Origin of the sequence: uncultured Lacinutrix sp. (assembly GCF_947500325.1) — a bacterium.
Lineage (GTDB): Bacteria > Bacteroidota > Bacteroidia > Flavobacteriales > Flavobacteriaceae > Lacinutrix.
On sequence record NZ_CANMRQ010000014.1, the window covers coordinates 1 to 57,671 of the forward strand.

55 protein-coding genes and 1 pseudogene (1 of these 56 running past the window's edge) are annotated in these 57,671 nt (G+C 30.6%); 27 read left to right on the forward strand and 29 right to left on the reverse strand.

Annotation, left to right across the window (positions count from 1 at the left end):
- Positions 1-179 precede the first annotated feature (179 nt).
- On the forward strand, positions 180-1,223 hold the full coding sequence (locus tag Q0997_RS14680) for an N-acetylmuramoyl-L-alanine amidase (RefSeq protein WP_299890118.1): 1,044 nt from the start codon (positions 180-182) through the stop codon (positions 1,221-1,223).
- A gap of 63 nt (positions 1,224-1,286) precedes the next feature.
- Here the strand turns inward: Q0997_RS14680 and Q0997_RS14685 are convergent, their stop codons facing one another.
- The 5 genes from Q0997_RS14685 to Q0997_RS14705 form a co-directional block, all read right to left on the reverse strand.
- A complete protein-coding gene (locus Q0997_RS14685) occupies positions 1,287-2,786 on the reverse strand; it encodes a S8/S53 family peptidase (RefSeq protein WP_299890120.1) in 1,500 nt (499 codons plus the stop codon).
- 116 nt (positions 2,787-2,902) lie between these two features.
- The gene (locus Q0997_RS14690) at positions 2,903-3,190 is read right to left on the reverse strand and encodes a twin-arginine translocase TatA/TatE family subunit (RefSeq protein ID WP_299890121.1); all 288 of its coding nucleotides are present in this window, start codon (positions 3,188-3,190) and stop codon (positions 2,903-2,905) included.
- A 105-nt stretch (positions 3,191-3,295) separates the two neighbouring features.
- A complete protein-coding gene (locus Q0997_RS14695; RefSeq protein WP_299890123.1) occupies positions 3,296-3,823 on the reverse strand; it encodes an inorganic diphosphatase in 528 nt (175 codons plus the stop codon).
- A gap of 193 nt (positions 3,824-4,016) precedes the next feature.
- Positions 4,017-6,536, reverse strand: a complete 2,520-nt coding sequence (locus tag Q0997_RS14700; protein ID WP_299890125.1) for a DUF5686 and carboxypeptidase-like regulatory domain-containing protein — start codon at positions 6,534-6,536, stop codon at positions 4,017-4,019.
- Between the two features lie 71 nt (positions 6,537-6,607).
- On the reverse strand, positions 6,608-7,585 hold the full coding sequence (locus Q0997_RS14705) for a pyruvate dehydrogenase complex E1 component subunit beta (protein ID WP_299890127.1): 978 nt from the start codon (positions 7,583-7,585) through the stop codon (positions 6,608-6,610).
- A gap of 211 nt (positions 7,586-7,796) precedes the next feature.
- Here Q0997_RS14705 and Q0997_RS14710 point away from each other — a divergent pair, with 211 nt between their 5' ends.
- The 17 genes and pseudogenes from Q0997_RS14710 (at position 7,797) to lspA (ending at position 26,577) form a co-directional block, all read left to right on the forward strand.
- Positions 7,797-8,543: an electron transfer flavoprotein subunit beta/FixA family protein gene (locus tag Q0997_RS14710; RefSeq protein WP_299890129.1), complete on the forward strand. Its 747-nt coding sequence runs from the start codon at positions 7,797-7,799 to the stop codon at positions 8,541-8,543.
- A 22-nt stretch (positions 8,544-8,565) separates the two neighbouring features.
- On the forward strand, positions 8,566-9,528 hold the full coding sequence (locus tag Q0997_RS14715; protein WP_299890130.1) for an electron transfer flavoprotein subunit alpha/FixB family protein: 963 nt from the start codon (positions 8,566-8,568) through the stop codon (positions 9,526-9,528).
- Positions 9,529-9,606: 78 nt separating this feature from the next.
- Positions 9,607-10,221: a bifunctional nuclease family protein gene (locus Q0997_RS14720; protein WP_299890132.1), complete on the forward strand. Its 615-nt coding sequence runs from the start codon at positions 9,607-9,609 to the stop codon at positions 10,219-10,221.
- A 4-nt stretch (positions 10,222-10,225) separates the two neighbouring features.
- Positions 10,226-11,947, forward strand: coding sequence for a nucleoside transporter C-terminal domain-containing protein (locus Q0997_RS14725; protein WP_299890134.1), 1,722 nt, complete (start codon positions 10,226-10,228; stop codon positions 11,945-11,947).
- A gap of 137 nt (positions 11,948-12,084) precedes the next feature.
- Positions 12,085-12,909 carry a thymidylate synthase gene (locus tag Q0997_RS14730; protein ID WP_299890136.1) on the forward strand — a complete coding sequence of 275 codons (825 nt, stop codon included), beginning with the start codon at positions 12,085-12,087 and terminating at the stop codon, positions 12,907-12,909.
- Positions 12,910-12,915: 6 nt separating this feature from the next.
- The gene (locus tag Q0997_RS14735) at positions 12,916-13,833 is read left to right on the forward strand and encodes a hypothetical protein (RefSeq protein WP_299890138.1); all 918 of its coding nucleotides are present in this window, start codon (positions 12,916-12,918) and stop codon (positions 13,831-13,833) included.
- Between the two features lie 36 nt (positions 13,834-13,869).
- Positions 13,870-14,033 (forward strand): annotated as a pseudogene (locus Q0997_RS14740) (thymidylate synthase); the annotation flags it as partial.
- Between the two features lie 9 nt (positions 14,034-14,042).
- A complete protein-coding gene (locus tag Q0997_RS14745; RefSeq protein ID WP_299890140.1) occupies positions 14,043-14,546 on the forward strand; it encodes an energy transducer TonB in 504 nt (167 codons plus the stop codon).
- A gap of 22 nt (positions 14,547-14,568) precedes the next feature.
- On the forward strand, positions 14,569-15,480 hold the full coding sequence (locus Q0997_RS14750; protein WP_299890142.1) for a dihydrofolate reductase: 912 nt from the start codon (positions 14,569-14,571) through the stop codon (positions 15,478-15,480).
- 16 nt (positions 15,481-15,496) lie between these two features.
- Entirely contained in the window at positions 15,497-16,246 is a 750-nt protein-coding gene (locus Q0997_RS14755; RefSeq protein WP_299890143.1) for a class I SAM-dependent methyltransferase, read from the forward strand.
- 170 nt (positions 16,247-16,416) lie between these two features.
- Positions 16,417-17,301, forward strand: a complete 885-nt coding sequence (locus tag Q0997_RS14760) for an ABC transporter ATP-binding protein (protein WP_299890145.1) — start codon at positions 16,417-16,419, stop codon at positions 17,299-17,301.
- 21 nt (positions 17,302-17,322) lie between these two features.
- Positions 17,323-20,904 (forward strand): M1 family aminopeptidase, encoded by a 3,582-nt coding sequence (locus Q0997_RS14765; protein ID WP_299890147.1) that lies wholly within the window; start codon positions 17,323-17,325, stop codon positions 20,902-20,904.
- A 135-nt stretch (positions 20,905-21,039) separates the two neighbouring features.
- The gene (locus tag Q0997_RS14770; protein WP_299890149.1) at positions 21,040-22,134 is read left to right on the forward strand and encodes an AraC family transcriptional regulator; all 1,095 of its coding nucleotides are present in this window, start codon (positions 21,040-21,042) and stop codon (positions 22,132-22,134) included.
- Between the two features lie 120 nt (positions 22,135-22,254).
- Positions 22,255-23,439 (forward strand): T9SS type A sorting domain-containing protein, encoded by a 1,185-nt coding sequence (locus tag Q0997_RS14775; RefSeq protein ID WP_299890151.1) that lies wholly within the window; start codon positions 22,255-22,257, stop codon positions 23,437-23,439.
- Between the two features lie 122 nt (positions 23,440-23,561).
- Entirely contained in the window at positions 23,562-25,118 is a 1,557-nt protein-coding gene (locus Q0997_RS14780; protein WP_299890152.1) for an NAD(P)/FAD-dependent oxidoreductase, read from the forward strand.
- Between the two features lie 56 nt (positions 25,119-25,174).
- Positions 25,175-26,068, forward strand: coding sequence for an ACP S-malonyltransferase (fabD, locus tag Q0997_RS14785; protein ID WP_299890154.1), 894 nt, complete (start codon positions 25,175-25,177; stop codon positions 26,066-26,068).
- A gap of 2 nt (positions 26,069-26,070) precedes the next feature.
- On the forward strand, positions 26,071-26,577 hold the full coding sequence (gene lspA, locus Q0997_RS14790) for a signal peptidase II (protein WP_299890156.1): 507 nt from the start codon (positions 26,071-26,073) through the stop codon (positions 26,575-26,577).
- 52 nt (positions 26,578-26,629) lie between these two features.
- Here the strand turns inward: lspA and Q0997_RS14795 are convergent, their stop codons facing one another.
- From Q0997_RS14795 to Q0997_RS14805, 3 genes are read right to left on the reverse strand one after another with little or no spacing between them, the layout of a single operon-like run.
- The gene (locus tag Q0997_RS14795; RefSeq protein WP_299890158.1) at positions 26,630-27,907 is read right to left on the reverse strand and encodes an amidohydrolase family protein; all 1,278 of its coding nucleotides are present in this window, start codon (positions 27,905-27,907) and stop codon (positions 26,630-26,632) included.
- Between the two features lie 3 nt (positions 27,908-27,910).
- Complete coding sequence (gene galE, locus Q0997_RS14800; RefSeq protein WP_299890160.1) at positions 27,911-28,921, reverse strand: UDP-glucose 4-epimerase GalE; 1,011 nt, start codon at positions 28,919-28,921, stop codon at positions 27,911-27,913.
- A gap of 8 nt (positions 28,922-28,929) precedes the next feature.
- Positions 28,930-30,087, reverse strand: a complete 1,158-nt coding sequence (locus Q0997_RS14805) for a DegT/DnrJ/EryC1/StrS aminotransferase family protein (protein ID WP_299890162.1) — start codon at positions 30,085-30,087, stop codon at positions 28,930-28,932.
- A 69-nt stretch (positions 30,088-30,156) separates the two neighbouring features.
- Between Q0997_RS14805 and Q0997_RS14810 the strand changes: the two genes are divergently transcribed.
- The 3 genes from Q0997_RS14810 to Q0997_RS14820 all read left to right on the forward strand — a co-directional run bounded on the left by Q0997_RS14810 (position 30,157) and on the right by Q0997_RS14820 (position 32,836).
- The gene (locus Q0997_RS14810; RefSeq protein WP_299890164.1) at positions 30,157-31,392 is read left to right on the forward strand and encodes a glycosyltransferase N-terminal domain-containing protein; all 1,236 of its coding nucleotides are present in this window, start codon (positions 30,157-30,159) and stop codon (positions 31,390-31,392) included.
- Between the two features lie 115 nt (positions 31,393-31,507).
- Complete coding sequence (locus Q0997_RS14815; RefSeq protein WP_299890166.1) at positions 31,508-31,939, forward strand: hypothetical protein; 432 nt, start codon at positions 31,508-31,510, stop codon at positions 31,937-31,939.
- A gap of 87 nt (positions 31,940-32,026) precedes the next feature.
- The gene (locus Q0997_RS14820; RefSeq protein ID WP_299890168.1) at positions 32,027-32,836 is read left to right on the forward strand and encodes a DNA/RNA non-specific endonuclease; all 810 of its coding nucleotides are present in this window, start codon (positions 32,027-32,029) and stop codon (positions 32,834-32,836) included.
- A 23-nt stretch (positions 32,837-32,859) separates the two neighbouring features.
- On the opposite strand, the gene Q0997_RS14825 is transcribed toward Q0997_RS14820, so the two are convergent.
- The 5 genes from Q0997_RS14825 to gcvP form a co-directional block, all read right to left on the reverse strand.
- Entirely contained in the window at positions 32,860-33,711 is an 852-nt protein-coding gene (locus Q0997_RS14825; RefSeq protein WP_299890170.1) for a glycosyltransferase, read from the reverse strand.
- Between the two features lie 34 nt (positions 33,712-33,745).
- Positions 33,746-34,597 carry a glycosyltransferase family 2 protein gene (locus Q0997_RS14830; RefSeq protein ID WP_299890171.1) on the reverse strand — a complete coding sequence of 284 codons (852 nt, stop codon included), beginning with the start codon at positions 34,595-34,597 and terminating at the stop codon, positions 33,746-33,748.
- A 71-nt stretch (positions 34,598-34,668) separates the two neighbouring features.
- Complete coding sequence (locus tag Q0997_RS14835) at positions 34,669-35,196, reverse strand: methyltransferase (RefSeq protein WP_299890173.1); 528 nt, start codon at positions 35,194-35,196, stop codon at positions 34,669-34,671.
- 9 nt (positions 35,197-35,205) lie between these two features.
- Positions 35,206-36,264, reverse strand: coding sequence for a 3-oxoacyl-ACP synthase III family protein (locus tag Q0997_RS14840; RefSeq protein ID WP_299890175.1), 1,059 nt, complete (start codon positions 36,262-36,264; stop codon positions 35,206-35,208).
- 117 nt (positions 36,265-36,381) lie between these two features.
- On the reverse strand, positions 36,382-39,231 hold the full coding sequence (gcvP, locus tag Q0997_RS14845) for an aminomethyl-transferring glycine dehydrogenase (RefSeq protein WP_299890177.1): 2,850 nt from the start codon (positions 39,229-39,231) through the stop codon (positions 36,382-36,384).
- 120 nt (positions 39,232-39,351) lie between these two features.
- Here gcvP and Q0997_RS14850 point away from each other — a divergent pair, with 120 nt between their 5' ends.
- Entirely contained in the window at positions 39,352-40,185 is an 834-nt protein-coding gene (locus tag Q0997_RS14850; RefSeq protein ID WP_299890179.1) for a hypothetical protein, read from the forward strand.
- On the opposite strand, the gene Q0997_RS14855 is transcribed toward Q0997_RS14850, so the two are convergent.
- The 13 genes from Q0997_RS14855 to Q0997_RS14915 form a co-directional block, all read right to left on the reverse strand.
- Positions 40,165-40,419: a glycine dehydrogenase gene (locus Q0997_RS14855; RefSeq protein ID WP_299890181.1), complete on the reverse strand. Its 255-nt coding sequence runs from the start codon at positions 40,417-40,419 to the stop codon at positions 40,165-40,167. The genes Q0997_RS14850 and Q0997_RS14855 overlap by 21 nt on opposite strands.
- Complete coding sequence (locus Q0997_RS14860) at positions 40,420-40,974, reverse strand: sigma-70 family RNA polymerase sigma factor (RefSeq protein ID WP_299890182.1); 555 nt, start codon at positions 40,972-40,974, stop codon at positions 40,420-40,422.
- A gap of 124 nt (positions 40,975-41,098) precedes the next feature.
- Positions 41,099-41,497: a hypothetical protein gene (locus Q0997_RS14865; protein ID WP_299890184.1), complete on the reverse strand. Its 399-nt coding sequence runs from the start codon at positions 41,495-41,497 to the stop codon at positions 41,099-41,101.
- 13 nt (positions 41,498-41,510) lie between these two features.
- Positions 41,511-42,260, reverse strand: coding sequence for a methyltransferase domain-containing protein (locus Q0997_RS14870; RefSeq protein ID WP_299890185.1), 750 nt, complete (start codon positions 42,258-42,260; stop codon positions 41,511-41,513).
- Positions 42,251-42,976, reverse strand: coding sequence for a DUF2071 domain-containing protein (locus tag Q0997_RS14875; protein ID WP_299890186.1), 726 nt, complete (start codon positions 42,974-42,976; stop codon positions 42,251-42,253). Before Q0997_RS14875 ends, Q0997_RS14870 begins: the two co-directional genes overlap by 10 nt.
- Positions 42,970-43,362, reverse strand: coding sequence for a DoxX-like family protein (locus Q0997_RS14880; protein WP_299890188.1), 393 nt, complete (start codon positions 43,360-43,362; stop codon positions 42,970-42,972). Before Q0997_RS14880 ends, Q0997_RS14875 begins: the two co-directional genes overlap by 7 nt.
- An 11-nt stretch (positions 43,363-43,373) precedes the next feature.
- Positions 43,374-44,249 carry a class I SAM-dependent methyltransferase gene (locus Q0997_RS14885; protein ID WP_299890190.1) on the reverse strand — a complete coding sequence of 292 codons (876 nt, stop codon included), beginning with the start codon at positions 44,247-44,249 and terminating at the stop codon, positions 43,374-43,376.
- Between the two features lie 12 nt (positions 44,250-44,261).
- Positions 44,262-44,636, reverse strand: coding sequence for a hypothetical protein (locus Q0997_RS14890; protein ID WP_299890192.1), 375 nt, complete (start codon positions 44,634-44,636; stop codon positions 44,262-44,264).
- A gap of 55 nt (positions 44,637-44,691) precedes the next feature.
- Entirely contained in the window at positions 44,692-45,195 is a 504-nt protein-coding gene (locus tag Q0997_RS14895; RefSeq protein WP_299890194.1) for an ArsR family transcriptional regulator, read from the reverse strand.
- A 47-nt stretch (positions 45,196-45,242) separates the two neighbouring features.
- Positions 45,243-46,034 (reverse strand): hypothetical protein, encoded by a 792-nt coding sequence (locus Q0997_RS14900; RefSeq protein ID WP_299890196.1) that lies wholly within the window; start codon positions 46,032-46,034, stop codon positions 45,243-45,245.
- 60 nt (positions 46,035-46,094) lie between these two features.
- Positions 46,095-48,125, reverse strand: a complete 2,031-nt coding sequence (locus tag Q0997_RS14905) for a M3 family metallopeptidase (protein WP_299890198.1) — start codon at positions 48,123-48,125, stop codon at positions 46,095-46,097.
- 387 nt (positions 48,126-48,512) lie between these two features.
- On the reverse strand, positions 48,513-48,995 hold the full coding sequence (purE, locus tag Q0997_RS14910; RefSeq protein WP_299890200.1) for a 5-(carboxyamino)imidazole ribonucleotide mutase: 483 nt from the start codon (positions 48,993-48,995) through the stop codon (positions 48,513-48,515).
- Positions 48,996-48,998: 3 nt separating this feature from the next.
- Positions 48,999-50,153, reverse strand: a complete 1,155-nt coding sequence (locus tag Q0997_RS14915; RefSeq protein ID WP_299890202.1) for a 5-(carboxyamino)imidazole ribonucleotide synthase — start codon at positions 50,151-50,153, stop codon at positions 48,999-49,001.
- Between the two features lie 120 nt (positions 50,154-50,273).
- Between Q0997_RS14915 and Q0997_RS14920 the strand changes: the two genes are divergently transcribed.
- On the forward strand, positions 50,274-51,383 hold the full coding sequence (locus Q0997_RS14920; protein WP_299890204.1) for an adenylate kinase: 1,110 nt from the start codon (positions 50,274-50,276) through the stop codon (positions 51,381-51,383).
- A gap of 79 nt (positions 51,384-51,462) precedes the next feature.
- On the forward strand, positions 51,463-52,464 hold the full coding sequence (gene obgE, locus Q0997_RS14925; RefSeq protein ID WP_299890205.1) for a GTPase ObgE: 1,002 nt from the start codon (positions 51,463-51,465) through the stop codon (positions 52,462-52,464).
- On the opposite strand, the gene Q0997_RS14930 is transcribed toward obgE, so the two are convergent.
- From Q0997_RS14930 to Q0997_RS14940, 3 genes are read right to left on the reverse strand one after another with little or no spacing between them, the layout of a single operon-like run.
- Positions 52,461-53,549: an alpha/beta hydrolase gene (locus Q0997_RS14930; protein ID WP_299890207.1), complete on the reverse strand. Its 1,089-nt coding sequence runs from the start codon at positions 53,547-53,549 to the stop codon at positions 52,461-52,463. The two genes, obgE and Q0997_RS14930, sit on opposite strands and share 4 nt — an antisense overlap.
- Before the next feature lie 21 nt (positions 53,550-53,570).
- Positions 53,571-54,218 carry an SdpI family protein gene (locus tag Q0997_RS14935; protein WP_299890209.1) on the reverse strand — a complete coding sequence of 216 codons (648 nt, stop codon included), beginning with the start codon at positions 54,216-54,218 and terminating at the stop codon, positions 53,571-53,573.
- A 4-nt stretch (positions 54,219-54,222) separates the two neighbouring features.
- Entirely contained in the window at positions 54,223-54,477 is a 255-nt protein-coding gene (locus tag Q0997_RS14940) for an autorepressor SdpR family transcription factor (RefSeq protein WP_299890211.1), read from the reverse strand.
- 389 nt (positions 54,478-54,866) lie between these two features.
- On the opposite strand from Q0997_RS14940, the gene Q0997_RS14945 reads away from it, so the two are divergent.
- From Q0997_RS14945 to Q0997_RS14955, 3 genes are all read left to right on the forward strand, one after another.
- Entirely contained in the window at positions 54,867-55,883 is a 1,017-nt protein-coding gene (locus Q0997_RS14945) for a DUF6624 domain-containing protein (RefSeq protein WP_299890213.1), read from the forward strand.
- Positions 55,884-55,965: 82 nt separating this feature from the next.
- Positions 55,966-57,027, forward strand: a complete 1,062-nt coding sequence (locus Q0997_RS14950; protein WP_299890215.1) for a sensor histidine kinase — start codon at positions 55,966-55,968, stop codon at positions 57,025-57,027.
- Positions 57,027-57,671, forward strand: partial view of a LytTR family DNA-binding domain-containing protein gene (locus Q0997_RS14955; protein WP_299890217.1) — the 5' portion only. It continues 81 nt past the right edge of the window; the window shows 645 of its 726 coding nt (coding positions 1-645); it begins with the start codon at positions 57,027-57,029; the stop codon falls past the right edge of the window. Before Q0997_RS14950 ends, Q0997_RS14955 begins: the two co-directional genes overlap by 1 nt.

A 57,671-nucleotide genomic window follows, 5' to 3' on the forward strand; every position in this document is an offset into this window, starting at 1 on the left:
AAAAATCCTGTGAAGCTAGCTTCACAGGATAGTAATTAATTATTTTATAATCTGTCAACCTATTTTAGGACGACTCAAATAATTTACATTAGTTAAAATGGACTTAAAATATCTTATATGCTATTAAGCTAAATATTTTAAAATTATTAACGTTATGGGATTAATATATTTAATATACTATGCCTAGACATTTACTCAAATTATTTTTATTTATAAGCTTTCTTTCTAATGCTCAAATACAAAATGAATATGTTATTGCTGTTCATGGTGATGGTATTTATTCTTTACTAAGAAAGCATGGTTTAAATCCAGCAAAGTATTACAAAGCTTTTGTTGCTTTAAACAAAAAAAAGATAAGTAAAAATGATGGTTTATTTGTAGGGGAAACCTATATGCTACCATTTAATAAAGATGTTTTTGTTAAAATAGACACCGTTCCTAATAATAAGATAGTGTTAAAAAATAGCAAAGACAGTACATCGTTAATTAAAACAGAAAAGCATATTCTTTTTGGAGAAGAAAATGCACTAGTTACAATTGAAAATGAAGAGCTAAAAGGTGCTGTTTATTATTTGATTTCTGGACATGGAGGTCCAGATCCAGGCGCGATTACTACCTATAAAAATAAATTGATTTCTGAAGATGAATATGCTTACGATGTTACATTACGTCTTGCTAAACGCTTAATTTCTTATGGAGCAAAAGTATATGTCATTATTAAGGATATGAATGATGGTATTAGAGATGAAAGTATATTAGAAGTTGATTATGATGAGGTTAATCACCCTAATAAAAAGATAAGTAAAAGTCAAATATTACGTTTAAAACAACGTACACAAGCAGTAAATAGCTTGTTTTTAAAACATACAAACAAATACCAAAGGTTAATAGTTACGCATGTGGATAGTAGAAGTGAAAGTAAAAATATTGATGTCTTTTTCTATCATCATAAAAATAGTAAAAAAGGAAAACGGCTTGCCGAGAATATTCATAACTCTTTTAAACAGAAATATGCTAAACACCAACCTAATAGAACCTATACCGGAACAGTTGGTTCTAGAGGTTTGTATTTAATACGTAATACATTGCCAGCGATGGTTTATATTGAATTAGGAAATATTAAAAATGCTAAAGATCAAAAGCGTATTCTTAATTATCATAATAGAGAAGCTTTAGCTAATTGGATTTCTATTGGGCTTTTAAATGATTTTAAAACTTTATAAATAAGAAAACCCTTTCAAAATTATTAATTGATTTTGAAAGGGTTTTTTAAATTTAATCTAAGTTTATTGTACAGCCTGTAAAGCATCTATGTTTCCATAGCCAAAGCTTGAATTCTTATTTGGATAAAAATCTGAAGATTGTTTTAATTTGTTTAAAACTTGAGTTCTACTCCAACTAGGGTGTCTTGACCAAACTAGAGCTGCTATGCCTGCAGTAGTTGCAGTTGCTACAGAAGATCCACCTGTGTAACGTCTTTGATTATTATAGAAACCTAATACAGGAGGATGCTTACTTGTATCATTATCACCTTCCATAATTATAGTAAAATCTATTTTACTTCCGCTGTGACATATATCACATCTTTCATAACTAGATCTGTCAGTAACACCAGTTACAGCAACAGTTTCGCTCATTGTTGCTGGAAAAATAACACCATACCAGTTAGTAAAACTTGTAGAAGTTCCTCCGGCAGCAAAAATAAGTTTTCCTTTACTGTAGGCATATTTTACAGCGTCTTTAACATTACCAATAGACCATGGGTAGCCAATAGACATAGAGATTATTTTAACGTCACTTCTGTTTCCTAATTGTGTTAATGCGTCTGAAACACCTTTACGTTCATGATAGTCGTTTAAAACAACATCTTCTGTTGCTCTATAAGCTACTAAATTCGCATTGTATGCTACACCAACAGGCATACCGTTATCATTTCTTGGCGCCGCCATAGTAGAAGCCATTTGTGTACCATGACCACATTTATCATGTGGACCATCATAGTTGCTAGACCACCACCAAGAAGAATCTATAAATGTGCCATATTTTTGAACAAAACGACCATTAGAATAACCATCGTTTATACCACTAGAGTTTAATAGCGACTGAGACTGTGATATTCCAGTGTCTATTAAGCCTATTGTAATGCCAGAACCTGTACTGTAATTCCATGCTTGAGGAATGTTGTGTTCGCTAAAATTCCAAGCTACTTGTGCATTATTTGGAGCAATTGTAGTGTAATGAGCACTATTAATTGATTGTCCATTTTTATCGCATCCAGCACTTGAACGTTGCTGATTGTCTTGGCCAAAATGATTATAGCCATTTGGTTCTAAATATCTTATATTATTCGCTTTCCTAAGCAGCTTAATCGTTTCAAAATTTTCAACTTTAACATCTACAACATTAATAATTTCATGCTCTACAACTGTTTCGTTACCTCTTTTGTAGCCTTCAGATGATTCAACGATTTGTAAAATAGCATCTTTTTTACTTTCTAATGCAGCAGAACGTTGTTCGCTGAAACTTTCTGTTTCGCTACCATAGCCAATAGTTAAGATAGCATTACCGTGATGTACAGCACTCCATAGAAAATGATCTGATTCGTTTTTCCAATCAAAAGTTTCTCCACTATTTAATTGTGTTTCAATTTTAGTGTTTATTTCTTGAATAGTTAATGGTTTAGAAAAATCTTGAGCTTGTTCTTTTTCTTCAATAAGTGCGTTTTCATCTTTAGAACAAGAAAAGACAGCAAGTAATACAAAAAGGGATGCAATGGTTTTTTTCATAATAGTTTTAATGAATTAGTTAATATTTTTGTTAAGATATTAAATAATCATAAAAATACAATGCTTGCATAGTAAATTTCGTAAAATAAAGATTGTTTTTTTGAGTAATTGTGAATTTAAAACTTACGTTTTATTGAGCCAGTAAAATCTTCTAAGTCTTCTTTTACTTTTTTTAGCTCTTCATTTACGCCATCTGTAATACTAGTATCGATACCTTGTTGTTCGGCACTTTTTGTAATTTCAGATTTGATGTCATTAGTTGCGTCTTTAAGCGTGCGCATACCTTTTCCTAGACCTCTTGCAATTTCAGGAATTTTGTCGGCACCAAAAACCATAACTACTATAAGTAAAATTAAGGCTATTTCTCCGCCGCTAATAAATAAGAATGTTGCTTTTGATATCACGATACAAATATAATAAGTTGTTTTGTGATTAAACTATTTTATAAGTTAAAAAGCCTTTCAATAATATATTATGAAAGGCTTTTTATTTTCTATTTATGGAATTTACTAAATTTTAAAATCTCCATTAGTCTTATGTTCACTATTTTCATAGCGTTCAACACACTTGTTTAATATGTCATATGCTTCCTCTGCATTTCCCCAACCACCAACATCTACTTTTTTCTTTTCTAAATCTTTATATACTTGGAAAAAATGAGTAATTTCTTTAATACGGTGCGGATTTAAATCGTCAATATCATTATAGCTATTCCAAATAGGATCTGTAACAGGTACACAAATTAATTTTTCATCAGGACCTTTTTCGTCAGCCATATGAAAAACACCAATTGGTTTAACTTCCATTACACACATTGGGAATGTAGGTTCTGTACCCATAACTAGTACATCTAAAGGATCACCATCTAAAGCTAATGTTTCTGGAATAAAACCATAGTCACCTGGATACATCATAGATGAAAATAACATACGATCGAAACGAATTTTATTTAAATCGAAATCATATTCATATTTATTTCTACTTCCTTTTGGTATTTCTATTAAAACATCGAACGTTAATTTTCCTGCTGGACTCATTTAAAAATATTTTTATTCATTTCCGTTTTACGGAATCTTAATTATTTAACTACTTTTTTACCTTAAAACGATAGGTTTTTCGGGCTGCAAAAGTACTGAAACATTTGAGTTTGTACAAACAAAATAAGATTTGATTACATTTTAATAACGTTAGTAATGTTATAAGGGCGTTTTTTAATTGATATTATTCCTTTTAAAAATAAAACCCGAAGCTACCAGTGACTCCAAATTTACGAGCATCTGGGTTTAAGTTTTGATCTAAGTAATTTCCTCTAAAGTTAAAGTCTATTCTAAAAACCTTAAAAATATTACCAACACCAACACTATACTCATAATAAGCTTCTTTATTAGGGGAAACATATGTAAATGGAGTTCCATCAGGATTAAAAGAAGCATTTAAATCTCTGTTTTCTTGAGAAACATTACCCATAACACCTCTAAAACCGACAATGGCTCTTAGGTTTAGTTTTTTTAGTAGTGGAATTCTAGAGAATAAACGCCCGTTAAAATTATGTTCTACATGTAATGTCGCGTATTCATCTGTAACAAATTCGTAAAAATCTAATTGAGAGAATGTATTGTATATTGAAAAATAGGATTGATTACCTGGTACAACGCTCATTAATGCTAAAGGCACTTGACCATACGTTTTACCAACTTCGATTGTGGTGTAAAGTCTTCCAAAACCACCAATGGCCCATGGTTGTAAATATGAGAATTGTAGTTTAGTATAATTAAAGTCACCATCAAAAATGGCTTTATCTCCTCGAGTTACTTGGGCAAAAAGCTGTGCGAAATCATCATTCTTTACTCGACGTTCCACTCCAAAGCCAGTCATTTCTCTTTTTGGCATATATCTAAGTGAGAATGCTGTTTCAAATTGTTTAATTTCAGAAGCTGTAGTTGTTTGCGTATTATCTGTATAATAATCCAAACTAAAAGTAGGTGAAGCAGATTCTAAAGTTCTATACGTTCCACTAAGACGAGTTACAAAGTTTCTAAATGGTTCTGCTTGTACAGCAAGAGTAGTTAAGTTTACGTTAGTTAACTTGTCATTGATTCCTGTTCCTACTATAGATGACGAGGCTAAACTTCTACCTAAAACATCGGTTGAAGTAGTTAAACTAGCTCCTATTTGTTCAACATCTCTTCTATTTCCTCCAGAAATAATTAATCGCCTTCTTTTATCAATTAACCATTTACCTGAGATGCCATATTTAAACTTATTGTCTTTAAATCCATAAGCAGTAAAACCTTCTAATCGCCATAAATCATTTTGTCCAAAATATGTTCTTCCTCCAGCACGAAGTCTCAAACCTTCAACAGCATTGAAGCCAAAAGTTGAAAAAACACTACCATAATCGAAATTAAGTTCGTCGAATTCTATATAACCAGAGGCGAGAATGCTTCCTATATTATAAAGACGCTTAAACTTTTTAGTTTTTTTAAGGGAATCTAGCATCACATATACGCCTTTTTCATCCTTACTTAATTTTTCCATTCTATTTTTCTCCCAAAAAGCATCATCTTGATTGTATAAATCTTCATCAAAACTGTATACTTTTTCTTTATAGAATTTTGGGTCTTTTTCTATATCAAATTTGTAATTGTTATATAAAGAAGTTCGTTTACCATAAATACCTTGAGATTTTTCTTTTTTATTAAAAGCAAAATCCGACATAAAATAATCGCGCTTAATAAGAAATATAGAATCGTTTAAAACATCAAATTCTTGTTCTATATAAATCTCTTTTACCCAGTTTATATTGGCGCTTTTTGAGGCTTGCATATTAATATCTTTAATTGCAAATGTGGTATCTGCCACCCAAAAATCTCCTTTAAAAGTCAATTCGTTTTTACGTCTTGGATAATATATAATATTGTAGCACCATTTATTATCTATAAAAGCACTATCTGCTAAAACATAATTATACACATTAATTCCTGTTCTTGAAATTGGGCTTGTAAAACTTTTATCGAAAAACTTCAAGTAATTATCATAGACATCAAAATCACTATATAAATCATCTACAAAGTCAATAATAACTTGATTGTTACTAAATCCAGAGTTCTTATTTCCTTTTAAAACGTCTCTTTTTGCATTAATAACATTATCTCCATAGACTTCACTCGAAGACTCATTAATAAACATTGGTAAATATGTTTTACCAGTTACTTTAGAGGTGTCAACTTGTTCAAAAACAAATTCCATACCTTTAAAAAGTTTACTTTTTATAGTAGAACTATCTATCGTATTTAAGTCGAATTCTACTTTTTCGTATTTATCGTATTGATACTGTTTATACTTTTTAAGTCCATTACTTCTTTTGTTAGCCCATATCTTTCTTAAAATATCTATAGCTGGATTATTCTTTTTTGGTTGTTTTCCGGAAACAATAAGTACTTCATCTAATGCTGCAACATCTTCTTTTAAAACAATATTAAAATTGTAATTTACTTTCTTTTCAAGCGTAATAGTTTGTTCTACATAACTAATAAAAGAAACAATTACAGTATCGTGGTTATCACCATCTTCTAAGTAAAATTTTCCATTCTCATCAGAAATGGTACCTATACTGGTGCCTTGAAAATAGACATTGGCGTAGGCTATAGGTTCATTACTTTCGTCGAAAATGTGACCACTGATTTTTGTTTGGGCTAATACAGAAAAACTTCCGAAAAGAAACAAAAAGAATAATATTTTATAATTCATTAAATTAGTTTAAACAAAAAACTTCATCAACAATCATGCTAATGAAGTTTTTATAAAAATAATATTTTATCTTATTTATACATTACTTTTTTTACAGCTTTAACAACTTCATTATGATTTGGTAACCATTCTGCTAGTAAAACCGGTGAATATGGAGCAGGTGTGTCTGCAGTATTTATTTTTATAACAGGAGCATCTAAATAATCAAAAGCTTCAGATTGCACTATATATGTTAATTCTGTTGAAACGTTTCCAAAAGGCCATGCTTCTTCTAAAACAACTAAACGATTGGTTTTTTTAACAGATTCTAAAACTGCCTTTTTATCCAAAGGACGTACGGTGCGTAAATCTATAATTTCGCAAGAAATTCCTTCTTTAGCTAATTCGTCTGCAGCTTTATATGCTTCTTTAATGATTTTTCCAAAAGAAACTATAGTAACATCTGTTCCTTCTCTTTTTATTTCAGCTACACCTAATGGAATAGTATATTCTCCTTCAGGAACTTCACCCTTATCACCATACATTTGTTCACTTTCCATGAAAATTACTGGATCATCATCACGAATAGCAGATTTTAATAGCCCTTTAGCGTCGTATGGGTTAGATGGAACAACCACTTTTAATCCAGGTGTATTTGCAAACCAGTTTTCAAAAGCTTGAGAGTGTGTTGCTGCTAATTGTCCTGCAGATGCAGTTGGACCACGAAATACAATAGGGCACTTAAATTGCCCACCAGACATTTGTCTAATCTTAGCTGCATTATTAATAATTTGATCAATACCAACCAAAGAAAAGTTAAATGTCATATATTCTACTATTGGTCTATTTCCAGTCATTGTAGACCCAATAGCAATACCAGCAAAACCTAGTTCTGCAATTGGAGTATCGATTACACGTTTAGCTCCAAATTCATCTAACATACCTTTGGACGCTTTATAAGCACCATTATATTCTGCTACTTCTTCTCCCATTAAATAAATGCTTTCATCACGACGCATTTCTTCACTCATTGCTTCACATATAGCTTCTCTAAATTGAATTGTCTTCATATACCTTATAAAAATTGAATAGCAAAAATAAGAATAACTATAAACTATTAAAGAACAATTTATTTAAAATTTATTATGCATGCATAGTATATTTTCGAAATAAAATATTTATCTTCGTAACCTCAAAAATTGAAGCATTGGATGAATAGTTAACGATATCGTTATAGTTCTTAGCTTCACAAACAAATAGTCTTAATTTAATTATATAAATATGAAAATTTTAGTGTGTATAAGTCACGTTCCAGACACTACATCAAAAATTAATTTTACGGATGGAGATTCTAAATTTGACACAAATGGTGTTCAATTTGTTATAAATCCGAATGATGAGTTTGGTTTAACACGCGCCATGTGGTTTAAAGAAAAGCAGGGAGCAAGTGTTGATGTTGTAAATGTTGGTGGTGCAGAAACAGAACCTACTTTAAGAAAAGCTTTAGCTATTGGTGCAGATTCTGCAATAAGAGTAAACACTGAAGCTAAAGATGGTTTTCAAGTAGCTAAAGAACTAGCAAAAGTGGCTAAAGATGGTGGATATGATTTGGTTATTGCTGGTCGTGAATCTATTGATTATAATGGAGGAATGGTACCAGGAATGTTAGCCGAATTAACTAATGCTAACTATGTTACTAACTGTATAAGTCTAGAAGTTGAAGGTGTAAACGCAACAGCTGTTAGAGAAATTGATGGAGGAAAAGAGACAGTGACAACAAGTTTACCTTTAGTAATTGGAGGACAAAAAGGATTAGTTGAAGAGACAGATTTACGTATTCCTAATATGAGAGGAATTATGATGGCTCGTAAAAAACCTTTAAATGTTGTAGAAGCAACAACATCTGGATCTGAAACGACTTCTGTTAAATTTGAAAAGCCAGCGCCAAAAGGAGCTGTTACTTTAGTAGATGCAGGGAATTTAGATGAGTTAGTAAGCTTACTTCATAATGAAGCGAAAGTAATTTAATTACCTTTTAAAAAACAAAAAGATGTCAGTTTTAGTATATACAGAATCAGAAAACGGAAAATTTAAGAAAACAGCCTTAGAAGTTGCTTCTTATGCCAAAGCAGTAGCTAACCAATTAGGAACCACCGTTACTGCTGTAGCAGTTAATGTAGCAGATGCAAGTGAATTGGGTAATTACGGTGTAGATAAAGTATTGAATGTGTCAAATTCAACTTTAGACAAATTTAATGCTAGATCTTATGCTGCAGTTATAAAAGAAGCTGCACAAAAAGAAGGCGCAAAAATAGTAGTTGTTAGTCAAAGTGCTGATAGTAAATATTTAGCACCAGTTTTAGCAGTAGGATTAGAAGCGGGTTATGCTTCTAATGTAGTTGAAGCGCCTTTAAATACAGCGCCTTTTACAGTAAAACGTACTGCGTTTACAAATAAAGCATTTAATATTACAACTATAGATACAGATGTAAAAGTAGTGGGCGTTTCTAATAACTCATTTGGATTAGTTGAAAATAGTGGAAGTGCTTCTGCGGAAGATTTTTCTCCAGCAATTCCAGATGCAGGTGTAACAGTACAATCTGTGGATAAAGCAACAGATAAAGTTACTATAGCAGATGCAGAAATTGTAGTATCTGCAGGACGAGGTATGAAAGGACCAGAAAATTGGGGAATGATAGAAGAATTAGCAGATGTATTAGGGGCAGCAACAGCATGTTCAAAACCTGTTAGTGATTTAGGTTGGAGACCACATGGGGAACACGTAGGTCAAACAGGAAAGCCTGTAGCTTCTAACTTATATATTGCTATTGGTATTTCTGGAGCGATACAGCATTTAGCAGGAATCAATGCTTCAAAAGTAAAGGTTGTTGTAAATACAGATCCTGAAGCACCTTTTTTCAAGGCTGCAGATTATGGTGTTGTTGGTGATGCTTTTGAAGTTGTACCAGCGTTAATAGAAAAATTAAAAGCATTTAAAGCGGCAAACGCTTAATTTTTTATAAATTGTGCTCGTAAAAAAGCGGTTTAAATTCCATTTTACAATTTAAACCGCTTTTTTTATTTTTTATATATGAGTTTAGTAAGATTAAAAATAAAAGGAATTTCTTATAGCCAAACCCAAAATGGAGCTTATGCTTTAATTTTGAATGAAGTAGATGGCGAACGAAAATTACCAATCGTTATAGGGGCATTTGAAGCACAATCTATTGCTATTGCATTAGAAAAAGAAATTCGTCCACCAAGACCATTAACTCACGATTTGTTTAAGAATTTTGCAGATCGATTTGATATTGTTGTTAAACAAGTGATTATTCATAAATTAGTTGATGGTGTATTCTATTCGAGCCTTATTTGCGAACGAGATAAAATTGAAGAGATTATTGATGCTAGAACAAGTGACGCTATAGCTTTAGCATTACGTTTTCAAGCACCAATATTTACTTATAAAAACATCTTAGATAAAGCAGGTATCTATTTAAAAGTAGATCCTAGTAAAGAAGAAGAAGACACTCAAGATAATATCTTAGTTGAAGATATTATTAATGAAGAATTAGAATTAACGACTACGCAAGAAGACTATACATCTCATACAACTGAAGAATTACACAAGTTGTTAGACGAAGCTGTAAACAACGAAGACTACGAAAAAGCAGCGAAAATTCGTGATGAGATTTCTAAACGTTAACCTTATGATTAAAAAAATACTTTTAGCTGTTACAGCTATTTTTTTTGTAACGACATCTGTTTTAGCTCAAGATTTAGATAAATCTTGGGAGTTTAAATCTATCCAAAATAGTATAGGAGAAGATCTTTTTAACGTTTCAAAAGAAGATATCTTAGAATTAAAAAAAGGAGAATTTAGTTATTCTTTATTAGCCAAAGATAGTTTGAAAGCTTCTGGAGATTATATTTTTCAAAATAATCTATTAGTTTTTTATTATAATAAACCAAAAGATACTGTTCGCCGCTATAAAATTAAAGAGTTTACAGATTCTACATTAGTTTTTCAAGAAAAAGCAATAACATATTCTTTTTTAGCTTCAAAAGATGATAAAGCTAAAGCAGAACTCATAACAAATAATGATAGTGGAAATGAGATTATTCCTAGCCAAGGATTCTCTATTGGCAGTCTTTGGCGTGGAGCTTTAGGAATGATTTCACTAATTTTTATAGCGTTTTTGTTTAGTAGTAACAGAAGAGCAATCAATTGGAAAACAGTTGGGATTGGTTTAGCATTTCAACTTATTATAGCTGTTGGGGTATTAAAAATAGATTTTATAAAGACGGTTTTTGAGTTTATAGGCTTAGGGTTTATTAAACTTTTAGGTTTTACTCAAGCAGGAAGTGAATTTTTGTTTGGTGGCATGTTAGATATAAATTCTTATGGTTTTATTTTTGCTTTTCAAGTATTGCCTACAATATTATTCTTTTCAGCTTTAACTTCAGTATTATTTTATTTAGGTCTTATTCAGAAATTAGTGAAAGCTATGGGTTGGTTGTTGTCTAAGATTTTAGGTATTTCTGGGGCAGAGAGTTTAAGTGTTGCTGGGAATATTTTCTTAGGCCAAACAGAAGCACCATTATTAATTAAGGCTTATTTAGAAAAGATGAATAAGTCTGAAATTCTATTGGTTATGATTGGTGGTATGGCAACCGTTGCTGGTGCTGTATTGGCGGCTTATATTGGTTTTTTAGGTGGAGAAGATGAAGCTCTCAAATTATTTTATGCGAAACATTTGTTGGCAGCATCTGTTATGGCAGCGCCTGGTGCTATTGTAATCTCTAAAATATTATATCCGCAAACAGAAAAAATAGACACAGATGTTTCTGTATCTCAAGAAAAAATAGGCTCTAACTTTTTAGATGCTATAGCTAATGGTACTACAGAAGGTTTAAAATTAGCAGTTAATGTAGGTGCCATGCTTTTAGTATTTGTTGCTTTTATTGCCATGTTTAATGGTATTTTAGGCTGGGTTGGAGATGTTACTTCTTTGAATACTGTTATAGCAGCTAATACACCATATCAAACCTTATCTCTTGAACTTATTTTAGGTTATGCTTTTGCTCCTTTAATGTGGTTAATGGGAGTAGCAAAAGAAGATGTTACACTAATGGGGCAGTTGTTAGGAATCAAATTAGCAGCTAGTGAATTTATTGGGTACATACAATTGGCCGAACTTAAAGAAGTAGCAAGCGCAACCCATTTAAAATTCGAAAAATCAATCATTATGGCAACGTACATGTTATGTGGTTTTGCAAATTTCGCATCTATTGGTATTCAAATTGGAGGTATTGGTTCTTTAGCGCCAGGGCAACGTAAAACATTGTCTAAATTTGGAATAAAAGCTTTAATTGGAGGGACAATTGCATCATTAATTTCTGCAACTATTGCAGGAATGATAATAGGTTAAGCGAAAAGAGTAAAGCAGTTAATAACTTTTAATATTAATAAGGGTTGAATCGATTAGATTCAACCCTTATTTTTTATTTTTAAAACTTGAAATAGAAGTATAATTTAATGAGATTTTCGCTTTTGCGAAAAATGAATATGAAGCAATATCACGACTTAGTAAAGCACGTTTTAGAAAACGGAAACGAAAAAGGAGATAGAACAGGTACTGGAACAAAAAGTGTTTTTGGACATCAAATGCGTTTTGATTTAAGTGAGGGTTTTCCAATGGTTACTACCAAAAAGTTACATTTAAAATCTATAGTTTACGAATTGCTTTGGTTTTTAAAAGGAGATACTAATATTAATTACCTAACGGAAAACGGGGTTAGAATTTGGAATGAATGGGCAGATGAAAATGGAGATTTAGGACCCGTTTATGGTCACCAATGGCGTAATTGGAATAGTGATGAAGTTGACCAAATTAAAGAAGTTATTGAAACTTTAAAAAACAATCCCAATAGTAGACGTATGTTAGTTTCTGCATGGAATCCATCAGTATTGCCAGATACTTCAAAATCATTTAGCGAAAATGTAGCTAATGGAAAAGCTGCTCTACCACCTTGTCACGCTTTTTTTCAGTTTTATGTAGCTAATGGTAAATTATCATGTCAACTATACCAGCGAAGCGCAGATATTTTTTTAGGAGTTCCATTTAATATTGCATCTTATGCTCTATTTACAATGATGATGGCACAAGTTTGCGGTTATCAAGCTGGAGAGTTTATTCATACTTTTGGTGACGCTCATATTTATAGTAATCATTATGAGCAATTAGAATTACAAATGTCTCGTGATATACGTCCATTACCAACCATGAAAATTAATCCAGAAGTAAAAGACATTTTCGATTTTAAATTTGAAGATTTTACTTTAGAAAATTATAATCCACATCCACATATTAAAGGCATTGTTGCTGTTTAAATTTTAATGAGAAAAATAACGCTACTTATAATCTTGTTTGCTTTTAGTATTTCAGGATTTTCAAAAGGTAAAGTGATTGAAATTGACACTGATGATCTTGATAAAGAAACTATTGATGTTATAAAACAAGATGATGAAGATCTAACTAAAGATGTTGTTAGCGTAAAAGAGCATAATGATACTGAAGAAGTTTCATTTGATATTATAGAAAATGTTCCAATTCATAAAAATTGTAATGAAAATTTAAGTAATGAGGAACTTAAAAAGTGTATGAGTGATGAAATTAATGTTTTAGTTTCGAAAAACTTCAATACTAGTGTTGTTAATGGATTAGGTTTAAATGATGGACCTACTAGAATTAATGTGTTTTTTACTTTCAACGAAGAAGGAAATATTGAAAATATTAAAACTAGAGCAGAACATTTATTATTAGAGAAAGAGGCCCGACGTGTAGTTAATTTAATACCAAAATTAAAAAGACCAGGACTTGTTAGAGAAAAACCTGTAAAAGTAGCTTTCTTCCTTCCTATTACTTTTAATGTTGTAAACTCTAAAACTAAACTGTCTACTGGAAGTACTAAAATTGATAGGTTTCCAACTCATAAAAGATGTGATGATAATTTAGATAGTAAAACACTTAGAGATTGTACCACAGAGAAAATTGTTAATTTTATTAAATTAGGTGTAGATTTAGAGTTAGCAGATAAGTTATTTCCACATGATAAATCTACTCAATTTCAAGTTGATTTTATTATTAATAAAAAAGGAAAGGTACAGGATGTAACAGCTAAAGCTCATAAAAGAGAAATGGCAGCTGAAGCTATTAAAGTAACTAAGCGATTGCCAAAATTTATTGAGCCAGGATATTTTAAAGGAAAACCTGTTAATACACCTGTAAGTATATTAATTACAATATACTTTTAATACTATTTTCAAATCTTTAACTTTACATAAATTTATTATAGTAATCACTATGAGGAATTATAATTATCTAGAGATTGTAGACCAATACCAACTGTGAAAATTAATCCAGAAATAAAGGATATTTTCGATTTTAAATTTGAAGATTTAATTTAGAAAATTATAATCCACATCCGCATATTAAAGGCATTGTTGCTGTTTAAAATAAAAATATGAAAAAAATAATATTTGTTTTAGCTTTTAGTCTTTGTAATTTTTTGTTTGCTCAAGAAATAATTCCTGTTGAAGAAGGTAAAGAAGTTGTTGCCTTTAGTGTTATAGAAGAGGTTCCTGTATACGATGGTTGTGAAACAAAAAAAGGAAACAAAGCTTTAAAATCATGTATGGAAAACTCTATCAGAAAGTTGGTAGCAAAAAAGTTTAATGGAGATTTAGGAAATGATTTAGGTTTACCAGAAGGATTTGCTTCTATTATGGTGGCTTTCAAAATAGATGAGAATGGAGAAATCATAGATGTGAAAGCAAGGGCGCCACATGAAAAATTAAAAGAAGAAGGTCTTAGAGTTGTCAATTTAATTCCTAAGTTTAAAAAACCAGGATTACAAAAAGGTAAACCAGTAAAAGTATCTTATACTTTACCAATAAAATTTTATATTATTGGAGAGCCGAAAACTAAAGAAGACTCTTTAGAAGAGAATGGTAAACAAAAAGAGTAGAACATTATCTAATTAATAAAGCATGTTCGGAAAAAAGAAGCAAAAACCACAAATAGATCAAGAGCAATTAGAGCTTATTCAAAATGCACAACGTCGCGTTAAGCAAAAGAAACGCTTATACATTCACTTTGTTATTTTTATTATTGGCGCATTATTTTTAGTGTTAGCAAATACTGTTTTGGGTATTGGAGAAGGTTTTAAAATTTTTGAATTAGATTGGTTCGTTGTCGCTATTTTTGCTTGGCTATTTTTCTTTTTATACCATGTTTTAAATGTGTTTGTTCTTAATAAATTTATGGGGAAAGACTGGGAGAAAATACAGTTAGATAAATTAGTAGAAAAACAGAAAACACGAATCGAAAAGATAAAAACAGAATTAAAAAAAGAAGCGCCACTTATTGCAGAAAGCCAAGTTTATAATGAAGAATTGGTGCAGAAAAAAAGTAGTAATCTTACAATGATTGTTGCTGCTGGTGAAAACAATGAAATAGGTAAAGACAATGATTTAATCTGGCATTTAAGAGACGATTTGAAACGTTTTAAAGCGCTAACTTCTGGTCATCATATTATTATGGGACGTAAAACTTTTGAAAGTTTTCCAAAACCATTACCTAATAGAACTCATATCGTTATATCAAGACAAAAAGATTATCAAGTTCCAGAAGGAGTCATTGTTGTTAATTCATTAGAAGCAGCAATAGAAAAAGCAAAAAACGATTCTCAACCATTTATTATTGGCGGTGGTGAAATTTATAAGCAAGCAATGCCTTTAGCTAATAAAATTGAATTAACGCGAGTACATTCTACATTTGATGCTGATACTTTTTTTCCTGAGGTTGATAAATCAATATGGAAAGAAACGGCTAATACATTTCACACTAAAGATGAAAATCATGAATATGAGTTTTCATTTTTAACATTCGAAAGAAAATAATTATACGCTAGTAGTTATGGTAGGTGTAAATAAAGATATATTGACTTTTTCAGATACTAATACACCTGCATTTACAGAAACCGACTTTCCTTTAGATTGGTCTATGACTAGGAATGAACGTTATGGATTTATTCATTTATTGCAAAAAATAAAACCTAAAGTAGCTATTGAAATTGGAACATATAATGGTGGTAGCTTACAAGTTATCAGTCAATATGCCGATAAGGTTTATGCTATAGATAATGATCCATCTGTTGTAGAACGTTTAGGTAAGCAATTTAAAAACGTAGAATTTTTAATTGGAGACTCTAAAGATATAGTTCCTAAACTAATTCAAGATATTAAAGATAAAGGAGAGTTGTTAGAGTTTGCCTTAATAGATGGTGATCACAGCTCAAAAGGTGTAGCTACAGATATTCAAAATTTAATTAATTATATACCAAAAAGTAATTATCATATTGTATTGCATGATAGTTTTAACCCTAATTGTCGTAAAGGCATGAAAATGGTTAATTATAGTGCTAATAAACAAGTACATTATGTAGAGTTAGATTTTATTTCTGGAGTATATGCTCCAGATAATTTAAAACGAGAAATGTGGGGTGGATTAGCGCACATTATACTTATGCCTGAGGCTAGGCAAACGTCTTTTCAAATCTATGAAAGCCAAGAAAAGTTATATAATATAGCTTATAAACGCTCTATTCATTATGTTAAAGATACTTTGAGTTTTTTAAAGCCATTAGTTCGATTGTTTAGAAAGTAAATAACCATATTTATATTGTCTATTTAATAGTTAGGCAACCTTTCCTATTTTTTTTACGTCTTTATAATTGTAGATATATTTTATATGTATAAAATATAAGCATCATAGTTTGTAACATTTTTTTTAAATAAGAGTCTTACTTACATCAATCAATCAAAAAACACATATTCATGAGTACATTAAAAATCAATAACTTATCTAAAACATATGCTAATGGTGTAAAAGCATTAGACAATGTTAATCTAGAATTAGAGAACGGAATGTTTGGTCTTTTAGGGCCAAATGGTGCAGGGAAATCTTCTTTAATGAGAACATTGGCAACACTTCAAGAAGCAGATTCTGGAACAGCAACTTTAGATGATATAGATATTCTTAATCAGCCAGCAGAATTACGTAAGGTATTAGGTTATTTACCACAAGAATTTGGTGTATATCCACGTATTACAGCCGAGCAACTATTAACTCATTTAGCTGTTTTAAAAGGAATTACTAATGCTAAAGAGCGTAAAGAATTAGTGAAATATCTTTTAGATAAGGTTAATCTTTACGACAAGCGAAACAAATCTGTAAAAGGGTTTTCTGGAGGAATGAAACAACGTGTAGGTATTGCGCAAGCTTTAATTGGGAAGCCTAAATTAATTATTGTAGATGAACCAACAGCTGGATTGGATCCTGGGGAGCGCAATCGTTTTTACAATTTATTGGCAGATGTAGGTAAAGAGGTTATTGTTATTTTATCAACACATATTGTAGATGATGTTCGTGAGCTTTGTACCAAAATGGCGATCATGAATTTAGGAGAAATAGTATATCATGGTTCTCCACAAACAGCAATAGATGAACTTAGAAGTAAAGTCTATCAAAGAATAGTTAGTAGAGAAGAACTTCAAAATTATGCTAACGATTATAAAATTATTTCAAATAAAATGGTGGGTGGACAACCGCTTATTCATGTGTTTAGTGAAAGTCATCCACAAAATGGCTTTGAGCAAGTAACACCTAATTTAGAGGATGTTTTCTTTTCAAAAATCAATACTTCAAACGTACTTGTATAACATTCACTAAACCATTTTATCATGTTTAAAACATTTTTTATTTCAGAATTGAAATATACACTTAAACAACCTATGGTGTATATTTTCATGTTTATTATAGGTTTATTGGAGTTTGGAGCTACCGTTAGCGATAATGTCCAAATTGGTGGAGCTATTGGTAACGTAAATATAAATTCGCCATATACCTTAACTATTCATATTACCATATGGTGCATTTTAGCACTGTTAATGGCTGCTGCATTTTTTAATAATGCTGCTTTAAGAGACCACAATAATGAATTTAATGAAATTTTATTTACAACACCTTTAAGCAAACCAGGTTACTTTTTTGGACGCTTTTTTGGTGCGCTATTCGTGTCAACATTACCTATACTTGGTGCTTTTATAGGACTCATAATTGGATATTGGCTTAACCTAATTAATGATTGGGTAGACCCAGAGCGGTTTGGTCCTTTTTACTTAAAAACTTTTGTAAATAATTACCTGCTATTCATTTTGCCAAATATGTTTCTTGCTGGAACAGTAATATTTGCCATGGCCAATAAATGGAAAAGCACCGTTATTTCTTTTGTTGGCGGTTTGTTAATTATTGTAGCATATACTGTTGCTGGTACATTTGCATCAGATGTGGATAATGAAACTGTCGCTGCTTTAACAGATATGTTTGCTATTAATACTTATAGTATTGAAACAAAATATTACACACCTATAGAAAAGAATACCATAAGTCCTGGATTCTCAGGATTATTGCTTTATAATCGTTTAATTTGGGTTGGTGTTGGCTTAATCATTTTAGCATTATCTTATTTTAATTTTTCATTCAAGCAGAAAAACAAAAAGGTTAAAAAAGAAAAAACAAAAGCTTCAAAAACCGAAACTGTTTTTGCGTTACCTAAGTTAAATCCATCATTCAATGGTGCTACAAACTGGCAACAATTCAAAAGTTTTTTTCATATTAATTTTCTGAGTATTGTTAAGAGTATTACCTTCAAAATACTCTTCTTATTCTGTGTTATTATTTTGATAGCAGATCTTGCTGGTGGCTTTGAGTATTTTGGCTTACAGTCTTATCCTGTAACCTATAAACTCATAGATTCTATAAATAGTAATACAAATATTTTCATCATAATTATAGTTATCTTTTTTAGTGGAGAACTCATTTGGAGAGACAGAGATCATAAAATAAATGAAGTTATTGATGCTACGGCTCACACCTCTTTAATATCAATGGTGGCTAAAACATTATCTCTTGTAAGTATTGCTACCATCCTTAATATATTTTTTATTGGTATTGGTGTTCTTTATCAATTAATTAATGGTTATACACGTATAGAGTTTGATGTATATCTATTAGATTTCTTTTATAGCAACCTACCTTTCTTTTTTGTGTTTGGAGCGATTACTATATTGATACAAGTATTAGCCAGCAATAAGTATATTGGTTATTTTGTGGCTGTTCTTATTTTATTTGGGTTAAATATAATTTTAAGTGTTTTTGATATCTACACTAACATGATGGATATCGCTGTTACGCCATCTATTCAATATTCAGATATGAATAATTTTGGACCTGGTCTTAAAGGCGCACTCTGGTTTAACCTGTATTGGTGTCTATTTGCCGTTATAGGATTATTAATTGCCGGTGCGCTATGGAATCGTGGCTCGAAAAGTTCACTTTTAAGCAGAATAAAAACAGCCCGAAAAGAAGTCCCAAAAAGTTATAGAGGTCTTATTATAGGCTCTGCCATTATATGGATAGCTGTTGCTGTATTTGTATATTATAATACACAAATTTTAAATCCTTATTACTCTGGCGATACTCAAGAGCAACTTGCTATAGATTACGAAAAAACATACAGTAAATACAGAAATGTAGCTTCACCAAAAATTATAGATGCTAAGTATTTTATTGATATTTTTCCTAATGAAAGAAACATTCTGGTTAAAGCAGAGTTAGAAATGACAAATGCAACCAACAAGCCTCTTGATTCTATACATATTTATGGGCAAGAAGATTGGGACATGACACTAAACATACCAAACGCAAAACCCGTATTTAAAGACAGTACTTATTTATTTACAATTTATAAGTTAACACCTGCTTTACAGCCAGGAGAAAAACTAATTGCAAAACTGGAGAGTAATTATATTACTAAAGGATTTACCAATGGTCGAGGAAATACAAACATAATTAAAAACGGAACTTTTATAAATAATGGTAGTATTCTCCCAACAATGGGTTATAATGAAGGCCTTGAGATCAATGACAAGAATACTCGAAAAAAATATGACTTACCAGAAAAAGTACGTACTCCAGAATTAACTTCTGGTGTAACAGAATTACATATGGGTAATTACTTATCAGGCGAACAAGGTGACTTTATAAATGTAGAAACGGTTATTTCTACCTCAAAAGATCAAACAGCAATAGCTCCAGGATCTTTAACAAAACAATGGGAAGAAAATGACAGGCAATATTTTCATTATAAAATAGACACACCATCGTTAAATTTCTATTCGTTTATTTCTGCTGATTTTGAAATTGCAAAGCGTAAATGGAATGGTGTAGACATCGAAATATATCACGATAAAAAACATACTGTGAATATTGATATGATGCTTGATGCTGTCCAACGTTCTCTAGAATATTACACCAAAAATTTCGGACCTTATTACCATAAACAAGCTCGCATTATTGAGTTTCCGCGATATGCGAATTTTGCACAAGCGTTTCCTGGTACGATGCCTTATTCTGAGTCTTTTGGTTTTATAACAAATCTAGAAGATGAAACAGAAAACAATGTTATCGACTTTGTTATAGCTCATGAAATGGCGCATCAATGGTGGGCGCATCAAGTTATTGGAGCAGAAATGCAAGGCGGCACCATGCTTAGTGAAAGTTTTTCTCAATATTCTGCTACTATGACAATGAAAGGTATTACTGAAAACCCTATGAAAATGCGTGATTTTTTAAAGTACGACCATGACAGATATTTATCAGGAAGAAGTGGTGAACGTCTTAAAGAATTACCGCTTTATAAAGTAGAAGATCAATCTTATATTCATTACGGAAAAGGTAGTGTAGTTTTATATGCGCTTCAAGATTATATAGGTGAAGAAAAGGTTAATAATGCAATGAAGAGCTTCTTAGAGGAGTACAAGTATAATGCGCCGCCATATCCAAGTACACACGACTTTTTACGTCATTTAGAACCTCAAGTACCAGATTCCTTAAAGTATTTAGTAACAGATTGGTTTAAAGAGATTACTTTATATGATAATCGTTTAAAAGAAGCTACTTACAAGAAGTTAGATAATGGTAAATATCAAATTAAAATGGATATTGAAAGCTATAAAATAAAGTCTGATAGCCTTGGTAATGAAACAAGAGTAGGTATTAACGATTGGGTAGATGTAGGATTCTTTATGGATGATGAAGAGGAGAACTTATATGAACAAAAACGAGTGAAATTTAATAAAGAAACATCTTCAATTACAATGGAATTAGATTCATTACCTGTTAAGGCAGCTATAGATCCTAGGCACCTTTTAATAGATCGTGTGTATAAAGACAATATTAAAAAAATAAGCCATGAAGAATAATTCTTTATAAAATATGCATCCTAAAATAGTTTTGTTTTAGGATGTTTTTTTAGGTTAGTATGTCTAATAGGCTTGTATATTTTTGTAATTTGCAAAGTAAGAATTGATTTTGCTATCTTATTAAATGTATAAAAAATGAATTTCTGGGAAACTATTTTTTTGTTTTTTGCCTTTCTCTCTTTCTTATTGTCCTTTCTTTTTTTCTTCAAGAAAAAAGGCGATAGGATAGCGAATGTTATTTTAGGGGTTTACCTTTTGCTTTTTTCACTAAATCTAGTCTATAATGTTTTATACTGGACAAAAAAACTTTTTACGGCTACTTACATTAATTTTTTTGGCTTACTTGTTATTATTTGGGCAGCATATTCTCCATTAATGTATTTATATACAAAACATTTTCTTAATCAGAATAAATTAAAGAAAAGAGATATATTTCATTTATTTGGACCATTATTAATGGTTGTACTATATTCTAGATTCTTTTTATTGAATTCTAAAGCTAAAGGTCAAGCTTTGTTAAATGCTAATTTGTATGATTATATCTATTTAGGGAAGTATATTCATGCTATCATTGCTTGTATAATGATCTTTTATCTAGCAATGATTTATAATGCTTTTAGTAAGAACAAGAGTTTAGAGATCAATAAAAAAAGATGGTTAAAATGGGTTGTCATTGCTTTTTCTTCTTATGTCTTAGCAATGCTTGCCTATTTTACTTTATCATATTTTCAGTTAATTACAACAGATTATGATTATTTTATAATGTATACCATTATATTTTTTATTGCCTTAGTAGCTTATTTTGGGTTTATGCAACCGGAAGTGTTTAATGGTTTATCTATGGATAAGATTTTACCCTTTAAAAAATATCAAAAAACGGGGCTTAGCAAAAGCCTTTCTATTGAATTAAAAGAACAACTAATAGAGGTAATGAATGATGAAAAACCTCATTTAAATAGTGAATTAAGATTAAGTGACTTAGCTGAAAGATTAAATGTTTCTAAGCATCATATGTCGCAAATTATAAACGAACATTTTGATTCAAATTTTTTCTTTTTTATTAATACTTATAGAATCGCAGAAGCTAAAATGTTATTAAAAAATAATAACGATTTAAATATTACCGATGTAATTTATTCAAGCGGGTTTAATAACAGGGTGTCTTTTTATAATGCTTTTAAAACGCATACAGGTACAACGCCTACTCAATTCAAACTTCAAAGTATATAATCTATATAATTAAGCATACTTGTAAATCTATCTCGGGTTTGTTGTAAATGTTTATAGGGAGTAACTTATTTAGATAGACAAAATATTTTCTTTAATCAAAATTTTAAACATTTTATGATTATGAGAAAACTATACTTTATTTTAATTTTTGTTAGTACTGTTTCTTTTGCACAGATTAATGTTAGTACTATTACACCAACATTTAATGGCAGCGGAGGCGTTACTATTGATGATGCAGGAAACGTTTATATTGGAGATTTTGGAGATTTTTTAGGTGGTCCAGATAACGATGGAATTCCAAACAATGTTATGATGTTAGATACAGATTTAAATTTAACTGTTTTTGCAAATGATTTTACCGGAGCTTCAGGGAATGAATTTGATTCTAATGGTATTTTATATCAGGCAGACATAAGAGATAATGCTGTATATAAAATTACAAATGGATCTAGAGAATTATATGCCTCTACAGGATTGGTTTTACCAGTAGGAATCGCTTTTGATAGTAGTGACAATCTTTACGTCTGTAATTGTGGTAATAATACAATAAGGAAAATTACTCCAGGAGGTGTTTCTACATTGTTTTCAAATGGAAATGGTTTTTTTGCATGTCCTAATGGTATGACTATAGATGAAAATGGAAATTTATATGTTGTAAACTTCTCTAATCCATTTATTGTCAAGATAGAACCAGATGGCACAACATCAAACATTGGTAGTACAAATTCTGGAAATGGGCATATAGATTATGATTCAAATACAAATAATTTATACATAGCAAGCTTTGGAGGAAATCAAATTTTTTACATGGATTTAACAGATTTAAATGTTGGGCTTATAGCAGGAACAGGAACTGCTGGTAATGATGATGGGGCAGCAGCTAGTTCTACTTTTTCTTCGCCAAATGGTATAGCCGTTTCTAAAACTGGTGATTCTATATATGTAAACAGTTCTGCAACATTAAATAATGCAAACTTAAACCCTCAATATGTAAGACTTTTAACAAATGTGCTTTCAACGCTTTCAGTTGATGAATATGAAACGATAGAAAATAAATTGAAACTATACCCTAATCCAGTAAAAGATGAATTTGTTATAGAATCTAAATTGGAGACCAATTTAGATGATTTGTCAATAACAATATGGGGTATTAATGGTGTTATTATAAAAAAAATAACAAATTTAGATTTTAAGGACACGTCAAAAATAAAAATTGATATATCTAACTTTCAATCTGGAATCTATTATTATGCTATAAAATCAGGAAAACGAAAATTAAAACTTGGAAAAATACTAAAAAATTAAATTTTACTATTATAACTGTTATTTAACCATGTATAGGTCATAGTATTCATTAATGATTTTTGATAAACAGAATAATTTTATTAGCAAAACGAATATGATATAAAAATCAGTAGTTTTGCAACATGGTAAAAGAGGTTCAATTAAGGGTAACATTAAAAGAAGAAGAATTTCAAGATATTTTATTGGTGAAGGCAGCTAAGTGGTTGGCCATACCAAAGGAAGAAATTACTGGAATAAAAGTGCTTCGTAAGTCTATTGATGCTCGTAAACCTAAAATCATTTTTAATTATAAAGTAGCTGTTTATATTCGTCAGGTTTTACCCAAAACATCAGAATATGAATTTCAATATCAAGATGTCTCTAAAGCAAAACCAATTCATATTATTGGTTTTGGTCCAGCAGGAATGTGGGCAGCTTTACGTTGCATAGAGCTAGGTTTTAAACCTATTGTTTTAGAACGAGGAAAGAATGTACAAGATCGCCGTCGTGATTTAAAAGCAATTAATCAAGATCATTTTGTTAATGAAGATTCTAATTATTGTTTTGGAGAAGGTGGCGCAGGAACCTATAGTGATGGTAAATTGTATACACGTAGTTTAAAACGTGGTGATGTTAGAAAAATATTCGAAAACTTAGTGTTTCATGGTGCAACAGACCAAATTCTTGTAGATGCACATCCGCATATTGGGACTAATAAATTACCTAAAGTTGTTCAAAATATTCGCGAGACCATATTAAAGTATGGAGGAGAAGTTCACTTTGAAACACGTGTAACTGATTTTGGTATTAAGAATAATAAAATTGAAAGCATTCAATTTCAAAACGGGAATGAAACGGCTGTAGAACGTGTTATTTTAGCAACAGGTCATTCCGCAAGAGATATTTATTATTTACTTAATAAAAAAGCGATAGCAATTAAGTCTAAGTCTTTTGCAATGGGAGTAAGAGTTGAGCATCCACAGCACATTATAGATTCTATACAATACCATTGCTCGGATGAAAGACATGAGTTGTTACCTGCGGCATCTTACAGCTTGGTACAACAGGTAAATGACCGTGGTGTGTATTCATTTTGTATGTGTCCAGGAGGCTTTATAGTGCCAGCAGCAACAGCAAATGGAGAAGTAGTTGTTAATGGAATGTCTCCATCTCGTAGAAATAATAAGTTTGCTAATTCTGGAATAGTTGTAGAAATTAATGCTGAAAAAGATTTGCATAAATACGAGCAATTTGGCGAATTAAAAGGGTTGGAATTTCAAAAAAACTTAGAGCGTTTAGCATTTACTTCTGGAGGTAGAAGTCAAGTAGCTCCAGGGCAGCGTTTAACCGATTTTGTTGAAGGTCGTTTATCTAATTCTTTAAATGATACGTCTTATCAACCAGGGTTAAAAAGTGCTCCTATGCATTCGTTATTACCAAAACTAATTGGAGGTAGATTAAGAAAGGGTTTTGAAGCTTTTGGAAGGAAAATGAAAGGTTATTATACAGAAGAAGCTAATATTGTTGGGGTAGAATCTCGTACATCGTCACCAGTAAATATACCACGAAATGAAAGTCTAGTACATCCTCAAATTTCAAACTTATTCCCTTGTGGAGAAGGTGGTGGTTATGCAGGTGGTATTATTAGTGCTGCTATGGATGGAGAACGTTGTGCAGAAGCTGCAATAATTGGAATGTAATTTAAACGAATACTTTAAAGATATTATTCCTATTTTTGCCACACAAAATTAAACTAATGAAAGCATATATATTTCCAGGTCAAGGAGCCCAATTTTCAGGAATGGGATTAGACTTATACGAGAACTCACCAGAAGCACAACATTTATTTGAAGATGCTAATGAAATTTTAGGATTTCATATCACAGATATTATGTTTGAAGGCACGGCAGAAGCTTTAAAAGAAACCAAAGTAACACAGCCAGCTATATTTTTGCATTCTGTAATTTTAGCAAAAACTTTAGGAGAAAGCTTTAAACCGGATATGGTTGCGGGGCATTCATTAGGAGAACTTTCTGCTTTAGTAGCAAATGGAACTTTAACGTTTGAAGATGGTTTGAAATTAGTGTCGCAAAGAGCACAAGCTATGCAAAAAGCATGCGAAATTCAGCCAAGTACTATGGCAGCAGTATTAAGTTTAGAAGATGCCGTTGTTGAAAGAATATGTGCTGAGACTGAAGGTGTGGTTGTCGCTGCAAATTATAACTGTCCAGGGCAATTAGTTATTTCAGGAGAAGTTGATGCTATCAATAGAGCATGTGAAGCAATGAAAGAAGCAGGAGCCAGACGCGCTTTGGTATTACCAGTAGGTGGTGCATTTCATTCGCCAATGATGGAACCAGCAAGGGAAGAACTTGCAACAGCAATTGAAAATACTATGTTTAGTAAACCTAATTGTCCAATCTATCAAAATGTTACAGCTAGTGCAATTATTGATGAAACAGAAATTAAAAAGAATTTAATGTCACAATTAACGGCACCTGTTCGCTGGACACAATCTGTGCAACAAATGATTACTGATGGCGCAACATTGTTTACAGAAGTTGGACCAGGAAAAGTATTACAAGGTTTGGTTAAAAAAATAAATAGAGAAGCTGAAACAGCATCTGCAACTATAGAAAGTGCTAACTAAATATGAAAAAAAACAGAACACTTCTTATAAGTCTTATTATTGTTTTTAATATTGCTTTAGATCAAGTTTCAAAATTTTGGGTAAGAACTAATGTTTTAAAGAAGTCCCAATCTGAAATTATAGGCGATTTTTTTACATTACATAATGTAGAGAACACTGGTGCGTTTTTAGGCTTGGGAAGTGATTTTAATCCAATATTAAAAATTATTTTATTAAATGTATTGCCTGTAGTGGTCATTACATTAGTGCTTATTCATATTTTTAGAGATAAAACTCTTGACCGTTTTTCATTAATTGGTTTTGCTTGTATCATTGGAGGAGGTATTGCTAATATATACGATCGTATTCTTTATAGTTCTGTAACCGATTTTTTACATATAGATTTAGGCGGGGTTTTTAGAACCGGTATATTTAACTTAGCAGACGTCTCGGTTATGGTTGGTATGGGACTATTAATTTTAGGGAACTTTAAGAAGAAGCCTAAAGAAGAAGAAACATTAAAAGTATAAAAAAAGACCTCTTATTTAAGAGGTCTTTTTTTATACTTTTAATTATAGTGTTTTATTGCTTATATACTTTGCCTTCTTTCATTACAAATACTACATTTTCCATAGTGCTTATATTATCTACAGGATTATCATTAGTAGCTACAATATCTGCAATAAACCCATTTTTTAACTGACCTAATTGATTTTCCATTTTTAGTATCATAGCATTAGTAATAGTAGCACTTTGTATCGTTTCCATAGCTGGCATACCAGCTTCTACCATAAAACCAAATTCTTTTGCATTGTCGCCATGATAAAACACAGCAGCATCAGTTCCAAAAGCAATACCTACACCTGCTTTATATGCACGTCCAAACATATCTTGAATTTTTGGGCCAATATCTAATGCTTTTGGTACAATTACATCTGGATAGTAATTTTTAATTTGTGCTTTTTCAGAAACAAATTTCCCAGCACTTATAGTAGGAACTAAATACACATCGTGTTTTTTCATTAGTTCCATGGTTTCTTTACTCATTAGTGTACCATGTTCTATGGTTTTAACGCCTCCTAAAATTGCACGTTGTATACCTTCATCTCCATGTGCATGTGCAGCTACATGAAAGCCATAATCTTTTGCAGTTTCGCAAATAGCTTTTATTTCTTCAATAGTAAATTGAGGGTTGGAACTATTTTTAGCCACACTTAGAACACCACCAGTAGCCGTAATTTTAATTAAATCTGCACCATTTTTATAACGTTGACGTACAGCTTTTTTAGCGTCTTCAACACTATTAACTACACCTTCTTTGGGGCCAGGATTACCTGCTAAATCTCTACGGTATCCATTTGTAGGATCTGCATGACCGCCAGTTGTAGCTAATGACTTTTCAGCAGTAAAAATTCGCGGTCCAACAATCTTTCCTGATGCTACAGCTTTTTTTAAAGCAACATTTACTCCAGAACCACCTAAATCCCTTACAGTTGTAAAACCACTCATTAATGAGGTTTTAGCATATTGAGTTGAAGTAAATGCTACATCTGCTTCGTTCTGTGTAAACACTTCAAGATATTTTTTTGGATTAGTTTCAGATTCTATATGCACATGCATGTCAATTAAACCGGGCATTACCGTTTTAGATTTTAAATCAATAACAATATCATTATTGTTTTTTGGACTTACATATCCATTTTCTATTGCAGTAATTTTTTTGCCTGAAACTATAATCGTCTTTTTAGTTAATACTGTGCCAGACTTAGTGTCTATTAATTTTCCGCAATGTAAATAAGTGTTTTGTGCAAAAATTAATACTGAAAATAATAATGAGCAAAGGAGAATTAGTTTTTTCATAAGTTATAGTTTTTGTTGCCATTTCCATGCAGAAAGCATAGCATCATCTAGTGAAGATTCTGCTTTCCAACCTAAAACAGTATTTGCTTTTTTTGTGTCTGCATAGGCTGAAATAACATCGCCCTCACGACGATTAACGATTTTATAATTTAATTTTTGGTTAGAAACACGCTCAAAAGATTGAATGACTTCTAAAACACTACTTCCAGTTCCTGTTCCTAAGTTAAAGACCTCAAAATTTGTATCATTTTTAAAATCCAGAAGTCTTTGTAATGCTATAACATGGGCTTTTGCTATATCAACAACATGAATATAGTCGCGAATACATGTGCCATCATTAGTTGGGTAATTATCACCAAAAACAGATAGCTCTTTTCTAATACCTGCAGCAGTTTGAGTAATGTAAGGGACTAAGTTTTGAGGTACACCAATTGGTAACTCTCCAATATTGGCGCTTTTATGAGCGCCAATGGGATTAAAATAACGTAAAGCAATAGCATTAAAAGATTCTTTTATTTTACAAACATCTTTAATTATAGTTTCACCTATTTGTTTCGTATTGCCATAAGGCGATTCTGCAGGTTTTATAGGAGCGCTTTCAGATATAGGCATTGAATCTGCTTGCCCATAAACAGTACAAGAAGAGCTAAAAATAAAATTACAACGTTCTAATTTTTTTACTTCCTGTATAATATAAACTAATGAGTTTATATTGTTTTCATAGTATAGTAAAGGGTTTTCAACACTTTCGCCAACAGCTTTGCTAGCTGCAAAATGAATAACACCAGAAATATCTTCATTGCTTTTAAAAAACTGCTGTACCTCTGCTTTGTCTTTTAAATCTAACTTTTCAAAAATTGGGGTTTTACCTGTGATTGAGACAATTCCATCCATAACATCAATAGAAGCATTAGATAGATTGTCTATAATAATAACATCAAAACCTGAGTTTTGGAGTTCTACAACAGTATGAGATCCTATAAAGCCTAATCCACCTGTTACTAATACTTTCATATAGAATTCTAGTTGTTGTCTATAAAATTAATAATAGTATTAGTAATAAAGTCTATTTGTTCGTCATCAAGTTCTGTATGCATTGGTAATGAAATAACTTCTTTTACTAGTTGATTAGTTACAACAAAATCTTCTTCTTTATATCTTGAGTCTAAATATGCTTTTTGTTTATGTAAAGGTATTGGGTAATATACGCCACATGGAATGCCATTATCATTAAGGTGTTTCGCAAGAGCATCTCTATCTGCATTTTTTATTTTTAATGTATACTGGTGGAATACGTGACAATCACATGCATCGCATATGTCGTCACAACCATTCACAGTTTTTGGAGTTGTAATTTTTGGATGATTAGTAAATGCTTTGTTATATTTTTTCGCGGCATTTCTTCTTTTATTGTTATAAGAGTCTAAATGCGGTAGTTTAGCATCTAAAACAGCCGCTTGAATAGAGTCTAATCGAGAATTTACACCAACAACATCATGATGGTAGCGTTTATACATACCATGATTTACAATACCTCGAATAATATGGGCTAGATCATCATCATTTGTAAAAATCGCACCACCATCTCCATAACAACCTAAATTTTTAGAAGGGAAAAAAGATGTAGATGCCACATGTCCAATAGTTCCAGACATTACTTTTTCTCCTTTAGAATTTTTGTACTTAGCACCTATGCCTTGAGCATTATCTTCTATAATATACAGGTTATGTTCTTTAGCTAATGCCATTAAGGCATCCATATTTGCACACTGACCAAATAAATGAACAGGAACTATAGCTTTAGTTTTTGGAGTAATTGCTTTTTTTACAGCATCAATATCAATATTAAATGTTTCAGGATCTACATCAACTAAAACAGGAGTGAGGTTTAAAAGAGCAATGACTTCAACTGTTGCAGCAAAAGTAAAATCGGCAGTAATAACTTCATCTCCAGGTTTTAAACCTAATCCCATCATGGCTATTTGTAAAGCATCTGTACCATTTGCACATGGAATAACATGCTTTACTCCTAAATAGTTTTCTAAGTTTTTTTGAAACTCATGAACTTTAGGTCCATTAACAAAAGCTGTAGTTTCTAAGACCTCTTGAATAGAATCATTAACCTCTTTTTTTATCTCTGCATATTGACCTTTTAAGTCAACCATTTGTATTTTTCTCATGAAACGAATTTACAAAATTCGTACATGCTAAACAATGAATTATGTATTTTAGCACAAAGCAAATTTAAGTTGAATTTAATTTACTCTTTAGGAATATATTTAGCCAGTTTAATACTGAAAGTTATTGCATTATTTAACACGAAGATTAAGCTTGGTGTTATTGGAAGGCGTCAAGTGTTTAAGGTTTTAAAAGCCAAAATTTCAAATAATGATAAAACATTGTGGTTTCATTGTGCATCTTTAGGAGAGTACGAACAAGGCTTACCTGTGTTTACAAATCTTAGAACACAGTATCCTAAACATAAGATTGTATTATCTTTTTTCTCGCCTTCAGGTTATGAAATTAAAAAAAATGCTCCTTTTGCAGATGTGGTTGTGTATTTACCTTTAGATACTAAAAATAATGCAAAACGTTTTTTAAATGTTGTACATCCTGAATTAACTGTGTTTGTAAAATATGAGATATGGCCTAATTTTTTAAATGAATTAAAGAGAAGACAATTAAGAGCTATTCTAATCTCTGCTACATTTAGAGAAAATCAATCTTTTTTTAAATGGTATGGAAAGCATACCAAAGAGGCTTTATTTGCCTTTGAACATATTTTTACTCAAAATGAAAGCTCAAAACTACTTTTACAAAATATAGAGTATAAATCTGTAACCGTTTCTGGGGATACAAGATTTGATAGAGTGTCAAATCAACTAAATCAAGATAATACAATAGACTTTATAAAAGATTTTAAAGCCAGTGATTTATGTGTTGTTGTAGGTAGTTCTTGGGAAGAAGATGAAAAGTTCCTAGTAGAGTATATTAATAATCATTTAAAAGTAGGAGTAAAATTCATTATTGCTCCTCATAATATTAAGCCTACACAAATTCAAAGCTTAAAAAATAGTATTGAAAAGAAATGTGTTTTGTTTTCTGAAAAAGAAGGGAAGTTAATCTCTAACTATCAAATACTTATTCTAGATACTATTGGTTTGTTAACCAAAGTATATAACTATGCAGATATTGCATATATAGGTGGTGCAATGGGAACAACAGGTTTGCATAATACATTAGAAGCAGCGGTTTTTGGAGTGCCAATAATTATTGGCAAAAATCATGATAAGTTTCCTGAAGCTCAAGAAATGATTGATAATGAAGGTCTAATTTCTGTGAATAATCAACAAGAACTGAATACAGCTTTGAATAATTTTGTAGATAACGAAAATAAAAGAGCCATTTTTGGGAAAAATAATAGAGACTATATAAAAAATAATGAAGGTGCGGTCATCCAAATTCTTAATTTTTTACGTAGATAAGCTATAATATTGACATATTATCGATGAAATGTTAAAATTTGTTAAAAAAAATCACTGAAATTAGCTTACAAAATATTACTTTCACGACATATTTAAAACTCAAATAACGAAACCAATGAAAAAAATTTTATTTAGCGCAGCTTTATTATTAGCATTAAGCGCAACGTTCACATCATGTAGAGATGTAAAAGAAGGAGCTGATAAAGCTGGAGATGCAGTTGAAAATGCTGTAGAAGCAACTGGAGATGCAGTTGAAAATGCTGCTGAAGCAACTGGAGATGCAGTTGAAAATGCTGTAGAAGCAACTGGTGATGCAATTGAAAATGCTGCAGAGGCTACTAAAGATGCTGCAGGAAATGTAGTAGATGGCGCTAAAGACATGGCAAAAGATGCTGGAGATGCAATTGAAGGAGCTGCAGATGCTGCTAAAGATGCTGCAGGTAATGCAGTAGATGGCGCTAAAGATATGGCTAAAGATGCTGGAGATGCAGTGAATAAAGCTGCTGAAGATGTAAAAGGGAAAGTAAATGATTTAAAGAAAAATTAATTTATTACTTTTTTAAAATAATATCTAAGAAAGAGCCCAATCTATTGATTGGGTTTTTTTATATCATGTTCTTTCATTAATTATTTTATGACTAAAAAAACAATTTATTCTATTCTTACAGCTATAGTGTTAATAGCTTTTTATTCTTACAATCTATATTCTGAAAAAGAAGCAGAACAACAAATTGTAACCCAAGGTGCTTCAGTAAAAAATGATACTAATGAATATTTTCTACCAAAAAGTACAACAGGACAAATTATACATCATGAAGGTTACAGTTTAAGCTACAGCGAACCGCATGAGCAAGCTGAATGGGTAGCTTACGAATTAAAAAAATCTCATTTAAGCAATACTAATTTTAAACGCCCTTATTTTGAAGTCGATAAAGCTGTAAAAACAAAAGCCGCGCATTGGAGAAATTATAAAAAATCTGGTTACGATCGTGGGCATTTATGCCCAGCTGGTGACAGGAAATATAGTAAATATGCTCATGATGAAACGTTCTTAACAAGTAATATTAGTCCTCAAACGCATGAATTTAATTCAGGAGTTTGGAATCGCTTAGAGCAAAAAGTTCGTTATTGGGCAAGTAAGTATGATGGTGTATTTGTTGTTACTGGCGGTGTTTTAAAAGGAAAAATGAAAACAATAGGTTCAGAAAAGGTAGCTGTGCCAAATCAATTCTATAAAGTTATAATAGATAACAATTCAGGAAATACAAAGGTATTAGCGTTTTTGTTAAATCATAAAGATTCAAAAGAACCTCTGTATAAATTTGTAGTATCTGTGGATGAAGTGGAGAAATTAACAGGGATAGATTTCTTTTCCGAACTTGAAGATACTAAAGAAAATAGATTAGAAGCTTCAAATAGTTATAAAGCATGGAGTTTCAATTAGAATGATTTTGTTAAAAATGAAAATTATTTTTTTAACTTTTGTAAAATGTTTTTCCAGCGTAACTTTCTAATAAAAACACCTTGAGATATTGTTACTAGTCGATCAGGTTTATTAATTACTGCTTTACAATAGCCAACCATATAATTATTAAAATAAGAAATTTTTCTTTTTTTAACTCCCATTTTTAAAGCTGTTAAAAGATTTAATAAAAAGCCATAACGCATTTTGTACATGGCTTCCCCTTGTAAATATTTTGCAGATTTGTTATAGTTAATTCCTGTAGGTTTTAAATGCTTGACATGTAGGGAGCTATCTGTTAATAATTCCCAATCATAATATTGAGCTAAAAGCTCGTCTACTGTATCCCAACCCATTGCAGGTTTTAGTTTGCCAATATCATTAAAACATTTTTTTCTGTAAGCTTTTAATGCACCTCTAATGTGATCTTTTCGTGTTAGATTTTCTATAACCCAATTATCATTTTTACTAATGTAGCAGAAACCAGCTGCCATTCCTAATTTTGCATTTCCTTTAAAATGATTGGAGATTTTTTCTAAATAGTTTTCAGGAAAAATCAAATCTGCATCAAACTTGCAGATAATATCATAATTGCTATCTAGTATTTTAAAACCCTTATAAAAAGCATTTATAATTTTTGAACCTGGTAAATGTTTATTTGAGGATGTTGAATTTATTAGTGTAATCCAAGAATGTTTCGATACGAATTTTTCAACAATACTTTTTGTATTATCTGTAGAATTGTCGTTTACGATAACAAGTTGTTTTGGTAAAAGAGTTTGTTTTACTATAGATTCTAATGTTAGACTAATACAATCTGCTTCATTGTGAGCAGGGATTACAATATATATGTTCAAAATCGGAAAATTATAAATTCAAAGTTACAGACATTTAAATAAATTTTTTGTAAAAGTTTCTCCAAAGTAATTTTCTTATAAACTGACCTTGTTGATTGGTGATTATAAAATCAATATTATTATTATTATTCGTTTTAAAAAAACCTAATATAGTATAAAAAAAATAAGTTATATCTCTTTTACTTATCGCATTCCTTAATGCAAACATAGTAGACAAAATAAATCCATAACGCATCTTATATAATGCTTCTCCTTGTAAATATTTACTACTTTTATGATAGGTTTTTCCTGTAGGTTTTAAATGCTTTACCTGTAGGGACTTATCTGTTTTAATTGTCCAATGATAGTATTGAGCCAATAGTACGTCTATTGTGTCCCATCCAATACTAAGTTTTAAACCATCAATATCTTTAAAGCATTGTTTTCTATAGGCTTTAAATGGACCGCGAACATGGTTCTTGGACGCAATTGTTTCGTAAATCCATTGCTGGCCTTTTTTTATATATGCCAATCCACCAGCAATGCCAACTTTTGGGTCGCTATTAAAAAGCTTTATTAATGATTCTAAATAATTATTAGGTAAAATAATGTCAGCATCAAACTTACAGATAATATCATAATCGTTATCTAGAGTTTCGTAGCCCTTATAGAAGGCATTAATTACTTTACTTCCCGGAATGTGATCTTTTGAAGATTGAATGCTTATTACATTTAACCATTTATATGTAGAAGATAATTTGTTTGCAATATCGATAGTGGAATCCGTAGAATTATCGTTAACTACAACTACTTTTTTGGGTAGAACGGTTTGTTTGGCTAAGGAATCGAGCATTAAACCAATACAGTCTTCTTCATTATGAGCAGGAATGACAATGTAAAAATTCATAAAGACAAATTACAGTAATTAAATTCCAAAATCCAATACAATTGGGAGAGTCTTTTTAGTAATTAAAAATTTCAATTTTTAATTCTCTCTGCGTATACAATATAATAACGCGGTGTAAACCATCTTAAAATTGGGCGTATTCCAATTTTTTTAGTTGGATTGGTCCATTTTTTTGAATCTATTATTTTCCAACCTGCCTTTTCTAATAACCAATCAAATTGCCAATCTTCAAATTCATGAAAATGTCTATCCCATTTATCTGTTTTGCTTCTGTATGCTGAAGAAAACCATAAACGCATTGGTATACTTGCGATTAGTTTGTCTGCTTTTATAGATTGTAGTACAGTTAAAGGAGATAATAGATGTTCAAATATTTCAAATGCAGTAACAACATCGGCATTAGAATTTTCAATAGCAGAAGAATCAAAGTCTAAATCTTCACCATTGGTGTTCTCTACTTTGAACCCTGCATTTACCATAACTTCTGTAAACGGATTAATAACACCTAAATCTAAAATAGATTGTTCTTTAGAGATGTGCTTTTCTAAAAACTCAAAAGTTAATTTATAGCGCTTGTGAGGAAATTTACCTTCGTACAAAATGATGAATTAGTATTTATAAACTATAGCGTTAATATGCATTCCGCTACCAACACTTGCAAATATAATAACATCACCTTTTTTTATCTCTTGATTTTCTAATTTATTATTTCTAATTAGATCAAAAAGTGTTGGTACAGTTGCTACAGAGCTATTTCCAAGCTTATGAATACTCATGGGCATAATGCCTTTAGGTTCTGGAGTTTTGTATAAGCGATAAAAACGTTTAATAATTGCTTCATCCATTTTTTCATTGGCTTGATGAATCAATATTTTTTTTACGTCTTTTATATCAATACCACTTTTGTCTAAACAAGTTTTCATTGCTTGAGGGACATTATTTAATGCGAATTCGTAAATTTTTCTACCATGCATCTTAAGATATCTTACATCTGTAGGTAATGTTTGGTTGTTTGAATTTCCATAGAATAAATAATAAGCCTCATCGTATGTATAGCTAGCAGTTTCATGAGCTAAAATGCCTCCTTCATTGTCTGTAGATTCTATAACAGCAGCTCCAGCGCCATCACTATATATCATTGAATCTCGATCGTGTTTATCTACAACTCGAGATAAAGTTTCGCTACCTACTACTAAACATTTTTTTGCTATTCCAGCTTTTATAAATGCTTGAGCCTGTATAACACCTTCAATCCAACCAGGGCAGCCAAATAAAATATCATAGGCAACACATTTAGGGTTTTTTATGCGTAAACTATGTTTAACTCGAGATGCTAAACAGGGTAAAATATCACTTTGAACAGTTTCGTGTTTTACATCTCCAAAATTATGAGCAACAATAATATAGTCGAGAGTTTCAGGATCTATGTTAGCATTTACAATTGCTTTTTCTGCAGCAAAAAAAGCTAAATCAGATGAGGTTAAATGTGGCTTAGCATAACGCCTTTCATCTATACCTGTTATAGCTTTAAATTTTTCTACAATAACTTCATTAGAATGGTTAATGGAAGAACCATCAATATTTAAGAATCTATGTTGATGGAAATCTTCATTTTTTTCAATACCACTAGGAATGTAACTTCCTGTTCCTGTAAACTTAATATTCATATAAAAGGATTTGCCTTTAATTATTTGGGGACTTTTTTTGCTAATGTAGCGAATATAAAGTCAAATAATTAAAGGCAAATTTTATTTTATTCTATTTTACGACGTTCAATCGTGGTATTATGCTTCCATATAGGCTTCAATTGGTGCACATGTACATATTAAATTCCTGTCTCCATAAGCATCATCAACACGACGTACTGTAGGCCAGAATTTATTATCATAGACATAATCTAATGGGAAAGCCGCTTTTTCACGTGAATACGGTAATAACCATTCGTCACTAGTAACCATAGCCATTGTATGAGGTGCATTCTTTAAAGGGTTATTAGTGTCTTCTTTTGTTGCTTGGTCAATTTCTTGTCTAATAGAAATCATGGCATCACAAAAACGATCCATTTCTGCTTTACTTTCACTTTCGGTAGGTTCAATCATCATAGTTCCTGCTACTGGAAATGAAACTGTTGGTGCATGAAAACCATAATCCATTAAACGTTTAGCAATATCAACAACTTCGATACCATGTGCTTTAAATGGACGACAATCTATAATCATTTCATGAGCCGCTCTACCACGTTCACCAGAATATAATGTTTCGAATGAGCCTTGTAATCTTTCTTTAATGTAATTTGCATTTAAGATTGCAATCTCTGTAGATTTCTTTAAACCTTTAGCTCCTAACATTTTTATATAGCCATAAGAAATTAAACAAGCTAAAGCAGAACCAAAAGGAGCTGCAGAAATAGCTGTAATTGCTTTTTCTCCTCCAGTTTTTATTAATGGATTCCCCGGTAAGAATGGTACTAATTGTTTTGCAACACAAATTGGCCCAACTCCTGGTCCGCCACCACCGTGAGGAATAGCGAAGGTTTTATGTAAGTTTAAGTGGCAAACATCTGCTCCAATATTCCCTGGGTTTGTTAAACCTACTTGGGCATTCATATTTGCGCCATCCATATATACTTGTCCGCCATTGTCATGAATTAACTGTGTAATTTCTTTAATAGCAGATTCATACACACCATGCGTAGATGGATAGGTAACCATTAATGCAGCTAAGTTATCTTTGTGTAATTCAGCTTTTTCTCTTAAATCATTAACGTCAATATTACCTTCTTCAGTAGCTTTTGTTACAACTACTTTCATACCAGCCATTATTGCACTAGCAGGATTTGTACCATGAGCAGATGAAGGTATTAAACAAATGTTTCTATTATAATCACCACGAGATTCATGATAAGCTCTAATAACCATTAAACCTGCAAATTCTCCTTGAGCGCCTGAGTTAGGTTGTAAAGAAGTACCTGCAAAACCTGTTATTTCTGTTAATTGATCTTCTAATGCACTTAAAACTGTTTGGTAACCTTTAGCTTGCTCAATTGGAACAAAAGGGTGGATGTTACCCCAATTTGGTGAGCTTAATGGTAGCATTTCTGAAGCTGCATTAAGTTTCATTGTACAAGATCCTAAAGAAATCATAGAATGATTTAATGATAAATCTTTACGTTCTAATAATTTTATATAACGCATCAATTCTGTTTCAGAATGATGACTATTAAATACGTCTAATGTTAAAAAATCTGTTTCACGTTGTAATGATTGTTCTATATTGTTAGATTCAGAAATAGCATCTATACTAAATGAATCCTTATTTGTAGCCTCAGCAAATATTGAAATGATTTCATTAATGTCTGAAACCGTTGTTGTTTCATTAACAGAAATTGTTACCGTTTCAGCATTTGGATAATTGAAATTTACTTCATGTTTCTCTGCAATAACCTTTACTGTTGTGGCATTTGCATTTAATTGTATAGTATCGAAAAAGGAAGTGTTAGTTTGCTCTATGCCTAATTTAACTAAAGCATTTGCTAAAGTTGATGCGGTATTATGAACGCCTTCAGCTATGTGTGTTAAACCTTTTGGGCCATGATAAACACCATACATTCCTGCCATAACTGCTAATAGTACTTGAGCTGTACAAATGTTAGAAGTAGCTTTGTCTCTTTTTATATGTTGTTCTCGTGTTTGTAGAGCCATACGTAAAGCTCTGTTGCCATTCTTATCTTTAGTTACACCAATAATACGACCAGGAATATCTCGTTTGTAAGCTTCTTTTGTAGCAAAATAGGCTGCATGAGGTCCGCCATAACCTAAAGGGATTCCGAAACGTTGCGTTGTTCCAACAACAACATCTGCACCAAACTTTCCAGGTGATTCAAGTTTTACTAAACTTAAAATGTCTGCAGCTACAGCTACTTTAATTTGTGCTTCTTTAGCTTTTGCTATAAATGTTTTTATGTCGGTAACTTGTCCGTTTTGACCAGGATATTGTAGAATTGCTCCAAAAAAGTCTGAAGAAAAATCAAAATCAGTTTCATTACCAATAACTAATTCAATACCAATTGGTATAGCACGAGTTTGTAATAATGATAAAGTTTGAGGTAAAATAGTTTCAGAAACGAAAAACTTATTTACTCCTGCCTTTTTTTGTGCACGTTCTCTAACAGCAAATAATAAACTCATAGCTTCTGCTGCAGCAGTACTTTCGTCTAAGAGAGATGCATTTGCTAGCTCCATTCCTGTTAAATCGGTTACCATAGTCTGGAAATTTAGCAAAGCTTCTAAACGACCTTGGGCTATTTCTGCTTGGTAAGGTGTATATGCAGTATACCAACCTGGATTTTCTAATATATTACGTTGAATTACTGCTGGTAAAATGGTTGGGTGATACCCTAAACCAATATAAGTTTTAAAGATTTTATTTTGTTTAGAGAGTTCGTTTATGTGAGACGAGTACTCAAATTCGCTCATAGCGGTATTTAAGTCTAAGTCTTGTTTTAAACGAATGTCGTCTGGTACAGTTTCGTATATAAGTTGTTCCATACTGTCTACTCCAAGTGAATTTAACATTTGGTTTTGATCCTCTTCTCTTGGACCAATATGACGTAGTGCGAAAGACTTTGTATTCATTACAATTTGAGTTATAGTTGTTTGGACAAAAGTAAAGAAAACTAATGCTTTTTTTTATGTTAAAATTGAAAGTTTTTAACCATTTAAAGTTGTTATTAACAGTTTGATTAACTTTGTTTAATGCGATTTTTTAAACAACTATATGATTTTTATCTTAATGCTAGTATTCATGTAGCCTTTGCAGTATATGCTTTAACATGGATTACACTTAAAAACTTTAATATTGTATATGATGAGAGTATGTTATATTTTAATTTCTATGCTACCATTACTGGTTATAATTTTGTAAAGTATTTTGGTATTGCAAAATTTCATCATCGTAGTTTAACAACATGGTTAAAAGTAATTCAAGTATTCTCTTTTGCTTGTTTTGTTTTAATGTGTTATTATGCTTGGTTTTTAGATAAAAATACTTTGATATGTATTTTTGTTTTTGGTATTATTACGTTTTTATATGCTATTCCATTTCTGCCAAAAAAAATGTACTTAGATAACCAGCAAAATTTAAGAGATATTAGTGGATTAAAAGTATATGTTGTAGGATTGGTTTGGTCTGGTGTTACTGTTTTTTTACCATTAATTAATAAAGGTTATGTATTTGATGCTGATGTTTATATTACAGGTTTTCAGCGCTTTATTTTTGTAATTGTTTTAGTCTTGCCATTTGAAATTAGAGATCTTCAATTTGATAGTTTACGGCTATCTACTATTCCACAAAAAATTGGAATAAAACGAACTAAAATAATTGGAGTATTGTTATTGTTAGTGTTTTTCTTTTTGGAGTATTTTAAAAATGAGTTAACAAGTAAAAATATTATTATACACTTATTTACGTTTTTAATTACTGCTCTTTTTTTGATTTTTGCCAACAAAAAAAGGAACCGTTCTTACAGTTCCTTTTGGGTAGAAAGTATTCCTATTTTTATTTTAGTGCTAATTATTATGATTAGCTAGTTCTTTTTCAAATGTAGACTGTAATTTAGACTTTTCTTTAGTGTCTAATTTAACAGGTTTTTGCTTTACTAGTTTAGTTAATTTAGTATTGTTTTTTGTGTATTTTCTGCACGCAGCACAATAAGCTAAATGGATATTTAACTTAATTTTTTCCCACAAAGAAGCTTCTTTATACTGTGTTTTATCACATGTATGATTAGCTTCGTCACAACTTAAAAATATTTTATTACTCATTTAAAACCAATTTTTTTCTAGACAACCAGCCATAGCAGTTCTTGCTCTATGAATGATTACCCAAAGGTTAGACGCAGTAATATCCAATTCATTACAAATTGCTTCAGTTTCGTAATTTAAAATTGTTTTCATTTCAAAAACTTGAGCTTGTTTTTTAGGTAACTTGTCTAAACAATTATGTATAGCAGAACCTAATTCTGTATTTTCTATAGCGTCTTCTGCTGTTTTATCAAAAGGATCTGCAACGCGTTCTTCTAGCCAATCTCCTTCTGTTTCTGTATCGCTATTATAACTCATTCTAACTTCAGCTTTACCCTTATTAGAATTTATTTTACGGTAATAATCAATGATTTTTCGTTTTAAAATTGAGATTAACCATGTGCGTTCACTGGCTTCTCCTTTAAAGTTTTTCATTGATTTTAATCCAGCTAAAAAAGTTTCAGATACTAAGTCTTGTGCCATTTCTCTATCGCTTACACGAGAAACGGTATAATTAAATAAATAGTCTGAATACAAATTAATCCATTGGTTAGGATCTATTTTGTGATCTGGCATATTTGGCATTTTTTTTCAAATGTAAAGAAAAAAATAATATACTAATGTTATCTGGCTAACTATATTGGTAATTGTTATTGCAGTATATATATGAATTATGACTTATGGTTGTATATCAGTTTTTTTATTTATTAAAAAATATAATTAGAAATGTATAGCTAAAATAAACCCAAAATATTGAGAATATAATATGAATTATAGTTTCAAATTTTTTTCCTTTCCATAGTGAAGGTGAATAAATAAAAAGTTGAAAAAGCAATCTGAAAACCCAAAATACACCTAAACCTAAAGCAATAGTGTTTCCTAATTTAGTATTTATAATCTCATTTGATGACGTTAAACAGAATAGCCCCATTAAAAAGATTGTAAGTGCAATAAAAAACGTATGAGTTGTCATCATTTGTTTATTTATAAGACTTAATGATTTTAATTCTTTATTCCATTTAAAATATTTCGGAAAAAAGATATGGATTAAAGCTAAACAGATTAATAGTATGCCTGTTATTTTTAAATGAATTTCCATGTTTAGTAATTTATTATTGACATTCGAATACAAATATTGACATGAATGGTGTGAATTTGGTTTCTTTAAATGATGAAAACCCTGCAGATTTAAATGAATTTATCCATGTTTTTCTTGAAAAAAAATGTGTAAAACCAATTGAAAAAGCTAAAAAATTTGATAAATCACGTAAATGCTCAACCATTATTATTTTTCCATCTGATTTACAAATGCGGCGACATTCTTTTAAAAATTCTACTTTTTCGTTATTCGAGCGTATTTCATGTGCTGTAGATAGTAAAAAAATGAGATCTGTAGACTTATCTTTTAATGGTATTTGATCTGTTTTAATTTGTTTTGTTCCAGGATAGACAAGACTAACCTTTCTTGCTCTTACTATTGCAGGTTCTGTATGTTTTTTATCATTGTAGAAGTCAAAAGTTTTTATTATTGATTTAGGGAAATGCTCTTCTAAGATGTAGCTAGTTTCATCAAAACCAGCATTAATATTGATTATTTTTTTTGATTTACTTAGGTTGTAGTTTTTTAGCCACTTAAAATTATAGTAACCTGAAAAATCATAAACATAAGCAGATACAAGTAAAGGCATAATCAATCCATAAATAAATGCAGCAATAATTGCCCAAAACAAAATACTTGGCCATTTAAAAAACACTTGACTTCCAGTTAATAAAGTTAATATGCTTAATCCAATAACGTAAAAGTGCCTGTTAAAGCTCAAAATATTTAATACGCCTTGAAACTTTTTTCTTTTTATTTCCATAGTTCTATTCTCCCTTTTTTCCAATAATAAGGAATGTTTTCTATTATAAATGCATTAGCTAAGACAGGAGCTTTTAATTGTAGCGTGTCTAAGAATTTAATGTTGTAATTTTCAATATTTATAGGCTTGGGTTTCCAGTTTTGTCTCACTCCTTCAATTATTAAGACTTCTTTTGTTATTTTATTGTAAGTAAAAGTAAATGGTAATGGACCAGCAAATCGTCTGGCTTCTTTCCAGTTTTCAAAAGGTGAGTTTTTAGGCAAACAAATAGTGTTGCTTTGATTTTTAATAATAATTTTAAATTTTGATTTTTTAGAACTTATTTCGTTTTTACAACTATTAATGTCTGTTGTTGTATAATTATAGTGAGTAAAAATATTTCCCATAAAAGCCATTTTCTTTTTATTGGTTTCAGACTTTAAAATATATAATCCACGTAGGCGTTTCCCTTTTTTATTTGTGTAACGAACGAATACACGATAACCAATTAAAAAAAAGTCATTGCCTAATATTTTAGGAAAACCTTTTGGTCTCAGGTTTTTTGTTTGTACCATGGCTAGAGCAACAAAAGCCCATTTATTTTGAAATAAATCTAGACTTAAACATTCCGGAATTAGATCTTCTAGTTCTTCTTTTGGAACAGCAAATGTTAAGACTAGTGAGCTTTTAAAAAATGCCTCTACTGCAAATGGATGGTTTTTAAGTTTGTTTAGCATTGTCTTAAGTTGTTGTTTTTATTGAAACGGAAATTGTTTAAATACACCAATATGATGAATGATATAGCAAATATTATATTAAGTTCTCCCCAAAGCAATAGGTCTGGAACCAATATAAACTCAATAATATTCATAGCTAAAACAATTGACATTTGAAGCAAAGCATTTAATTTTTGTTTATAACCAATTATAATCCATATGGCTAAACAAATTTCTAATAATCCAATCATGATTGTTATTGTCCTAGAGTAGTCTGTATTTAAAATCCTTGCGACTATTTCTTGATGCCTTGGTACTTGGTTTAATATTTTGCAATAAAGACCATTAATGAACCAAACTAAGGCTATTATTAGGTTTATAGTTTTATAAGCAATTTTAGGTTTCATTATCATAAAAATTATTTAGTACAGCTTATAATATAGTAACCAAAGCTTTTTATATGTAATCCAGATAATAGAGCATAGAATGAGCCTTTAAGATTATGTAAGCTTTCTCTTTTTAAGAGATTATTTGAAAATATTTTTTTTATAATAAATCCAAGGATGGCAAATGGAACATGTAAAACAGAAGGCGCTACTCTAAAAGAAACATCTTCTACTTTAATATTTTTAAAACCTAATATTTTTAAATCATTTTCAATATTCTCTATTAACCCCAAATTACTTAAACTCCAATGTGAGCAAAGTTTCCTGTACGCGTAATTTGAGCCATAGCATAATTCTTTTTCTTCTTTTTTCAAGAAGGCATCAGCAATAACGAACCTTCCGTTAGGTTTTAATATACGATAGGCTTCTTTTAAAGATTTTTTATTATGACCATCGTGACATAAGCTTTCAATAGCTAAAGCCGCATCAAAAGTATTTGGTTTAAACGAAGTGTTATTGTAATTTTTATTTAATATAGTACCATTCTTACCTCTTAGTAATTGGTTGCCTTTTTCTACTTGAAAGCTTGAAAGTGTTACTCCAAAAACAGATATGTTTTTGATTTTTTTTAAAGCATATCTCATTGTGCCTCCAGCACCGCAACCCAAATCTATAAGATTATTTTTTTTGTTTTTTAGATTTAATCGCTTAAGTACTTGATTATTCATTTCGTTAAGCATAGTATTTCTTTTAAAGAGACTGTTTTTAAAAGGCGAGTAATAACCAAAATGCATATTTAAATCTTTACTCCAAAATTCATAATCTTCAGTAGCAACATTGTAGAAATCTATCATTTCTATTTTGTCTTTTTTTAATTTTTTTTGCTGATTAAGTAGTATTGATTTCATAATTGTTTAATCTTAAATGTTTAGCAATAGTTCACTCTTTTTTTCTAGATAATATTCTTTTGTAACACTATCTAAAAGGGTAATAAAATATACAGAAATAGATAATGGAATAATTATTAGACCAATTACAAATCCAAATGTGTTTTCTAAAGAGTTTGGCCATGGAATTAACCAACCAATCCAATATATTACTACAAAAGACCAATAATTGAACAGTTTGTTTTTATTTTTTTTAGATGTAGATTTCCAATAAAAAATAAGAATTAAAGACGTTAAAACTTGAGTTACACCTAGTACTACTTGAGCATATAATCCCAATATTACAGTTAAATAAAGTATAGCTGTCGTTATGATGATAAATAGGTTGATGTTGTTTAAATATTTCATAATTTTTAATTGTTTTAAACTTTCAGAAAAAATTGAAAGTTTTATTTAAATTTTTTTATTTAAAAAGTTTAAGAACAGATTTTGTTATCCAGTTTTGTTTTTGATTTACTAGTTTGTTTATCATAGCATCTGCTGTCTCGGTTAATTCATGTAATGCTTTAGTTTGTTTAATTAATTCTTTAGTTTTTGCTGTGCCATCGTTTTTAATAGAAGACACTTCGTCTAGTACTTTAATTACTGGTTTTATTTCTCTTCGACTTCTTTCTTTTGCTACAATTCTTGCTAATTCTTGTACGTCTTTTTCTGTAGTGAAAAATTCTTTTCTTTCTCCAGCAACAAATGTTTTAGTGACGATACCCCAATCCATTAATTGTCTTAAATTCATAGAAGTATTACCTCTAGAAATTTTTAAATCTTCCATTATCTCTTCCATAGATAATGGTTTTGTAGAAATAAAAAGTAACGCTTGAATTTGTGCCATAGCTTTATTAATGCCCCAAAGAGAACCTAAGCTTCCCCAGGTACTAATGAATTTTATTTTTGCTTCTTTGTATTCCATGGTTCAAATATACAATAATTTTTAAACTTTCAATAATTATTGAAAGTTTATTTTATTTGTAAATGAATATGATCATCATGTCTTACTGCTTTACAACCATGAAACCTTATTTTATTGTAGCGGTTTAATTTTAGTTCTGTTTTTAAATAAGGTTCAATAAATATTTTTTGAGTTGCGGATTTTGATAGAAAAGTTGTAATAATTTTTTTAGTGGCATTTGCATCAAAATCTAAATTGTTTATTGTGCCAAGAGTAAGGTATTTAGGGAAATCATATTGCCAATAGCCTTTTTCTATGCAATTTTTAGTTGCTATATTTTCTTTTTTTACATAAACACCATAGCCAGATATAGATGGCTTTTTATTTGTTGATAGCCCATTTTTAGTTTTATACATAAAACAGATGTCAATTTTTTTGCCATCATTATGACTTCTATGCGGGAGTAGAGGAAATCCATCATAAAATGGGAAGTTTGCGTCTAAATAAGTGATTTTTATGTTGTCTTGTTCTATTAAAGATAAAGCAGAATCTTCTAATAGTTTTTTTAATTTGGGTTTTACATAATTTCTAAAAAGAATAGGATAGGTAATGTTTTTACATTTTAGACCTTGTTTAGAAATAGGAAGTCTTACTCTTCCAAAATAGTTAGCTATAGGAGGAATAATAACTGCATTGAAAAGTAAATATAGAGCTATAAAAACATATCTTTTTTTCCATTGTTTTAATTTACATAGTATTAAGGTAAGGACCCAAATAAAGCCTCCAACTTGTGTTAAAGCGGTAAGTAAAATAATCCATACAATATGAGTTATTATTTTAAATACGTTTTTAATAGACATGCAAAAGGCGTTAGATATCATTCCAACGCCTATATATTATATTTATTTTAAAAAAGAATCTTATTTAATTAAACCTGCGCGTTTTAATAAAGCTTCAGGTTTTGGTGCTTGACCTCTAAAACGTTTATATAAAACCATTGGGTTTTCTGTGCCACCTTGAGACAATACATGCTCTTTAAACTTAGTAGCTATTTCTTTATTGAATATGCCTTCTTGTTTAAAATAATCAAATGCATCAGCATCTAAAACTTCTGCCCATTTGTAGCTATAATAACCGGAAGAATAACCACCTTGAAATATATGTGAAAACGCTGTGCTCATACAGTTTTCTTCTACATCTGGGTATAAGTTAGTGTTTTTAAAAGTTTCTTTTTCATAAGACTTAACATTGTCAATATGTGTAGGGTTTTTGCCATGCCAAGACATGTCTAGTAAGCCAAAACTAATTTGTCTTAATGTTTGCATACCTTCATGAAATGTTGCAGATTCCTTTATTTTATTAACTAAGTCCATTGGTATAATTTCTCCAGTTTCATAGTGTTTAGCAAATAGCTCTAAAGCTTCTTTTTCATAACACCAATTTTCCATAACCTGACTAGGTAATTCTACAAAATCCCAGAATACGCTTGTTCCAGATAAACTAGGATAAGTTGTGTTTGCTAGTATACCATGTAATGCATGACCAAACTCATGGAATAAAGTAGTGACTTCATTAAAAGTTAATAAAGAAGGTTTACTTTTTGTAGGCTTGGTAAAATTGCAAACTATTGAAACATGTGGTCTTTCTTCTTCATTGTTTTTAACAAACTGAGATTTGTAAGATGTCATCCATGCGCCATTACGTTTTCCTTTTCTTGGGAAGAAATCAGCATAAAAAAGAGATGTGAAACCGCCATTTTCATTAGTAACTTTATAAGTTAGAACATCTTCATGGTACTTATCTACATCATTAATTTCTTCAAAAGATAAACCAAAAAGTTTTTTAGCTACTATAAAAGCGCCATTTATAACATTTTCTAATTTAAAGTATGGTTTTAATAATTCGTCATCTAAGCTAAAAAGTTTTTGTTTTAACTTTTCAGAATAATAAGCGGCATCCCATTTTTCTAGTCTGTCAATTTTGTCTATGTCTTTTGCAAAATTTTCAAGGTTTTTAAATTCATTTTCTGCTGCAGGTTTGGCTTTTAGTAGTAAATCGTTTAAAAAGTTTAAAACAGTTTCTGGAGTTTCGGCCATGCGTTCTTCTAATATAAAATGTGCATGTGTTTTATAACCTAAAATATTGGCACGTTCAAAACGTAAATTTGCAATATCTAAAACAATATTTTGATTGTCTAGCTTATCTTCCTTAAAGGCTTTGCTTCCTGCAGCTTTAGAGAGTGTCTCACGGAGTTTGCGATTATCGGCATACGTCATGAATGGTATATAACTTGGGTAGTCTAAAGTGATTAGCCAACCTTGCTTGTTTTTACTTTCAGCTAATTGTTTTGCTGCTTCTTTAGCACCATCTGGTAGGCCAGATAGTTGATCTTCATTAGTAATTAATAGCTCGTACTTATTTGTTTCTGCTAAGACATTTTCTCCAAATTGTAATTTAAGTTTAGAGAGTTTTTTATCTATTTCTCTAAGTTTTTGTTTTTCTATAGTATTTAAATTGGCTCCATTCCTAGAAAAACTTTTATATTTTTTATCTAATAGCGTGTTTTGTTCTGTAGAAAGATTTAAATTTTGTTTGTTTTCATATACAGCCTTTACGCGTAGAAATAATTCTTCATTCAAGGTGATATCATTTGAAAACTCAGATAATATGGGTGATATATCTTGAGCTATTTTTTGAATATCTTCATTAGTCTCAGCAGAATTTAAATTGAAAAAAATACTTGTTACACGGTTTAATTGTTGTCCGGAAAACTCTAAAGCTTCAATTGTATTTTCAAAAGTAGCAGACTCAGTATTGCTAGTAATTACGTTAATTTCTGCTTTAGTAGATTCAATTAACTTAAGAATTGCAGGCTTGAAATCTTCATTTTTTATTTGAGTGAATGGAGATGAATTGTATTTCGTCGAAAAGTTTTTTGTTAAAGTACTCATTTACAGTGTTATAAATTTTTAAAAGCTTAAAAGTTACTGGCTTTGTGTTAAATATATGTCAAATATTAGTTAAATTCGCCTCAGATTTTTTCTCGAGAGTTGGTTACTCTCTTAAAAATTATTGATTAATAGCGATGAAAAGCCTCAAATTTATTTGGGGCTTTTTTTTATCTCTTATAGTTTAAATTGAGAAGGAATACGTATTAAAATTACTTTTCATCGATTATTTATGCATTTCGTCTAAACTTTTATTTTTTTTAAGCTCAATTCTTCTGTTTGAGATCTATTTAAGAGATTTGCTATAAGTTTTTTTGATGTGAGTAAAACTCATATATAGAAGATTAATAGCGATTGAAAGCCCAGGAGACTGGGCTTTCTTAATTTATATTATTTAAGTTTTTTAGAAGCTGTTTCTACTTTCAATTTTAATCCTTCTTTATAAGCCAAGATCTTATCTAAAACACATTTGTCGCTAGATCCAATTATTTGAGCAGCTAATATCCCAGCATTTTTTGCACCATCTAAAGCAACGGTAGCAACTGGTACGCCACCTGGCATTTGTAATATAGATAAGATAGAATCCCATCCATCTATAGAGTTTCTACTTTTTACTGGTACTCCAATAACAGGTAAAGGAGACATAGATGCAACCATTCCAGGTAAATGCGCAGCTCCACCAGCTCCTGCAACAATTACAGATATTCCACGTGTATGTGCATTTTTGCTATAGTCAAATAGTTTCTCTGGTGTTCTATGTGCAGATACAATATCTACTTCAACTTCAATATCAAAACCTTTTAAAATATCTATTGCCTCTTGCATTATTGGAAGATCACTATCACTTCCCATTATTACGCCAACTTTACTCATAATTTATTTACTTATAACTTTTATGGTGTTTTTTACTTTTTCAGCAATTTGCCTTGCTATATTTAAATCTTCATTAACAATGGTTACATGTCCCATTTTGCGAAATGGACGTGTTTGTTTCTTGCCATAGATATGAGGTGTTACACCTTCCATTTTCATAATACTATCTATGTTTTTATAAATAACACCTCCTGTATGACCTTCAGCTCCAACTAAATTTACCATAATACCACCAACTTTACTTTCGGTCTTACCTAATGGTAAATTTAAAATAGCTCTAATATGTTGTTCAAACTGCGAAGTGTAACTCGCTTCAATGGTTTGATGTCCTGAGTTATGAGGTCTTGGAGCAACTTCATTTATTAATATTTCGTCATTTTGTGTTTGAAATAACTCTACAGCTAATAAACCAACATGGTTAAATGTTCTGGAAACGTTAAGAGCCACTTCTTGAGCTTTTTTAGCAACTTCATTAGAAATACGTGCTGGACAAATAACATACTCTACTTGATTTGCTTCAGGATGAAATTCCATTTCAACTACTGGATATGTTTTTATTTCTCCATTTGAATTTCGTGCTACTATTACAGCTAATTCATTTTTGAAATCTACTAACTGTTCGGCAATACATTCGCCTTTGGGTAGGCCATCTAAATCTTTAAGAGAACGAACAATTTTTACACCAGTTCCATCATAACCAAATTGAGCACTCTTCCATACAAATGGAAATTGTAATCCGCCATTTAGAACAGTCTCTTTTATTTCTGATAGGTAAGCGAAACGAGAAAATGCCGATGTTGGTAATTTATGATCTAAATAGAATAATTTTTGCTTAGCCTTATTTTGAATAATCCTTAAATTCTGAGACGAAGGAAATACTTTTACTCCTTCTTTTTCTAGTTTTTCAAGAGCATCTACGTTTACATTTTCAATTTCGAAAGTGAGAATATCAACACGTTTCCCAAAATTGTAAACGGTATCAAAATCCATTAAATCTCCTTTTGTAAATTGATTACATGCTATTTTGCATGGTGCTTCATCACTTGAATCTAAAACATGAGTCGTAATATCAAATGTTCTAGTAACATTAAGCATCATTTTACCTAATTGGCCACCGCCTAAAATTCCTAATTTAAATTGCGAAGAAAAGTAATTCATTAAAATGATTGATTTGGTACAAAAATACGTTTAAAAATGAAAAGAAAGCTATAAAAATTTGATGAAAATCGCATATCGATTAACAAATCCTTATCTTTGCAGCTTTCATAAAAATAAGCCATGATAAAGCTTCACGATAAATATTTTAAACCGTTTATATCTGAACAAGAAATAAGCGATACTGTTTCTAGAATGGCAGCAGAGGTTGCTAACGATTTAGGTGATGAAGTGCCTGTTTTTATTGGTATTTTGAATGGTTCATTTATGTTTGTAAGTGATTTTGTAAAAAAATACCCCAAACCTTGCGAGGTCACATTTATAAAATTAGCATCTTATGAAGGGGTTAAGTCGACTGAAGATATCCAGAGACTTATTGGATTAACACAAGATTTAACAAATAGAACTGTTGTAATTCTTGAAGATATAATAGATTCTGGAAACACACTGCATGAAGTACACCGTATCTTTAAAAATGAAAATGTAAAGCAACTACTTATTGCTACATTGTTTTACAAACCAAATGCATATAAAAAAGACTTTAAATTACATTATGTTGGTATAGAGATTCCTAATAAATTCATAGTTGGTTATGGATTAGATTATGATGGTCTAGGAAGAGATTTACCAGCAGTTTATCAAATAAAAACAACACAACACATGACTAATTTAGTATTATTTGGTCCTCCAGGAGCAGGTAAAGGCACGCAAGCTAATTTTTTAAAAGAAAAGTATAATTTGGTACACATTTCTACTGGAGATGTTTTTCGTTTTAATATGAAAAATGGCACAGCATTGGGGAATTTAGCACAGTCTTATATAGATAAAGGCGACTTAGTTCCAGATCAAGTTACAATAGATATGCTAGAAGCTGAAGTTGAAAAAAATGCAGATGCTCAAGGTTTTATATTTGATGGGTTTCCAAGAAATGAATTTCAAGCCAAAGCTTTAGATAGAATTATGGATAGTAAAGATTCTAAAGTTAATGCTATGATCGCTTTAGAAGTAGAAGATGAGGTTTTGGTTAAGCGATTGTTAGAACGTGGTAAAACTAGTGGTCGTAAAGATGATTCTGATGAAAATATTATTAGAAACAGAATCGCAGTATATTATGACGAAACAGCTATTTTAAAAGACTATTATTCTGGACAAGATAAATATTTTGGAGTTGATGGCTTTGGAAGTATAGAAGATATTACTGGACGTTTATGTGAGGTAATAGATAAATTATAATTTTATTCCTGTTTATTAAGGAATGATAATACTAAGTAAGTCCAAGAGATGTTAACTCTTACACTTATAACAAAAAACAATGACTGAAGGAAATTTTGTAGACTACGTAAAAATGCATGTGTCTTCTGGTAAAGGAGGGAAAGGATCAACACACTTACATCGTGAAAAATACATAGCAAAAGGCGGACCAGATGGTGGAGATGGAGGTCGTGGTGGACATGTTATTTTAAAAGGAAATTCTAACCTTTGGACATTATTACATCTAAAATTTAAACGCCATATTAAAGCTGGACACGGAGCTCATGGAAGTAGTGGCAGAAGTACTGGTGCCGATGGAGAAGATAGATACATAGACGTGCCTTTAGGAACTGTTGTACGTGATACCGAAACTAATGAGATTCTTTTTGAAATTACCGATGATGGTGAAGAAAGAATTGTTGCAGAAGGAGGAAAAGGAGGTCGTGGAAACTGGCATTTTAAAAGCTCTACGAACCAAACACCACGTTATGCACAGCCAGGGATTCCTTTAGAAGAAAAAGATATTACTTTAGAACTAAAGGTCTTGGCAGATGTTGGTTTGGTTGGTTTTCCTAATGCAGGAAAATCTACATTATTATCAGTAATTACATCTGCAAAGCCCAAAATTGCCGATTATGAATTCACCACTTTAAAGCCTAATTTAGGAATTGTAAAGTATAGAGATTTTCAAACTTTTGTAATGGCAGATATCCCTGGAATTATTGAAGGAGCTGCTGAAGGTAAGGGTTTAGGATATTATTTTTTGCGTCATATAGAACGTAATTCTATTTTGTTATTTTTAATACCAGCTGATGCTCCAGATATTAAAAAACAATATGATATTCTTTTAGATGAATTACGCCGCTACAATCCTGAAATGTTAGATAAAGAGCGCTTAATTGCTATCTCTAAATGTGATATGTTAGACGATGAATTAAAAGCAGAATTAAAAACGGAACTGGATAACGAATTACCAATTCCGTATTTGTTTATCTCTTCGGTTGCGCAACAAGGGTTAACAGAATTGAAAGATGTACTATGGAAAACGTTAAATGATGATTAAAAACGTTTTAAAATCCAGTCTTTTATAATAACTAATGCTCTTGGAGAGAAGGTTTCTTCTATTTTAGCGTATTCTTGCCCACTACCAGTTTCAGCAGTTTGAAATAAATGGTTCAAACCTTCTAATTGTTTTATTGTGACGTCTTTGTTGCCAGCTTTCTTTAAAGCTATTTCTATGGCTTCTAAATTTAGTTTTGGCAGTACTTGATAATCTTTACTGCCATTTAAGGCTAGAATTGGACATGTAGTTCTTGATAAATAATCCTTAGGATCAGTTTTTATAAATGTTTGAAGCCAAGAAGATTTAACTGCATTTGCTTGTTGTTCTATAAAAGCATCAGTTATTAAAGAAGCATATTGTGAGTTTGGGTTTTCAACTTTAAATGCTTTTAAGCCTGAAGATACTTCTGCTTTAATATTTTCAAAAGTATCATGTTTTTGTACAGCTCCATATATAATATTGGTTAGTTTTTCATTTTCATCTATGGCGCTTTTTGGAGCGCCAACAAGTTCTGCGGCACGACGTGTTTGGGTTTCCAAAATTATTTTTCCATCTACACCAGTTCCGGCAAGGGATATTAAAAAGGCAATGTCTTTATTTCTAGAAGCAACTATAGGAGCGATTAAGCCACCTTCGCTATGACCTATTAAACCAATTTTAGATATGTCAATATCATTTCTAGTTTTTAAATAGGTTACGGCAGCTTCAGTGTCTGTAGCAAAATCAAATGTAGTTGCAGACATGAAGTCTCCTTCAGATTTAGCAGTTCCTCTATCATCGTATCGTAATATAGCGATGCCGTTATTGGTTAAGTAATCGGCTAATACTAAAAACGGTTTGTGTCCAGCTAAACTTTCATTACGATCTTGCGGTCCAGATCCACTTATTAAAATGGCAACTGCAGGTTTTTTTACATTTTTAGGTAATGTAAGTGTACCTGCTAATTTTATGTTTTCCGCTTTTGTATTTGTAAAGCTTATATCTTCAATTGTATAATTAAATGGCTCTTTAGGTTCTTGTGGTCTATTTTGTGAGAAGATTGCGCATGTAAAGAATAGAATTATAGTTGTTATTGTAAGTTTCATTATGTGTTGATTTTTAATTGATTAATGTGATGTTTCTATTTTTTTAAATAATAAATAAGAATATACTATAGGTATTATGGTTAGAATGCTAGTAATGACTATAAAGAGTATTAAGTTTAATTTTTTGTCTAATAATAAACTTAATACTATTATCAATAACCCTCCAAAAAACCAATATTTTCCAGCCATATTATGTGTTCTTTTCCATACAGTTTCATTTTCTAAAGCCCAAGGCGTTCTAATACCAATAAAGTAGTTAGGTTTAAATGTTTTCATGTAATTTCCAAGAACAACATACAGTAAACCTATTAATAATATTATAATATTAGGGTTTGTAAATGTTTGAGATTTTGAACTATATAATATAAATAATGCTAGAATCGACATGAAAAGAGTTAACAAAAACTTAATGTTGTAAAACTTATTACTCTTAGCATCTATTTTCTTTTTAGGGTCTATTTTTGGAATTACAGTAAGCAGTACATAGATTAATACAGGTAAAAGAAAAGGAATTAATAATAGCGTATTTTTTGATGACCAACCATCAATCTCTCCACTAGCATTCCAATGTGTAGGTACAGTTTCTGGCAAAGCATTCCATATGTAGGCTAAATAAATAAAAGGAATGAGAACAATAAGTAATAACGGAAGTTCTTTTTTTAAAGACATAATTTTATTTTTTTAAAGTTAGAATCCATTGTAACACATCTTCTAAAATAGTAGTGTTAATGGAGTATTCAACAAATTGACCTTTCTTTTCGCTATTAACTAAATCTGCCCTTTTTAATATGTCTAAATGATGAGAAATACTTGGTTTAGAAATATTAAAAGCATTTGCTATTTCTCCAGCAGTAAGATCTTTTTCTTTAAGCAATTCCAAAATCTGCCGTCTAGTATCATCATTTAATGCTTTAAATAAAAGGTTCATGTATTTAGTTATTTAGACAAATATCTAAATATATGTAGATATTTCAAAATTTTTGTTACATAAGCTCATTAAAATTATATAATGAAACTTCGAATTTCCGTTTAAATAAATCATTTTACCATTCATCATAATTTAGACTTTAAGACTTTAAATAGGATGTATATTTACAGTATCAATTAAAAAACAAACAGTATAACAATCATCAAAAAACAAACAGTTATGTTTAATTTAGTAAAAGTAGTCGTGGAAGTATTAATTGCAGTATTAACGACTATGTAAGATTTAATCAATCAATTTATACTAACCAACCAAAATAACCAAAACAAAATTTACTTACCAATATACCTTGTATTCCCATAGTAATACAAAACAAAAAACTTTAAGGATCTATGAGAAAGATACTAGTATTGTCGTTATTATTAATATTTGCTTCTTGTAAGAATGAAAAGAAAGAAATAGTTATAAAAGAACCAACAGCAGAGCAAAAAGCTAAATATGCCGAATTAAAAAACGAAGCTTGGAATCTTTATGAAAAGAAAGATTTCTTGAAATCGGCACAGAAATATTCTGAAGCTTTTAGGGCTACTGAAGGAAAAAGTAATACTACGGATAGATATAATGCTGCTTGTTCATGGGCTTTAGCAAAAGAAATTGACTCTTCATTTGTTCAATTATATAGAATAGCAAACAAAGGAGCTTATTCTAATTATGGTCATATAACGACAGACGTAGATTTGTCAAATTTGCATTCAGATAAGCGATGGAATAAATTACTAGACGTAGTTAAATTAAATAAAGAAAAGGCTGAAGCAAATTTTGATAAACCATTGGTAGCTATTTTAGATACTATCTATCAAGACGATCAAGGTTTAAGAAGAGAAATAAAAGATGTAGAAGAAAAATATGGTAGAGATTCTGATGAAATGAAAGCGCATTGGAAAACCATAGCAGAGAAAGATTCAATTAATCTTATTAAAATTCAAAAAATATTAGATGAACGTGGTTGGCTAGGTCAAGATAAAATTGGAGGTAGAGGGAATTCTACATTGTTTTTAGTAATTCAACATTCTCCACTAGAAGTACAGGAAAAGTATTTGCCTATGATGCGTGAAGCTGTAAAGAAAAATAATGCTAGAGCGAGCAGTCTAGCCTTACTGGAAGATAGGATAGCAATGAGAAAAGGTGAAAAACAAATTTATGGTAGTCAAATTATGAGAGATCAAGAAACAGGAAAATATTACGTGTCTCCGTTAATTGATCCTGAAAACGTAGATAAAAGAAGAGCAGAAGTTGGACTTGCACCTTTAACCGACTATGTAAGCATGTGGAATATTACTTGGGATGTTGAAAAACATAAAGCAATGGCAGAAAAGTTAGAATCTGAAAAAAATAAAAACATGCAATAAAAATTATAAGTGCATTAGAAATTGTATTAGATATAGAAGTGCGATATTTTAGTTTAAATTGCACAAGTTTAAAGTACAACAAATGAAATTATCTCTAAATAAATATTATCTCATTTTTAGTTTAATAGGTTGGGTGTTTCTTTTTTTTATTACACTAGCACTTAGAAAAATGATTGGTGTAGAAACCTCACCAGAGCGTGTTAAATATTTAATTGCAGAATCTGTTGCTTGTGGGATATTAGCTTACTTAACAACATTTATAGTCTCTCTACATATAGACTATAAAATAGATTTTAATAATATTAAGCGCCTAGATATCTATAAGGTAATAGGATTATTTATTATTATACAATTAATATATTCATGGTTACTCTGGCCATTATTAGATATGGTTGATTTCTGGGGAGGTAGTAGAGGTAAGTCTGGAGATATGACCTTTATACCGCTTTTATATAATGCTATATATTTTGCTACACTATATATTATATGGCTTTTTGTGTTTTTAACTATTAAAATGTATCATCATTTAAACGTTGTGAAAGTAAAACAACTCCAGTTAGAAAGTAACTTAAAAGAATCTCAATTAAATACTTTAAAAGGCCAAATTAATCCACACTTTATGTTTAATACTTTAAATAATATTCGTGGTTTAATGCTTGAAGATGTAAGTAAGGCTAGAAATATGTTAACAAATTTATCTGAAACATTACGATATTCACTTACCAAAAGTGACGTAGATTCGATAGCTTTAGAAGATGAATTAGAAATGGTAGAGAATTATATAGCGATTTCTAAAATTCAATTAGAAGAACGTTTACAATTTCAAACCGAAATAGATCCAAATACTTTAAGTAAACAAATACCTCCAATGATTATACAAATGTTAATTGAAAATGCAATTAAGCATGGTATTTCTAATCTAAAAACGGGAGGTATATTAAGTTTAAATACACATATTAACAATAATGTTTTAGAAATAGTAGTAGCAAATCCTGGGCAATTAAAAGAAACAAAAAATACGACTAGATTAGGTTTGAAAAATATTAAACGACGTCTTGAATTACTTTATGGCGATAGTGCTATATTTAATTTAAAAGAAGTAGATGCTAGAGTAATTGCAACTGTTAAAATTCCATTAGCGTAATGAAGTTAAAAGCTGTCATAGTAGAGGATTCACGTTTAGCCAGAAATGAGTTGAAAGAACTTATGAAAGTACATCCAGAGATTGAACTTATTGGTGAAGCAGAAAATGTAGATGAAGGTTATAAACTTATTAATAAATCTAATCCAGATTTGTTGTTTCTAGATATAAATATGCCCGAAAAAGATGGTTTTGAATTATTAGAAATGTTAGATGAGGTGCCAACAACCATTTTTACTACTGCTTTTGATGAATACGCTATTAAATCTTTTGAGTATAATGCTTTTGATTATTTGTTAAAACCAATTAACCAAAAACGATTTTCGGCTACAATAAAAAAAGTTTTTGAAAATGCAACTGCTGCACCTTCTAATATTTCTAATAAAGATGTTTTAGCATTAGATAAAAAAATCTTTATTAAAGATGGAGAAAAATGTTGGTTAGTAAAAATTCAAGATATTTCTCTTTTTGAAATAGTAGGTAATTATACACGTGTGTATTTTGAAGAAAATCAACCACTTATATATAAGTCATTAGTGCAAATAGAAGAGAAATTACCCCAAGATGTTTTTTTTAGAGCTAATAGACAGCAAATAATAAATATTAACCATGTAAATAAAGTAGTATCATGGTTTAACGGTAAGTTA

Coding starts and splice junctions, on each gene's coding strand:
- Q0997_RS14805 (WP_299890162.1), bottom strand. CDS start 30,087: ATGAGAAAAATACAAATGGTTGACTTAAAAGGTCAATATGCAGAGATA.
- Q0997_RS14795 (WP_299890158.1), bottom strand. CDS start 27,907: ATGAAAAAACTAATTCTCCTTTGCTCATTATTATTTTCAGTATTAATT.
- Q0997_RS14775 (WP_299890151.1), top strand. CDS start 22,255: ATGAGAAAACTATACTTTATTTTAATTTTTGTTAGTACTGTTTCTTTT.
- Q0997_RS14710 (WP_299890129.1), top strand. CDS start 7,797: ATGAAAATTTTAGTGTGTATAAGTCACGTTCCAGACACTACATCAAAA.
- Q0997_RS14820 (WP_299890168.1), top strand. CDS start 32,027: ATGACTAAAAAAACAATTTATTCTATTCTTACAGCTATAGTGTTAATA.
- Q0997_RS14705 (WP_299890127.1), bottom strand. CDS start 7,585: ATGAAGACAATTCAATTTAGAGAAGCTATATGTGAAGCAATGAGTGAA.
- Q0997_RS14945 (WP_299890213.1), top strand. CDS start 54,867: ATGAGAAAGATACTAGTATTGTCGTTATTATTAATATTTGCTTCTTGT.
- Q0997_RS14885 (WP_299890190.1), bottom strand. CDS start 44,249: ATGAAATCAATACTACTTAATCAGCAAAAAAAATTAAAAAAAGACAAA.
- Q0997_RS14715 (WP_299890130.1), top strand. CDS start 8,566: ATGTCAGTTTTAGTATATACAGAATCAGAAAACGGAAAATTTAAGAAA.
- Q0997_RS14950 (WP_299890215.1), top strand. CDS start 55,966: ATGAAATTATCTCTAAATAAATATTATCTCATTTTTAGTTTAATAGGT.
- Q0997_RS14830 (WP_299890171.1), bottom strand. CDS start 34,597: ATGAATTTTTACATTGTCATTCCTGCTCATAATGAAGAAGACTGTATT.
- gcvP (WP_299890177.1), bottom strand. CDS start 39,231: ATGAATACAAAGTCTTTCGCACTACGTCATATTGGTCCAAGAGAAGAG.
- Q0997_RS14725 (WP_299890134.1), top strand. CDS start 10,226: ATGATTAAAAAAATACTTTTAGCTGTTACAGCTATTTTTTTTGTAACG.
- purE (WP_299890200.1), bottom strand. CDS start 48,995: ATGAGTAAAGTTGGCGTAATAATGGGAAGTGATAGTGATCTTCCAATA.
- Q0997_RS14735 (WP_299890138.1), top strand. CDS start 12,916: ATGAGAAAAATAACGCTACTTATAATCTTGTTTGCTTTTAGTATTTCA.
- Q0997_RS14755 (WP_299890143.1), top strand. CDS start 15,497: ATGGTAGGTGTAAATAAAGATATATTGACTTTTTCAGATACTAATACA.
- Q0997_RS14760 (WP_299890145.1), top strand. CDS start 16,417: ATGAGTACATTAAAAATCAATAACTTATCTAAAACATATGCTAATGGT.
- Q0997_RS14915 (WP_299890202.1), bottom strand. CDS start 50,153: ATGAATTACTTTTCTTCGCAATTTAAATTAGGAATTTTAGGCGGTGGC.
- Q0997_RS14745 (WP_299890140.1), top strand. CDS start 14,043: ATGAAAAAAATAATATTTGTTTTAGCTTTTAGTCTTTGTAATTTTTTG.
- lspA (WP_299890156.1), top strand. CDS start 26,071: ATGAAAAAAAACAGAACACTTCTTATAAGTCTTATTATTGTTTTTAAT.
- Q0997_RS14680 (WP_299890118.1), top strand. CDS start 180: ATGCCTAGACATTTACTCAAATTATTTTTATTTATAAGCTTTCTTTCT.
- Q0997_RS14855 (WP_299890181.1), bottom strand. CDS start 40,419: ATGAGTAATAAAATATTTTTAAGTTGTGACGAAGCTAATCATACATGT.
- Q0997_RS14840 (WP_299890175.1), bottom strand. CDS start 36,264: ATGAATATTAAGTTTACAGGAACAGGAAGTTACATTCCTAGTGGTATT.
- Q0997_RS14850 (WP_299890179.1), top strand. CDS start 39,352: ATGCGATTTTTTAAACAACTATATGATTTTTATCTTAATGCTAGTATT.
- galE (WP_299890160.1), bottom strand. CDS start 28,921: ATGAAAGTATTAGTAACAGGTGGATTAGGCTTTATAGGATCTCATACT.
- Q0997_RS14720 (WP_299890132.1), top strand. CDS start 9,607: ATGAGTTTAGTAAGATTAAAAATAAAAGGAATTTCTTATAGCCAAACC.
- Q0997_RS14815 (WP_299890166.1), top strand. CDS start 31,508: ATGAAAAAAATTTTATTTAGCGCAGCTTTATTATTAGCATTAAGCGCA.
- Q0997_RS14935 (WP_299890209.1), bottom strand. CDS start 54,218: ATGTCTTTAAAAAAAGAACTTCCGTTATTACTTATTGTTCTCATTCCT.
- Q0997_RS14900 (WP_299890196.1), bottom strand. CDS start 46,034: ATGTCTATTAAAAACGTATTTAAAATAATAACTCATATTGTATGGATT.
- Q0997_RS14860 (WP_299890182.1), bottom strand. CDS start 40,974: ATGCCAGATCACAAAATAGATCCTAACCAATGGATTAATTTGTATTCA.
- Q0997_RS14870 (WP_299890185.1), bottom strand. CDS start 42,260: ATGGAAATAAAAAGAAAAAAGTTTCAAGGCGTATTAAATATTTTGAGC.
- obgE (WP_299890205.1), top strand. CDS start 51,463: ATGACTGAAGGAAATTTTGTAGACTACGTAAAAATGCATGTGTCTTCT.
- Q0997_RS14685 (WP_299890120.1), bottom strand. CDS start 2,786: ATGAAAAAAACCATTGCATCCCTTTTTGTATTACTTGCTGTCTTTTCT.
- Q0997_RS14890 (WP_299890192.1), bottom strand. CDS start 44,636: ATGAAATATTTAAACAACATCAACCTATTTATCATCATAACGACAGCT.
- Q0997_RS14765 (WP_299890147.1), top strand. CDS start 17,323: ATGTTTAAAACATTTTTTATTTCAGAATTGAAATATACACTTAAACAA.
- Q0997_RS14865 (WP_299890184.1), bottom strand. CDS start 41,497: ATGGAAATTCATTTAAAAATAACAGGCATACTATTAATCTGTTTAGCT.
- Q0997_RS14905 (WP_299890198.1), bottom strand. CDS start 48,125: ATGAGTACTTTAACAAAAAACTTTTCGACGAAATACAATTCATCTCCA.
- Q0997_RS14930 (WP_299890207.1), bottom strand. CDS start 53,549: ATGAAACTTACAATAACAACTATAATTCTATTCTTTACATGCGCAATC.
- Q0997_RS14695 (WP_299890123.1), bottom strand. CDS start 3,823: ATGAGTCCAGCAGGAAAATTAACGTTCGATGTTTTAATAGAAATACCA.
- Q0997_RS14895 (WP_299890194.1), bottom strand. CDS start 45,195: ATGGAATACAAAGAAGCAAAAATAAAATTCATTAGTACCTGGGGAAGC.
- Q0997_RS14770 (WP_299890149.1), top strand. CDS start 21,040: ATGAATTTCTGGGAAACTATTTTTTTGTTTTTTGCCTTTCTCTCTTTC.
- Q0997_RS14880 (WP_299890188.1), bottom strand. CDS start 43,362: ATGAAACCTAAAATTGCTTATAAAACTATAAACCTAATAATAGCCTTA.
- Q0997_RS14920 (WP_299890204.1), top strand. CDS start 50,274: ATGATAAAGCTTCACGATAAATATTTTAAACCGTTTATATCTGAACAA.
- Q0997_RS14700 (WP_299890125.1), bottom strand. CDS start 6,536: ATGAATTATAAAATATTATTCTTTTTGTTTCTTTTCGGAAGTTTTTCT.
- Q0997_RS14875 (WP_299890186.1), bottom strand. CDS start 42,976: ATGCTAAACAAACTTAAAAACCATCCATTTGCAGTAGAGGCATTTTTT.
- Q0997_RS14730 (WP_299890136.1), top strand. CDS start 12,085: ATGAAGCAATATCACGACTTAGTAAAGCACGTTTTAGAAAACGGAAAC.
- fabD (WP_299890154.1), top strand. CDS start 25,175: ATGAAAGCATATATATTTCCAGGTCAAGGAGCCCAATTTTCAGGAATG.
- Q0997_RS14780 (WP_299890152.1), top strand. CDS start 23,562: ATGGTAAAAGAGGTTCAATTAAGGGTAACATTAAAAGAAGAAGAATTT.
- Q0997_RS14750 (WP_299890142.1), top strand. CDS start 14,569: ATGTTCGGAAAAAAGAAGCAAAAACCACAAATAGATCAAGAGCAATTA.
- Q0997_RS14940 (WP_299890211.1), bottom strand. CDS start 54,477: ATGAACCTTTTATTTAAAGCATTAAATGATGATACTAGACGGCAGATT.